The organism is uncultured Nisaea sp. (assembly GCF_963974195.1).
In the GTDB taxonomy this organism is placed as follows: Bacteria; Pseudomonadota; Alphaproteobacteria; order Thalassobaculales; family Thalassobaculaceae; genus Nisaea.
Window position 1 is genome coordinate 1 of sequence record NZ_CAXBDC010000009.1, and the last position, 55,716, is coordinate 55,716.

Annotated in this window: 55 protein-coding genes (1 of these 55 only partly in view); 31 read left to right on the plus strand and 24 right to left on the minus strand. The window is 60.5% G+C overall.

The window, feature by feature from the left end:
• Window positions 1-358 precede the first annotated feature (358 nt).
• Window positions 359-1,384, minus strand: coding sequence for a betaine--homocysteine S-methyltransferase (gene bmt, locus AAC126_RS03565; protein WP_339850146.1), 1,026 nt, complete (start codon window positions 1,382-1,384; stop codon window positions 359-361).
• A gap of 142 nt (window positions 1,385-1,526) precedes the next feature.
• On the opposite strand from bmt, the gene AAC126_RS03570 reads away from it, so the two are divergent.
• Entirely contained in the window at window positions 1,527-2,231 is a 705-nt protein-coding gene (locus tag AAC126_RS03570) for a TIGR00266 family protein (protein WP_339850148.1), read from the plus strand.
• Between the two features lie 100 nt (window positions 2,232-2,331).
• On the opposite strand, the gene rpsU is transcribed toward AAC126_RS03570, so the two are convergent.
• The gene (gene rpsU, locus AAC126_RS03575; RefSeq protein WP_028467376.1) at window positions 2,332-2,535 is read right to left on the minus strand and encodes a 30S ribosomal protein S21; all 204 of its coding nucleotides are present in this window, start codon (window positions 2,533-2,535) and stop codon (window positions 2,332-2,334) included.
• A 240-nt stretch (window positions 2,536-2,775) separates the two neighbouring features.
• On the opposite strand from rpsU, the gene def reads away from it, so the two are divergent.
• Entirely contained in the window at window positions 2,776-3,339 is a 564-nt protein-coding gene (def, locus tag AAC126_RS03580) for a peptide deformylase (RefSeq protein ID WP_339850151.1), read from the plus strand.
• On the plus strand, window positions 3,336-4,025 hold the full coding sequence (locus tag AAC126_RS03585; RefSeq protein ID WP_339850152.1) for a COQ9 family protein: 690 nt from the start codon (window positions 3,336-3,338) through the stop codon (window positions 4,023-4,025). Before def ends, AAC126_RS03585 begins: the two co-directional genes overlap by 4 nt.
• Window positions 4,026-4,028: 3 nt before the next feature.
• On the opposite strand, the gene AAC126_RS03590 is transcribed toward AAC126_RS03585, so the two are convergent.
• Genes AAC126_RS03590 through AAC126_RS03600 form a run of 3 tightly spaced genes read right to left on the minus strand, consistent with a single transcriptional unit; the run spans window position 4,029 to window position 6,635 of the window.
• Complete coding sequence (locus AAC126_RS03590; RefSeq protein WP_339850155.1) at window positions 4,029-5,375, minus strand: amidase; 1,347 nt, start codon at window positions 5,373-5,375, stop codon at window positions 4,029-4,031.
• Between the two features lie 4 nt (window positions 5,376-5,379).
• On the minus strand, window positions 5,380-6,069 hold the full coding sequence (locus AAC126_RS03595) for a DUF2848 domain-containing protein (protein WP_339850158.1): 690 nt from the start codon (window positions 6,067-6,069) through the stop codon (window positions 5,380-5,382).
• Between the two features lie 11 nt (window positions 6,070-6,080).
• Window positions 6,081-6,635, minus strand: a complete 555-nt coding sequence (locus AAC126_RS03600; RefSeq protein ID WP_339850160.1) for a TIGR02444 family protein — start codon at window positions 6,633-6,635, stop codon at window positions 6,081-6,083.
• Window positions 6,636-6,726: 91 nt separating this feature from the next.
• Here AAC126_RS03600 and AAC126_RS03605 point away from each other — a divergent pair, with 91 nt between their 5' ends.
• Window positions 6,727-6,933: a DUF465 domain-containing protein gene (locus AAC126_RS03605; protein WP_028467380.1), complete on the plus strand. Its 207-nt coding sequence runs from the start codon at window positions 6,727-6,729 to the stop codon at window positions 6,931-6,933.
• A gap of 17 nt (window positions 6,934-6,950) precedes the next feature.
• Window positions 6,951-7,865: a hypothetical protein gene (locus AAC126_RS03610; protein ID WP_339850162.1), complete on the plus strand. Its 915-nt coding sequence runs from the start codon at window positions 6,951-6,953 to the stop codon at window positions 7,863-7,865.
• Here AAC126_RS03610 and AAC126_RS03615 read toward each other — a convergent pair.
• A complete protein-coding gene (locus AAC126_RS03615) occupies window positions 7,858-9,087 on the minus strand; it encodes an aminotransferase class III-fold pyridoxal phosphate-dependent enzyme (protein ID WP_339850163.1) in 1,230 nt (409 codons plus the stop codon). The two genes, AAC126_RS03610 and AAC126_RS03615, sit on opposite strands and share 8 nt — an antisense overlap.
• Before the next feature lie 170 nt (window positions 9,088-9,257).
• On the opposite strand from AAC126_RS03615, the gene purE reads away from it, so the two are divergent.
• Both purE and AAC126_RS03625 read left to right on the plus strand, forming a co-directional pair.
• Window positions 9,258-9,755, plus strand: a complete 498-nt coding sequence (gene purE / locus AAC126_RS03620; protein WP_339850164.1) for a 5-(carboxyamino)imidazole ribonucleotide mutase — start codon at window positions 9,258-9,260, stop codon at window positions 9,753-9,755.
• Window positions 9,755-10,828: a 5-(carboxyamino)imidazole ribonucleotide synthase gene (locus AAC126_RS03625; protein WP_339850166.1), complete on the plus strand. Its 1,074-nt coding sequence runs from the start codon at window positions 9,755-9,757 to the stop codon at window positions 10,826-10,828. Before purE ends, AAC126_RS03625 begins: the two co-directional genes overlap by 1 nt.
• Here the strand turns inward: AAC126_RS03625 and AAC126_RS03630 are convergent.
• The 5 genes from AAC126_RS03630 to AAC126_RS03650 form a co-directional block, all read right to left on the minus strand.
• Window positions 10,815-12,788: a tetratricopeptide repeat protein gene (locus AAC126_RS03630; RefSeq protein ID WP_339850168.1), complete on the minus strand. Its 1,974-nt coding sequence runs from the start codon at window positions 12,786-12,788 to the stop codon at window positions 10,815-10,817. The genes AAC126_RS03625 and AAC126_RS03630 overlap by 14 nt on opposite strands.
• A 15-nt stretch (window positions 12,789-12,803) precedes the next feature.
• Window positions 12,804-13,442: a pseudaminic acid biosynthesis-associated methylase gene (locus tag AAC126_RS03635; protein WP_339850169.1), complete on the minus strand. Its 639-nt coding sequence runs from the start codon at window positions 13,440-13,442 to the stop codon at window positions 12,804-12,806.
• Window positions 13,411-14,190: a WbqC family protein gene (locus AAC126_RS03640; RefSeq protein WP_339850171.1), complete on the minus strand. Its 780-nt coding sequence runs from the start codon at window positions 14,188-14,190 to the stop codon at window positions 13,411-13,413. The genes AAC126_RS03635 and AAC126_RS03640 overlap by 32 nt, the downstream gene beginning before the upstream one ends.
• Before the next feature lie 9 nt (window positions 14,191-14,199).
• Window positions 14,200-15,090 (minus strand): class I SAM-dependent methyltransferase, encoded by an 891-nt coding sequence (locus tag AAC126_RS03645; protein WP_339850173.1) that lies wholly within the window; start codon window positions 15,088-15,090, stop codon window positions 14,200-14,202.
• A gap of 146 nt (window positions 15,091-15,236) precedes the next feature.
• Window positions 15,237-17,030, minus strand: coding sequence for an AMP-dependent synthetase/ligase (locus AAC126_RS03650; RefSeq protein WP_339850175.1), 1,794 nt, complete (start codon window positions 17,028-17,030; stop codon window positions 15,237-15,239).
• A 112-nt stretch (window positions 17,031-17,142) separates the two neighbouring features.
• On the opposite strand from AAC126_RS03650, the gene AAC126_RS03655 reads away from it, so the two are divergent.
• From AAC126_RS03655 to AAC126_RS03670, 4 genes are all read left to right on the plus strand, one after another.
• A complete protein-coding gene (locus AAC126_RS03655) occupies window positions 17,143-18,927 on the plus strand; it encodes a M3 family oligoendopeptidase (RefSeq protein ID WP_339850177.1) in 1,785 nt (594 codons plus the stop codon).
• A 29-nt stretch (window positions 18,928-18,956) separates the two neighbouring features.
• Complete coding sequence (locus AAC126_RS03660; RefSeq protein WP_339850179.1) at window positions 18,957-19,985, plus strand: D-cysteine desulfhydrase family protein; 1,029 nt, start codon at window positions 18,957-18,959, stop codon at window positions 19,983-19,985.
• Window positions 19,986-20,165: 180 nt separating this feature from the next.
• Window positions 20,166-21,467, plus strand: a complete 1,302-nt coding sequence (locus tag AAC126_RS03665; RefSeq protein ID WP_339850181.1) for a DUF1835 domain-containing protein — start codon at window positions 20,166-20,168, stop codon at window positions 21,465-21,467.
• A gap of 118 nt (window positions 21,468-21,585) precedes the next feature.
• Complete coding sequence (locus AAC126_RS03670; protein WP_339850183.1) at window positions 21,586-22,308, plus strand: hypothetical protein; 723 nt, start codon at window positions 21,586-21,588, stop codon at window positions 22,306-22,308.
• Window positions 22,309-22,329: 21 nt separating this feature from the next.
• Here AAC126_RS03670 and AAC126_RS03675 read toward each other — a convergent pair whose 3' ends face one another.
• Window positions 22,330-23,034, minus strand: a complete 705-nt coding sequence (locus AAC126_RS03675; protein ID WP_339850185.1) for a DUF1028 domain-containing protein — start codon at window positions 23,032-23,034, stop codon at window positions 22,330-22,332.
• A gap of 81 nt (window positions 23,035-23,115) precedes the next feature.
• On the opposite strand from AAC126_RS03675, the gene AAC126_RS03680 reads away from it, so the two are divergent.
• On the plus strand, window positions 23,116-23,358 hold the full coding sequence (locus tag AAC126_RS03680) for a hypothetical protein (protein WP_339850187.1): 243 nt from the start codon (window positions 23,116-23,118) through the stop codon (window positions 23,356-23,358).
• Here AAC126_RS03680 and AAC126_RS03685 read toward each other — a convergent pair.
• Window positions 23,355-23,840 carry a helix-turn-helix domain-containing protein gene (locus tag AAC126_RS03685; protein ID WP_339850189.1) on the minus strand — a complete coding sequence of 162 codons (486 nt, stop codon included), beginning with the start codon at window positions 23,838-23,840 and terminating at the stop codon, window positions 23,355-23,357. The genes AAC126_RS03680 and AAC126_RS03685 overlap by 4 nt on opposite strands.
• A gap of 95 nt (window positions 23,841-23,935) precedes the next feature.
• Here AAC126_RS03685 and AAC126_RS03690 point away from each other — a divergent pair, with 95 nt between their 5' ends.
• The 5 genes from AAC126_RS03690 (at window position 23,936) to AAC126_RS03710 (ending at window position 29,926) form a co-directional block, all read left to right on the plus strand.
• Entirely contained in the window at window positions 23,936-24,565 is a 630-nt protein-coding gene (locus AAC126_RS03690; protein ID WP_339850191.1) for a cation transporter, read from the plus strand.
• Between the two features lie 177 nt (window positions 24,566-24,742).
• Window positions 24,743-26,323 (plus strand): ABC transporter substrate-binding protein, encoded by a 1,581-nt coding sequence (locus AAC126_RS03695; RefSeq protein ID WP_339850194.1) that lies wholly within the window; start codon window positions 24,743-24,745, stop codon window positions 26,321-26,323.
• A gap of 116 nt (window positions 26,324-26,439) precedes the next feature.
• Entirely contained in the window at window positions 26,440-27,384 is a 945-nt protein-coding gene (locus tag AAC126_RS03700; protein WP_339850196.1) for an ABC transporter permease, read from the plus strand.
• A complete protein-coding gene (locus AAC126_RS03705) occupies window positions 27,384-28,277 on the plus strand; it encodes an ABC transporter permease (RefSeq protein ID WP_339850198.1) in 894 nt (297 codons plus the stop codon). The genes AAC126_RS03700 and AAC126_RS03705 overlap by 1 nt, the downstream gene beginning before the upstream one ends.
• The gene (locus AAC126_RS03710) at window positions 28,274-29,926 is read left to right on the plus strand and encodes an ABC transporter ATP-binding protein (RefSeq protein ID WP_339850200.1); all 1,653 of its coding nucleotides are present in this window, start codon (window positions 28,274-28,276) and stop codon (window positions 29,924-29,926) included. The genes AAC126_RS03705 and AAC126_RS03710 overlap by 4 nt, the downstream gene beginning before the upstream one ends.
• A 5-nt stretch (window positions 29,927-29,931) precedes the next feature.
• Here the strand turns inward: AAC126_RS03710 and AAC126_RS03715 are convergent, their stop codons facing one another.
• The gene (locus AAC126_RS03715; protein WP_339850203.1) at window positions 29,932-30,849 is read right to left on the minus strand and encodes a DMT family transporter; all 918 of its coding nucleotides are present in this window, start codon (window positions 30,847-30,849) and stop codon (window positions 29,932-29,934) included.
• 94 nt (window positions 30,850-30,943) lie between these two features.
• Between AAC126_RS03715 and AAC126_RS03720 the strand changes: the two genes are divergently transcribed.
• Complete coding sequence (locus AAC126_RS03720; protein WP_339850204.1) at window positions 30,944-31,846, plus strand: LysR family transcriptional regulator; 903 nt, start codon at window positions 30,944-30,946, stop codon at window positions 31,844-31,846.
• A gap of 15 nt (window positions 31,847-31,861) precedes the next feature.
• Here the strand turns inward: AAC126_RS03720 and AAC126_RS03725 are convergent, their stop codons facing one another.
• Window positions 31,862-32,308 carry a PaaI family thioesterase gene (locus tag AAC126_RS03725; protein WP_339850206.1) on the minus strand — a complete coding sequence of 149 codons (447 nt, stop codon included), beginning with the start codon at window positions 32,306-32,308 and terminating at the stop codon, window positions 31,862-31,864.
• Window positions 32,309-32,756: 448 nt separating this feature from the next.
• Here AAC126_RS03725 and AAC126_RS03730 point away from each other — a divergent pair, with 448 nt between their 5' ends.
• Both AAC126_RS03730 and AAC126_RS03735 read left to right on the plus strand, forming a co-directional pair.
• The gene (locus AAC126_RS03730; RefSeq protein ID WP_339850208.1) at window positions 32,757-33,239 is read left to right on the plus strand and encodes a PilZ domain-containing protein; all 483 of its coding nucleotides are present in this window, start codon (window positions 32,757-32,759) and stop codon (window positions 33,237-33,239) included.
• A 4-nt stretch (window positions 33,240-33,243) separates the two neighbouring features.
• Window positions 33,244-33,816, plus strand: coding sequence for a putative glycolipid-binding domain-containing protein (locus AAC126_RS03735; RefSeq protein ID WP_339850209.1), 573 nt, complete (start codon window positions 33,244-33,246; stop codon window positions 33,814-33,816).
• 34 nt (window positions 33,817-33,850) lie between these two features.
• On the opposite strand, the gene AAC126_RS03740 is transcribed toward AAC126_RS03735, so the two are convergent.
• Window positions 33,851-34,450: a helix-turn-helix domain-containing protein gene (locus AAC126_RS03740; RefSeq protein ID WP_339850211.1), complete on the minus strand. Its 600-nt coding sequence runs from the start codon at window positions 34,448-34,450 to the stop codon at window positions 33,851-33,853.
• A gap of 69 nt (window positions 34,451-34,519) precedes the next feature.
• On the opposite strand from AAC126_RS03740, the gene AAC126_RS03745 reads away from it, so the two are divergent.
• Complete coding sequence (locus tag AAC126_RS03745) at window positions 34,520-34,945, plus strand: VOC family protein (protein WP_339850214.1); 426 nt, start codon at window positions 34,520-34,522, stop codon at window positions 34,943-34,945.
• On the opposite strand, the gene AAC126_RS03750 is transcribed toward AAC126_RS03745, so the two are convergent.
• Window positions 34,942-35,682 carry a sulfite exporter TauE/SafE family protein gene (locus AAC126_RS03750; RefSeq protein ID WP_339850217.1) on the minus strand — a complete coding sequence of 247 codons (741 nt, stop codon included), beginning with the start codon at window positions 35,680-35,682 and terminating at the stop codon, window positions 34,942-34,944. The genes AAC126_RS03745 and AAC126_RS03750 overlap by 4 nt on opposite strands.
• A 367-nt stretch (window positions 35,683-36,049) precedes the next feature.
• Here AAC126_RS03750 and AAC126_RS03755 point away from each other — a divergent pair, with 367 nt between their 5' ends.
• The 5 genes from AAC126_RS03755 to AAC126_RS03775 all read left to right on the plus strand — a co-directional run bounded on the left by AAC126_RS03755 (window position 36,050) and on the right by AAC126_RS03775 (window position 42,268).
• Window positions 36,050-36,844, plus strand: coding sequence for a GntR family transcriptional regulator (locus AAC126_RS03755; protein ID WP_339850219.1), 795 nt, complete (start codon window positions 36,050-36,052; stop codon window positions 36,842-36,844).
• A 114-nt stretch (window positions 36,845-36,958) separates the two neighbouring features.
• Entirely contained in the window at window positions 36,959-38,017 is a 1,059-nt protein-coding gene (locus AAC126_RS03760; protein ID WP_339850221.1) for a TRAP transporter substrate-binding protein, read from the plus strand.
• Window positions 38,018-38,076: 59 nt separating this feature from the next.
• On the plus strand, window positions 38,077-38,577 hold the full coding sequence (locus AAC126_RS03765; RefSeq protein ID WP_339850223.1) for a TRAP transporter small permease: 501 nt from the start codon (window positions 38,077-38,079) through the stop codon (window positions 38,575-38,577).
• Between the two features lie 34 nt (window positions 38,578-38,611).
• Window positions 38,612-39,883, plus strand: coding sequence for a TRAP transporter large permease (locus AAC126_RS03770; RefSeq protein ID WP_339850226.1), 1,272 nt, complete (start codon window positions 38,612-38,614; stop codon window positions 39,881-39,883).
• A 60-nt stretch (window positions 39,884-39,943) separates the two neighbouring features.
• On the plus strand, window positions 39,944-42,268 hold the full coding sequence (locus tag AAC126_RS03775) for a hypothetical protein (RefSeq protein ID WP_339850228.1): 2,325 nt from the start codon (window positions 39,944-39,946) through the stop codon (window positions 42,266-42,268).
• Window positions 42,269-42,295: 27 nt separating this feature from the next.
• Here the strand turns inward: AAC126_RS03775 and AAC126_RS03780 are convergent, their stop codons facing one another.
• From AAC126_RS03780 to AAC126_RS03790, 3 genes are all read right to left on the minus strand, one after another.
• Window positions 42,296-42,646: a DUF6614 family protein gene (locus tag AAC126_RS03780; protein WP_339850230.1), complete on the minus strand. Its 351-nt coding sequence runs from the start codon at window positions 42,644-42,646 to the stop codon at window positions 42,296-42,298.
• A 96-nt stretch (window positions 42,647-42,742) separates the two neighbouring features.
• Window positions 42,743-43,957, minus strand: a complete 1,215-nt coding sequence (locus AAC126_RS03785) for an NADP-dependent isocitrate dehydrogenase (protein ID WP_339850232.1) — start codon at window positions 43,955-43,957, stop codon at window positions 42,743-42,745.
• Window positions 43,958-44,086: 129 nt separating this feature from the next.
• Window positions 44,087-44,671, minus strand: coding sequence for a TIGR00730 family Rossman fold protein (locus AAC126_RS03790; RefSeq protein ID WP_339850234.1), 585 nt, complete (start codon window positions 44,669-44,671; stop codon window positions 44,087-44,089).
• 124 nt (window positions 44,672-44,795) lie between these two features.
• Between AAC126_RS03790 and AAC126_RS03795 the strand changes: the two genes are divergently transcribed.
• The 4 genes from AAC126_RS03795 (at window position 44,796) to AAC126_RS03810 (ending at window position 48,082) form a co-directional block, all read left to right on the plus strand.
• Window positions 44,796-45,953, plus strand: a complete 1,158-nt coding sequence (locus AAC126_RS03795) for a LysM peptidoglycan-binding domain-containing protein (protein ID WP_339850235.1) — start codon at window positions 44,796-44,798, stop codon at window positions 45,951-45,953.
• Between the two features lie 15 nt (window positions 45,954-45,968).
• On the plus strand, window positions 45,969-46,679 hold the full coding sequence (locus AAC126_RS03800; RefSeq protein WP_339850237.1) for a phosphatidylserine decarboxylase: 711 nt from the start codon (window positions 45,969-45,971) through the stop codon (window positions 46,677-46,679).
• A gap of 40 nt (window positions 46,680-46,719) precedes the next feature.
• Complete coding sequence (locus AAC126_RS03805; protein WP_339850239.1) at window positions 46,720-47,571, plus strand: phosphatidylcholine/phosphatidylserine synthase; 852 nt, start codon at window positions 46,720-46,722, stop codon at window positions 47,569-47,571.
• Window positions 47,572-47,695: 124 nt separating this feature from the next.
• A complete protein-coding gene (locus tag AAC126_RS03810) occupies window positions 47,696-48,082 on the plus strand; it encodes a hypothetical protein (protein WP_339850240.1) in 387 nt (128 codons plus the stop codon).
• Window positions 48,083-48,130: 48 nt separating this feature from the next.
• Here the strand turns inward: AAC126_RS03810 and AAC126_RS03815 are convergent, their stop codons facing one another.
• The 4 genes from AAC126_RS03815 to AAC126_RS03830 all read right to left on the minus strand — a co-directional run bounded on the left by AAC126_RS03815 (window position 48,131) and on the right by AAC126_RS03830 (window position 53,912).
• Window positions 48,131-48,865, minus strand: coding sequence for a spermidine synthase (locus AAC126_RS03815; protein WP_339850241.1), 735 nt, complete (start codon window positions 48,863-48,865; stop codon window positions 48,131-48,133).
• Window positions 48,866-48,928: 63 nt separating this feature from the next.
• A protein-coding gene (gene prfB, locus AAC126_RS03820) for a peptide chain release factor 2 (protein WP_339850244.1) occupies window positions 48,929-50,051 on the minus strand; the annotation gives its coding sequence in 2 pieces (ribosomal slippage) (window positions 48,929-49,981 and window positions 49,983-50,051; 1,122 coding nt in all).
• Between the two features lie 43 nt (window positions 50,052-50,094).
• Window positions 50,095-52,536 carry a penicillin-binding protein 1A gene (locus AAC126_RS03825; RefSeq protein ID WP_339850246.1) on the minus strand — a complete coding sequence of 814 codons (2,442 nt, stop codon included), beginning with the start codon at window positions 52,534-52,536 and terminating at the stop codon, window positions 50,095-50,097.
• Window positions 52,537-52,670: 134 nt separating this feature from the next.
• On the minus strand, window positions 52,671-53,912 hold the full coding sequence (locus AAC126_RS03830; RefSeq protein ID WP_339850248.1) for an N-acetylmuramoyl-L-alanine amidase: 1,242 nt from the start codon (window positions 53,910-53,912) through the stop codon (window positions 52,671-52,673).
• A 568-nt stretch (window positions 53,913-54,480) separates the two neighbouring features.
• On the opposite strand from AAC126_RS03830, the gene AAC126_RS03835 reads away from it, so the two are divergent.
• On the plus strand, window positions 54,481-55,716 hold the start of the coding sequence (locus tag AAC126_RS03835; protein WP_339850250.1) for a ribonuclease E/G. The gene runs 1,485 nt beyond the window's last position; 1,236 of the gene's 2,721 nt are visible here — the first part of the coding sequence; the start codon lies at window positions 54,481-54,483; the stop codon falls past the right edge of the window.

Below are 55,716 nucleotides of genomic sequence, written 5' to 3' on the forward strand. Positions count from 1 at the left end.
CGTGTATCCGTTCGATTGCTTGCGCCATGCTCGTTCTATCCTTCCAGCGTCGCTCGCAGGCGTGCCTCAGCAATCGGACAAGACTGCCCGTTGACGGAAATTATCCGTCTGTTTCATCGCTCAGGTCATGCAAGACCGCGCAGGACGCGGCATGCCCGCCACTCGGTTCGGGCCCACGGGAACGCACCCGTGGCGCTTTAGCAGTTGGTGACGCGGATGCAAGCTGCCCTGTCAAATCCCGCGGGAATGGTTGTCCGTTCCGATCCTGAAGGTAGGGGCGGTGCAGGGGAGGGTCAACGTGCTGAAAAGGCCGGAAAGTTAAATAAACCGAACCGTTCCCGGATCGGCTTTCGCCGGATTAATTCCGTCTGCGACCACGGCGCTGACGAGTAGATTCTTTGCCCTCTCCATCGCCGAGAAGTTCGGCCGTGGCCCCTGTCAGGGTACCGCAAGCCGCCACGATGGCGGTCATGTCGGGGGTATCGCCCTTCGTGTGGCCTTCGAGTGCCTGCCGCATGGCGCGGACATGCTCCGGCGTGGTGCCGCAACAGCCGCCGATGATCCGGGCGCCGAGATCGACGGCAAGTCCGGCATAGGCCTGCATCAGTTCCGGCGTGCCATTGTAGCGGACCGCGCCGTCCTCGAAGACGGGAATGCCGCAATTGGCCTTGGAGAGCAGAATGTCATCCGCGGCGAGGCTGTCGCGGGCGCTGAGCAGGCCAACCAGCAGGTCCGAGGCGCCGGTACCGCAATTGCCGCCGAAGGCGACCGGTTTGACCGGACGGGCATGCACCATCTCGACCAGGCGTTGCGGTGTCATGCCCATCATGGTCCGGCCGTTGGTATCGAAGGAGAGGGTGCAAACCGCCGGAATACCGACTTCGTCCGCCGCATCCAGTGCCGCCGCCAGCTCTTCTTCGGAGGAAATGGTTTCGATCCAGGCGACATCGGCGCCGCCATCCTTCAGGCCGCGCATCTGGGCGGCGAAGGCGTTCTTGCCGTCTTCTATGGTGAGCGGACCCAGCGGCTCATAAAGATCACCGGTCGGGCCGACGCTGCCGGCATTGACGATCTTGCGGCCGCTTCCGGCGATCTCCGCCGCGAGCAGTTCGGCGGCCGCCTTGTTGATCTCGTAGACCTTGTCTTCCAGCTTGTGCAGCTTCAGCCGGTTCGCCGTGCCGCCGAATGTATTGGTCAGAACAATGTCGCTGCCCGCCTCGATGAAGTCCCGGTAATGCGCCCGGACCTTTTCCGGCTCTTCCAGGTTCCACAGCTCCGGCGCGTCGCCATGTTGCAGACCGCGCGCGAACAGGTTCGTGCCGGTGGCACCGTCGGCTAGGAGCCAGGGGCGGGTGGCAAGCATTTCGGAGAGCAGATTGGTCATGGCGGCGGTCCCGAAGCTGGACTTGTGTCTGAGTGGTAGGGCAGCATTATGAGCTGAATAGCGGATTGCAATCACGTTGATTGCGCACACGCCGACACTATGTGTCGTTGACCGATGGTTTGTCCGCCCAACAGGAGTTCTCATGGCCGCCGATGTTATCGACTACCGGATCGAGGGAGATCACGCCCCGCTTCTGACGGTGACCCTGGATCCGGGCGAGGCGGTGCAGGCCGAGGCCGGTGCCATGGTGATGATGGACCAGCACATCAAAATGACCACGGAGTTGTCCGGCGGTCTGCTTGGCGGCCTGTTCCGCAAATTCTCCGGCGAGAGCCTGTTCCTGACTTTCTTCGTGAATGAAGGCGACGAACGGCAGGATGTTTCCTTCGCCGGCTCCATGCCGGGGCAGATCCGCGCCATGGACCTGAGCCAGAATGAGGGCCTCTTCTATTGTCAGCGTGACGCTTATCTCTGCAGCGCGCGGGGTGTGGATGTCTCCATCGCGCTCACCCGTAAACTCGGCGCCGGTTTCTTCGGCGGGGAGGGGCTGATCCTGCAGAAACTGGAAGGAGACGGCCTCGTCTTCCTCAATGCCGGGGGCACATTGGTTGAGCGGGAGCTCGCCGCGGGGCAACGGATCACCATCGATACCGGCTGTCTCGTCGGCTTTTCCGGTACGTGCGACTACGACATCGCCTTCCAGAAAGGCATCAAGAATCTTGTGTTCGGCGGCGAGGGGATCTTCGTCACGCACGTCACCGGCCCCGGCCGTGTCATCGTGCAGACCCAGCCGATTGCAGAGCTTGCCATGTCGCTGGCGCGGCTGATGCCGAAAGAAGACGACTGACGTCTAAAATTCGGAAACACAAAAACCGCCACTCGGCATGCGAGGGCGGTTCTGTGTTTGGATCGGGTAGTTGCCGCCGGAGCGACGAAGCCCTGAGGCTCTAGAAGCCTTCACGCTCCATGCGCTTGCGCATCAGCTTGCGGTAGCGGCGGACGGCCTCAGCCTTCTCGCGCGCCCGCTTTTCAGACGGCTTTTCAAAGTTGCGGCGCAGCTTCATTTCCCGAAAGACACCTTCGCGCTGCATCTTCTTCTTAAGCGCGCGCAGTGCCTGATCAATATTGTTATCGCGGACCGTTACATGCACGAAACCCGACCTCCAAAACAATTGTGCGAATTCAGAACGCAAAATGCCCCGGGAAAATTCGCCTCCCTGAGACAAGAACGCGGTGTGTATCACAAGAGATTGCCGCTTGCAAAGGCCGAGCGTGGATTAATCACGCGGCTTTTGCATGGCGGCTTTGCAATCTGTTCTCGGCGCCAATCTGACGCGGGCAGATTATAGCCCAGAGTTTACCAAATGGGGAGAGGGTTCTATATCCAAGACATGACAACACAACAGATCGTACGCATGGGCGCGCTTGTGCTCAGCCGCCGGGCCGAGGAAATTCCGGACCCGGCCTCGGAAGAGATCGCGGCCCTGGCCAAGGATATGGCAGACTCGATGGCGGCCGCCGGTGGTGTCGGCCTTGCCGCGCCGCAAATCGGCGTCCCGAAACGCATCATTGTTTTCAAGGTGCCGGGTGAGCGGGCAACGGCGGCGGCGAATGACGGCCCGCTTGAGCTTCAGGTCCTGATCAATCCGGTCATCGAGCCACTTTCAGGCGAGATGGAGCTGGGATGGGAAGGGTGCCTGTCGATTCCCGGCCTGAAGGGCGAAGTGCCGCGCTACCGGAAGATTGCCTATCGGGGCTTTGACCTGCAGGGTGAGAAGGTATTGCGTCAGGCGGAAGGCTTTCATGCAAGGGTGGTCCAGCATGAAGTCGATCACCTGGACGGCATTCTTTATCCGGAGCGGATGACGGATATGCGCCGCTTCGGCTATGGCGAGGAACTGTTGCAGGCTGCAATCGACGCGGCGCCGGAAGACATTCGGGGAGACGGCACATGACCGAAGATACCGATTCCGTACTGGAGAAGCGCGAGGCTGAGCGGGACCGGGTGCTCGATTGCATCCTGCCGCATGTCATGTTCGATGGCTGGAGCCGCAAGACCCTGCGCCATGGCGCGGAGGATGCCGGGATCTCGATTGCCGAGCTTGATCGTCTGTTTCCCGCTGGCGTTACCGACTGTATCGGCCATTTTCTCGATCGGGCCGACCGGGACATGGTGCAGGCTTTCCAGAGCCGGAACCCGTCCGGGATGAAGATCCGCGAGCGCATCGGCACAGCCGTGCGTATCCGGCTTGAACAGGCGGCGCCACATAAAGAGGCGGTGCGCCGGACGCTCGCCTATCTGGCGATTCCGGGCCATGGCGGGATTGGCACACGCAGTCTCTACAAGACGGTGGATGCCATCTGGAAAGCGGCGGGCGATACCGCGACCGACTATAATTTCTACACCAAGCGCGGGCTGCTCGCGGCGGTCTATAGCGCGACCGTTCTGTTCTGGCTGAATGATACGTCGGAAGATTATGCGGAGACCTGGGCGTTCCTGGATCGCCGCATCCAGAACGTCATGCAGATCCCGAAGCTGAGCGGACGTCTGAAAGAAGCTGGCGAAAAGCTGAAGAACCCGTTCGAGGCGCTGAAAAGCTGCGCCCCGAAACGGCGTTCTCCCTTTGCCGGCGCGCGTTAGGCTTTATTTCCCCAGAACCGCTTCGATCCCGGCCGAGACCGACAGGGTTTTCGCGTCGCCCATTGTCTCGCCCATCACCATCAGGCCGACTGGCGCCGTGCCCGCCTCGTGACAGGGCAGGGAGACGGCGGAGCGGTCGAGGAAGTTGCCGAGAGACGGATTGCGCAGCATCAGCAGATTGGTGGTGTGATAAAGCGCTTCGTTACTCTCCAGGCTGGCAATGCTAGGGGCGATCTGTGGCACGGTCGGCATCAGCACGGCGTCATAATCCCGCGTGGCGGCATTGGCGACGGCCTGAATTTCCACCCTGCGGCGGCTCAGGATCACGTAATCCGCCGCGGCCATCTTGGCGCCGCCCTGAATACGGGTGGCAACGCGCGGGTCATAGGCGCTTTCCTTGCGGGACAGCAGCTCGCGGTGGATCGCATAGGCCTCGGTCGGGGCGAAACCGCCCGCCTTGTTCGAGGCCGGGATTTCCAGCAGCCATTCGAACGGCTTTTCTTCCAGCAGTGCACCGGCGGCGGACAGCTTGTCCAGCGCGGCCTCGAAGGTCTTGGCGACATGCTCGTCCATATCATCCATCACCATGGTGCCCGGAACGACCAGACGCATGCCCTTGACCGAAAGCGGTGTGACGTCCGACGGCGCCTCGCCGGCCATGATCGCATCCAGCAATGCGCAGCAATCGACGGAACGGGCCAGCGGGCCGATGGAATCGAGCGCCCATGACAGCGGGAAGGCGCCATCGGTCGGCACCCGGCGCGCGGTTGGCTTGAAACCGGTCAGCCCGTTCAGCGCGGAGGGAATGCGGACGGACCCACCGGTATCCGTGCCGATACCGGCGGCGGCCATGCCGTCGGTGACGGAAATCGCGGCGCCGGAGGAGGAGCCACCCGGAATGCGGCCGGTTTCGCGGTCGAACGGGTTTTTCGGCGTGCCGTAATGCGGGTTGAGGCCGAGACCGGAGAAGGCGAATTCGGTCATGTTGGTGCGGCCGAGGATCACTGCACCGGCGGCCCGGAGGCGGGCGACGACCGGTGCGTCCTCGTCTGCCGCAGGCTCACCCTTGCGGGCGACGGACCCGGCCATGGTGACACGGCCCCGGATATCGAACAGATCCTTCACAGAGATCGGAATGCCCGCGAGCGGAGAGGGCACGACACCTGCGGCGCGCAGCGCATCGCTGGCCTTCGCTTCGGCGCGGGCCGCATCGGCGAAAACATCCGTATAGGTCCTGCCCCCTTCGCCTTTCGCATCCCCGATCCGGGCGAGGGCTTCCTCGGTCAGCTTCTCCGAACTTGTTTTTTCGGCGGCAAGATCGGCGGCGAGGTCTTTCAGGGGGGCAAACATGGGCTTAACTCACAAGTGGCAGGGAATGAATATCGTAGGCGTGAGAGATCTTGGCACCGCGCGTCGGGTCCTCGATCTCCATGGTGAAACGGCTGGCGGGACGGATGCCGCCGATGGCGGCGAAGGTGCCGAGCATCATGACAGAACCGGGGGGCAGGACGCCATTGGCATAACGTTCCATCAGCTCTTCCGGCCGCCGCATGGCCGCGAGCGCACCGTCCTGGTAAGGCACTTCGGTGCCGTCGATGGTGGCGCGGGACCGGAGCCTGAGATCGTCCCAATGGTCCAGCAGATCGTCGAGCGGCCAGGCTTCGCGGGCGAGGATTTTCGGGCACATCTGTTTCGAGCCGGCAACGGAATAGGTCTCGGCGGCCCGGTCCGTGTGATCTGAGCCGACCGTGACCCAGATGCCCTCGTCTGTGGAGACCAGCACCGCCTCGACCTCGCCGGATGTGTCCGGACCGACGACCTGGATGGCGTCGTCCTGCATCAGCACGTTGACGGCGTTGCGATAGAACAGCGGGGTTTCGCTCGGCGGGGCGACGCCGATGGCTTTCAGCTCGTCGATATGATGCTGCAGCGCGCCCGTATCGCGGCCGGTCCAGCCGCCGACGATCAGGTCCGATATGGAAACGGCAAGCATGCCGCCATCCGGCTTCTCGAATCGGAGCGTGACTGAGGCACCGTCGCGCATTCGCTGTTTCCCTATATCGTCGGATCGGTGGCCGATACGGCAAGACGAGAAACGATATCCGCTTCCGGTGTGCCGGGAAAGATGGCGGCGAGCAGTTTTACAAGAGTTTCACGCAGCGGCGGTTTAGGCGGCAGGCCAAGGGCGGCCAGATAATGTGCGAGGTTGCGTGCGGCCGCCTGCGGAGGCTGTGTGTCCGGATCGGAAGGCAGGGCGCCGAAGTGTTCGTAAAGCCGGCTCTGCTGGATTTTCTCGGCTTCAAGTTCAAGGGTGGCAAGTTGTTGGCGAAGGCGGGAAATATGCTTGTCGGCGATCCTGGTCTTGAGATGCCGCCTGACAGTGCGCAGGGGCGTTATCACGGGGATTGCCCATTCGCGGGCAAGAGCGCAGGCCTGATCTGCTTCGGCCCGGTCAAGAACGGTTCCGCGAGAGCCCAGCCAGCAGCAAAGCAGGATCAGATTTACATCGAGTCCGAAGCGGTCCTGCAGAACCAGGCATTCAGCCGCGACATTCTCCTGGCCGTATGTCGCGAGGGAATAGATCCAGAATGGGGTGTCAGGCACGCTCATCCGTCTTGTCTAGCATGCAAAAGCGCCCTACCAAACTATTGTGCTTTGCGATATGACAGACCGTCTCACATACAAATTGTAACGGATTGCCTTGTTGGAACAGGACCGCGAAGAACTGTCACGCCGGCTCGAAGAGCTGAAGATAGAACACCGCGACCTTGACGACGTCATTGCGCGTCTGGCGGAAGACGGCCCGTTCAATCAGCTCCAGATCCAGCGCCTGAAAAAGCGCAAGCTGCTCCTGAAGGATCAGATGATCAGGCTTGAGAGCGAACTGCTGCCTGACATCATCGCCTGAAGCGGCGAGGGCAGGGGATGAATGCGAAAAGCATTATCTGCACAGGCAGTGAAAGCCGTTTCTTGCCGATTTGCCTTTGCCTCCTGCGCTCCATTCGTGATCAGCAGCAGACCGATATCGATATCGGTGTTCTGGATCTAGGGCTTCAGCCGGAGGAATCAGCCCAGCTGTCCCCGTTCGGCCCCACCATCGTGAAGCCCGGGTGGGATATTGATTTTGAACGTCCTGCTGCGGGTTCCGGCTCGATCACGACCGGGAACAAGCAGATCGGCGAAGGCTTCAAGGCGATGGTCTCGCGGCCTTTCCTTCGCGATCATTTCCCGGGGTACGAGACCTATATCTGGATCGATGCCGATGCCTGGGTCCAGAACTGGTGGGCGATTGAATGGCTCATCGAAGGGGCTCGCCGTGGCGATCTGAATATCGCTCCGGAAATGGATCGCAGCTACAAACACTCCTTCAATTTCAGGGAATATGTGCGCTGGACCTTTGAGCAGCATGCGACTCTCTTTGGAGAGAAAAGTGCTAAACGCGTGGCGTACAATCCGACGCTGAATTGCGGCGTCTTCTCGATGCCGGCCAATCATCCTGCCTGGTCTCTATGGGCCGATGCGATGCGCACGGCGTTGAGCCGGAAGGTTGATTTTTTCGTCGATCAACTGGCTCTGAATCATGTTGTCTATTCCACGGAGCCTCCGCGCTGTCTGCTGCCCAGCCAGTTTAACTGGCTGGCAAATATGGCGATGCCCGCATTCGATCCTGTGACCCGTGACTTTGTCGAGCCGGCGATCCCCCATCGCCCCATTGGCATCCTGCATCTGTCGGGCAATACCAAATCGGCGCCGAGGGAAGTTCGGGTCATTGGTCATGAAAAGCCGTGGAAAACGTGGCTGGTTTATGATCAGAAAAGGAAGGAAAACGGCATCAGCTAGGGCATTTCTCTGCCGCTTGCCGCAAAGCTCCGATCGCTTCGGCAAACTCTTCCCGTGAAAGTGTCAATGGGGGTGACAGGGTGAGCAGCCGCCCGTCTGCGGTTCCGGCGTTGAGGCCCAACCGGTAACAGGCGGCTTTCAGCGTTTCCAGGCGGGCAGGGGCAGTGCAGGCCACAGACATGGCAAGGCCCAGACCATAGGTTATGTCAAAGATGGGTGTTTCGGAAACCATCCGCTGCAGCTCGGCAGTAAAACCCCGCCCTTTGGCTGCCGCTCCGCCAATCAGATCTTCTTCTTCCAGAATTTTGATCGTCTCTATCCCGGCGCGGGCCAGGACCGGGTTTTTCTGGTGCGTGTAATGTCCGATGCCGAGATGGCCCGCGACATTGAGATCCTCTCTGGCAATGACTGCGGAGAGGGGCAGAATGCCGCCACCGAGGGATTTTCCAAGCACGGTCATATCCGGCCGGACACCGGTATGTTCGCTGGCGAAGAATCGGCCGGTTTTGCCAAGGCCCGTCGGGATTTCGTCGAAGATCATTAAGGTTCCCGTACGGTCGCAAAGCGCTCGGACCTCCGGCCAGAACCAGTCAGGCGCTGTTTGCCCGGTCGATCGCACAGGTTCCGCGATCAGTGCGGCGATTTTCCTGCTTTCAAGGATCTGCCTCAGGCCGGCAAACGCGTTCCGCGCGCAGGTCTCCACCTTCTCGCCTTGTCGCCGGAGCCAGTAGGACGGGACGTGGTGGCAATTTTCAAGAGCTGGCAGGCCAGCCTTTTCACCGATTGTTCCTCCGACCGAGAGCGCGCCCAACGCGGCACCATGCCAGCTCCCGTCAAAGGCGGCAGTACCGGTTCTGCCTGTGGCGATGTAGGCCAGTTTGAGCGCCATCTCTATGGCATCGGCACCGGAGACGCCGAGCAAGACCTTTGCCCCGCCATAGGGCCAGCGCGCGGCCAGCATTTCCGCCAGTTCGACTGCCGGCTCGGAAGTGAAAAGCCGTGGTGTGAAGCAGAGTGTGTCGAGCTGTTCTTTCAGGGCGGCGATCAGGCGTGGATGCCGGTAGCCGATATTGTGGCAAGAGTTGCCGTGGAAATCGAGAAACCGGTGACCGTTCTCGTCCGTCGCCCAGGCTCCCTCGCATGAGACGAAGGCATGGTCGACCGGGGTTGAGCCTGCCTGGTGCAGAAAGGCTGCCTGGTCCCGTATTGCCAGTGCGGTCATGACGCTTGCCTCTCCAAATTTCCGGTGCCGGGACTGAAGCATGAAGCGGGGGTGTGTGGAAGCTGTCAGTCCATGCTTGTAACTGCAAGCGCCGCTCCTATAATGCCGCGCTTCTTTGGCCTGCCCGGCCTGGCCCGGGATCTGGTCGTGACGGAAGCAGGAATGCGTATATGGTCAAGGCCGCGACCCCTCTAGTCGGTATCATCATGGGCAGCCAGTCTGACTGGGAAACCATGAAGGAAGCCGCCCTTATTCTTGACGCTCTCGACGTGCCGCACGAGACCCGGATTGTCTCCGCACACCGGACACCGGCCCGCATGGCGGAGTATGCCGCGACGGCGCGGGAGCGGGGAATTCAGGTCATCATTGCCGGTGCCGGCGGCGCCGCGCATCTGCCGGGCATGGTCGCTGCGCAGACCACGCTTCCCGTGCTGGGGGTTCCGGTCGAGAGCAAGGCGCTGAAGGGTATGGACAGTCTCCTTTCCATTGCGCAGATGCCGGGCGGTATTCCTGTCGGAACGCTCGCCATAGGCAAGGCCGGTGCGAAGAATGCAGGGCTGCTTGCTGCCGCGATTCTGGCGAACGGAGACGAGGAGCTGCACGCCCGCCTGGATGCCTGGCGGAAAGCGCAAACGGATTCGGTTGGCGACGTTCCGGTGGATGCCTGATGTCTGATGTTCTGGCTCCCGGTTCGGTCATCGGGATTATCGGCGGCGGTCAGCTTGGTCGCATGACGGCTCTGGCGGCGGCTCCGCTCGGCTACCGGTGTCATATCTTCACGCCCGAAGAGGACAGTCCTGCCGCTCAGGTGGCCGAGAAGACCACGGTCGCGGCGTATGAAGACGAGAAGGCGTTGGCGGAATTCGCGGCGTCCGTCGATGTCATTACCTATGAGTTCGAAAACATTCCCGTCGACACCGTGCAGCGCCTTTCGGAGCTTGTCCCGGTGCGTCCGCAACCAAGTGTTCTCGCCGTTTCGCAACACAGGGTCGCGGAAAAGGATTTCGCCCGAGACGCGGGGGCGCAGACGGCACCTTACCGTCATGTCACCGGTCTGGAACAGTTACGGGACGCGGTGCAGGAAATCGGCCGTCCGGCCGTGCTCAAGACATGCCGTTTCGGGTATGACGGAAAAGGCCAGATCAAGATCACGGCTGAGACGGATCTCGCGGCGGCCTGGGAGTCCCTGAAGACTGACGACGCGGTGCTTGAAGGTTTCGTCTCCTTCGATAAGGAAGTTTCCGTCATCGTGGCACGCGGCACCGATGGGACGGCCCTGGCCTTCCCGGTGGCGGAAAACCACCATGTCGATCACATCCTGAGCACGAGTACCGTACCGGCGGTAATTTCCGGAGCGACGGAGAAGGCCGCGCGGGCCACGGCAGTTGCCCTGGCGGAACGTCTGGAGCTGGTTGGACTTCTGGCTGTTGAAATGTTCGTAACCGCCGAAGGCGAGGTGCTCGTAAACGAAGTCGCGCCGCGCCCGCATAATTCCGGGCACTGGACGCAGGATGGCTGTGCGACCAGCCAGTTCGGGCAATTCGTGCGCGCGGTGACCGGGCTTCCGCTGGGGCCGGTGGACATGCTGTTCCCGACCGTGATGCAGAACTTGATCGGTGACGAAGCCAGTCAATGGCTGGATATCGCCGCCGAGCCGCACGCGAAGCTGCATCTCTATGGCAAGACGGAAGCCCGCCCGGGCCGCAAGATGGGCCATGTGAACCGGATCAAGGTTCCCTGATCGGTAATTTGCCGTGTTCGAGGAAGTAACGGATCGCTTCACCCATCCGCTGAGCGCGATCAGGCACTATGGTTGGCTCTGAAGGGCGCTTGACCGGATAAAGGTTGGCGAACATCGGATCATTTTCATCACCGTAGAGAAAGTATGATTTTTCCAGCCCGATAACCGGAACGCCGACGGCGCAAGCAAGAGCGAGGGCTGCTGTTGCCGGTGCAATGACGAGATCGAGGCAGGACATTAGGGCTGCAACGCGGTCTAGCTCATTCGTTTGGTTCAAATCGGGGAAATCATGGATTGTGATCCCCCGTTCGGCAGCTAGGCCTGCAATTTCATCACGAGCGTCACCGTACTGGAGATTGACCAGTGTGAAGGTGTCAGTCGGTATTTCGCTCACCAGTTCTTCAATGGTGTGATAACGGATTGCACGATGTGACGTTATGAATGTTCCGCTGCGCCAACACAGACCGAGATATGGTGGCGGCCCAAATTCGCTTAATCGAGTTTGCCACTCCAATTGCATTGTTGCGTCTACCCTTAGATATCCGTTTCCTGCTGGTACCTTATGCGGGCCATGTCGGTAGAGGGCGGGTAAGTCTCCTGAGGTCAGGCTATGGGTGAATTGGTGTTTACCTTGCACGTTCTCATAGTCATGAATGGCTTCACCATTCGCTCCAGAACGGAGCTGTTTCTCGATCAAATTCAGGTGCGGGAAGCTGCGTTTCAGTAATGGAAACAGCCTAGGGTCCGTTTCAATAGTCACGAGCAGGACATGTTGCAGCAAATCCGGCAGGCAGCTTAGGTGTAGAATGTCGTCACCTAGCCCTTGTTCCGAAGCAATCAACAGATGACCGGGAGCTCCGTCATCCGGATTCCAGCGATCCGGTAGACTGAAACGTTTTGGAGCTTTCGACATTTTTAGGCGGTGGGGCCAATAACGCCATCCTGTATCAATGTCGCCGCTGCTGAATGCGGAAAGGCTCAGGTTGAAACCGATATCTCCAAAACCCGGAGATACGAACAAGCCATGACGGGAAATACGAATGGAGCGTTTGAATTCACCAAGATGGTAGGTCGTGGTGGCGAGTGAATTATAAGGACTGCTGAGTCCTGGGGCTATAAGTGCAGCATGTTGTGCTGCTTTCGCCGCGTCGGCATATTTCATCTCGCTATAATATTCGGCAGCGAGTTGCTCCCAGGTGTTTGACGAGGCGGGCTTGATAATAGTCGCGAGGCGCTTTGGGAAATTACTGCTCCAGTTTGTAATATCCGAAAGATCCCCGCTGCGAAAATGGGCGTAGAGTTCGTGGCGGCCAGGATCAAGCGCGATGCTTTGTTTCGTGATCTTGTCTGCAGCTTGGGTGTTTCTGAGTGCCGTATGCACCTTCTGCAAATGGAAATAAGCCTCGACACTCTCCGGCGCCTTGTCACGCGCCTGGTCTAGAGCCTCTGCTGCGGATGCATATTCTTTGATCGTGTAAAGGGCAATGCCGAGGCGTAGCCATGCCTCGGTATTGTCTGGCATGAGGTGAATCGCTTGGCCGGCTTTTTCAACGGCCTTCTCGGCTTGGCCAGTTTCCAGGGCTACAATAGCGGAATTGAGGAAAGCCGAGCCGGACGCAGGATTGATGATGCAGGCGCGTCCATAAGCGGTCTCTGCTAAGGCAAGATTGCTTGTGCCGCGAGCCGCGCTGCCGAAATGATCATAATAGGATGCTGGATCGGGCCGCAGGATAATCGCCTGCCGGATAAGGCGGGCACCTCTGTCCGGCGAGCCTTGTTGGAAATAAAGCGTTCCCAGAAGATGCAATATGTCCGGGTTGGGCCCAACGGCCGATCGTAGCTTCTCGTAGATTGGTCGCGCTATATTCAGACGCCCGGCTTCGTGCTGTGCAATTGCTTCAGTGAACAGTTGCTCGAGACTTCTGGTCCCCTGGTTTTCCGTGCCTGTCGCCGGTGCCATCTATATACAGCCCAGCTATTCTTCGCGTTTGAAAACCCACCAGTTTGAATCACCAAACCCGGTCAGTTTATCCCAGAAGAACCCGGCCTCAATAGGACGCCAACCCGGATTTTTTTCCATGAAAAGCTCACCGTAGTCCGCTTTCCAGAGCATCTCGTTCTGGCCGCGATACTCAATCTCCTGCAGGTGTTTGGAATAATACTCCGTCATCAACACGTACTTGTTTGCAACACGCCCAAGTTCTGAAAGGGCCGTATCCAGAGAATCCGGTTCCACATGAATCAGGACGCCAGATGTAAATGCCATGTCGAAATGGCGGTCCGGAAACGGAATTGATTGCAGCCAGCCTTCGACGATATTGCCTTTGGCTGTTACGCCCGCTGCGATCGCTTTGGCACGGGCCTTTGCATTCGGCTCGATCGCATGGAGTTCAGCGGAGGTGATATTCGACAGCGCTCGTAGGGCGATGCCGACATTGCAGCCGCATTCCAGAATGGACGCGGGTGGATCGGCTGCCATGCATTCCCACATTTTCGCGTATGCGCGAGTGTAGTCGCGCACGCGTTCGGCTGTTGCGGAGTTACGTTCGGCATAGGCATCGCCGAACCGGCCCCGCCATGTATCAAGCTGCGCCGTAATTGTTTTCTCGTCCACCGGACTCACTCCTGGAAATACTGAAGAATTCGAGAGCTGGTATCGGATCACGGTGACCTGAGCGAAGTATTGCTCCAGCCTGTTCTCCGGCATTAAGTAGCAGATCCACGATAGACATGAAGCCTAGGAATCCGGATCCGCACTGCGGGTAGATCGGGTGATCATAGCGCTGGAACACCACATCGATGCCTGCCTCTTCGAAACGCTTTATGCCATCCAGTCCAATATAGTCCGCGGAGCCGGGAGCGCTGACATAAGTATCGGCGCCGTAAAGGCGGCAAATCTCAATCAGGCGCATCACGCGGCCATCGAATTTTGGAAGGGATTGAGCGCGGACCGTTTTCGTGGTGATCCCTAGACGCTCCATCGCGAAGAGGATGAAAGCGATGTTTACGTCCGCGAGGCAGGCGCTGTCAGAAATGGATGACAAATGATCTGCCAATGCCGGAAATTCTCTCTCAAAGGCCTGAGCGCTCGCATATTCCTGATGCAGGGTCTTTGCGAATTTACGCATGCGGCGTTCAGGGTGAACAACCGCAGTGTCGAGACTGGTACCTTCGCTGAAGCGAGCGGAAACAGGCAGGGAGATCCACTTGCTGCCGTGGCTGGTCTTGACTCTGTTGCGGCAGTGCCAGGATTGCTTGGAGAATTGCACGGTATCGAGGAAGACGAACTGATCGACTTGGTCGATCAGATCGAAATATCCCATCCAGGGAAGCCATGTCGGTTGCATGATCGCAACGCGCATCTTCGTCTCCTAGGCGCGCCTCCCGGCGATGACCATTGTCCGGCCGAGTCCGGCTTGCCCGAAGGCTTTATAGAGGCGTCTGCGGACGTCAGTCGGGACAGACCGTTCGAATGCGACACGCCGGTTGTGGCAATCGGCACCGAGTGTACGGTCTGAAATATAGTCAAAGCCGAGCAGAAGCCATAGCTCCATCGGAAACTCACCGTGCCGATGAAAGGGCATCACCCCGACATCGTGCATCATGGCTTCGACGGCATCGAAGGTGAGGTAGTTGATATGCCCTGGCGGTGAGACCCACCACTCTTCCAGACCAAGAGAATCGACAGCAGCCATCTGCAGGGCGTTAAAGTCATTTCCTCCCCGGACGAGCAAAACCCCGCCAGGCTTCAGTATCTTGGAGGCAATCCTCAGGTTGTCTGCCGGATCGTGGGTGAACTCTAGAACGTTGTTGAAGACGATGGCGTCGAGGCTTTCAGGCTGGATGGCTCCATCTTGAAACAGCCCGTCCAAGGATCCTTCGAGAGCCTCCAGCCCCTTGGATTTGACCGCGGCGACGGCATCGCCGGCCAAATCGATGCCGAGCGGTTCAAGTCCGGCCTGTTTCATGTCACCGACAAGATCTCCGAGCCCGCATCCGACCTCGGCGGCCCGCTTCCCGGGCGCATACTCCAGCAGAATGTCGATCACGTCTTTATGAACGGTTTCGCGGAGCCATTTTTCCTGGTCCGCCGCCTCTTCGCCGCCCCGGTTGGCGCGTGCAATATCGACGGCCAGTTTACCTTGCTCTATGAGGTCGTAATATTGTTCTGCATAAAAGTGATCGAGAGATTCCCGCGTTGGCATTGGATCAAGAACGCGATGCCCGAAATGCGGGTTCGGCTTTGTGCTGTAGTTGCTCAATGTTCTGAGCCTTTCATTTCCGAACCGTTTTGGCTGGAGTAGATCGCCTTATTCTAGGCAGTAACCATGTTGATTTTAAACAAACCCGAGAGCGTTTTGCCAGTTTTGTTTCACGCTCCGTAAGAGAGCATTTGCCGGCTTGCCTCTCAGTTCCGTGCATAGAGAGCAACCAGCCGGTCTTCATAGGCGTCCCGGATCAAGTGCCTCTTCAGTTTCAGGGTTGGCGTCATCATGGTGTTCTCTGTGGTGAAGGCTTCGTCGGCAAGAATGAACCGCCGGACTTTTTCCATTTGTGAAAGCCGGCCGTTTCCGCGCTCGATAGCCGCGCCGACGGCCTTCACGAACTCCTTGTCCTCCCGGAGTGCGGAGAGTGTTGGCTCGGCGTTGCGTGTCGCGGCCCATTCCTCGATGAATGTCTGTTCCGGCACCACGACGGCCACAAGATACGGGCGTTTATCGCCATAGGTCATGACCTGGGCGATCTCGGGCTCGACGGTCATCTGACCCTCGACCCGGGCCGGCGCGATATTGTCGCCACCGGAATTGACGATGATGTCTTTCTTGCGGTCGGTGATGTGGATGTAGCCGTCCTCATCGATCCGGCCGATATCGCCGGTATGCAGCCAGCCGTCGATAATGGTGCGGGCCGTCGTTTCCGGATCGCCCCAATAGCCTTTCATCAGCAACTCGCCGCTCACCAGGATCTCTCCGTCCTCGGCGATCCGGACCTCGACATCCTTCAGAGGCGGGCCGACCGAATGGATCTTGTTCGGGGAGCATCGATTGCATGCCACGACGGGCGAAGCTTCGGTCTGGCCATAGCCTTGCAGAATACGAATTCCGAGAGACAGGAAGAAGATTCCGATATCCGGATTGAGTGCTGCTCCCCCGGAGACGAAAGCTTTCAGCCTGCCGCCGAAACGTCCGGCGACCTTCTTGCGCACCGCTACATCGAGCAGGGCATTTTCGGCGCGTTCGAGCAAAGAGAGGCTCTTCGGGTTGCTGTAAGCCTTGCCGCCGAGCGCGACTGTGCGGTGGAACAGTTTCGCACTCAGTCCGCCCTTGGCATCGACGCCGCGACAAATCCGGTCATGCAAAACCTCATAGAGCCGCGGAACGGCGGTCATGATCGTCGGCCGGGCTTCGGTCAGGTTCAGGGAGACCTTTTCCGGGCCCTCCGCATAGTAAATCTCCGCGCCGATGGAGATTGGAAAATGTAGCCCGCAGATATGCTCATAGGAGTGGGAGAGGGGGAGCAGAGAGAGGAAAACCTCATGATCCAGGCCGAGGCCCCTGAGCAGGTCATGCGCGCCTTCGCAATTGGCCAGCAGTGAGCCATGCGTCAGCATTACCCCCTTGGGACGCCCTCCGGTACCGGAGGTGTAAATCAGGCTGCAGACCTCGTCGCGTTGCAGCGTCGCGGCCCAGTCGGCAGGGTCTTCTTCTGATGTCTCGCCGCGCCGCAGGAACGTATCCCAATCAGTGATGGTGAGCGTGCTGCCGGGCGTCTGGCCGAGAGTTTCTACCGTAATCAGCATCGTACAGCCTGCCGCTCCCTCGGCGGCGGGCAGAACCTTTTCCACCAGGCGGCCGGTAGACACCACGGCGGCTTTCGCGCCGCTATCTTCAAGCACATGGCGGTAATCGTCGGTGGTGTAGGTCGTGTAGGTCGGGACCGCGATGGCGCCGGTCGCCATGATCGCAAGGTCCGCGATCACCCATTCCGGCCGGTTCTCGGATACGATCAGGACGCGGTCGCCCTTCTCAATCCCGCTCGCCCGCAGGGCTTTCGCGAAACGCCGGACGGCATCCCCGGCCTCGCCATAAGTCATGGGCTGATAGGTGCCGTTCTGCTTGGCCCACAGGAACGGCCGGTCGGAGAGCGCTGCAGACTGATCGAAGAACAGCGTTGCGAGATTTCGTACTGCCTTGTAGTCCATTATTGGTATTTCCTCCCATGGCCGCTCATTTTCCGGTGGCTCTGGTTGAGACTAACAGACGAACGACCGGTTGAGCGTTCTCGCTCGCATAATGAAACGAATGGATACTCAGATGGCCGATGCCGCACAATCCGAACTTGGCGTTCTCCCCGAATGGGACCTGTCCGATCTCTATCCCGGACCGGACTCGGAGGCCCTGACCAAGGACCTGGAGAAGCTTGCAGCGGATGCCAAGGCTTTCAAGCAGCGTTATGCCGGAAAGATCGCCGGTCTGGATGGCACGGAGCTCGGCCGGGCTATCCAGGCCTACGAGCTGATGGACGAGATCACGGGACGTATCATGTCCTATGCCTATCTGGTCTATGCGGGGGACATGAGCAGCGCCGAGAATGGCAAGTTCTTCCAGTCCATGCAGGAAAAGGTCAACGCCGCCGGGACGGACCTGTTGTTCTTCACGCTGGAGATCAACCGGATCGAGGAGGCGGATCTTGAGGTTAGCCTGAAGGCGCCGGAGCTTGCCTTCTACAAGCCGTGGCTGCGTGACGTCCGGGCCTTCCGTGATCACCAGCTTTCCGATGAGATCGAGGAGAAGCTGCACGAGAAGTCCGTGACGGGGAAATCCGCCTGGGTCCGGCTTTTCGATGAGACTTTCGCCCGCCTGCGCTTCCCGTTCGATGGCAAACAGCTCACCTCCGCCGAGGTACTGGACAAACTGAGCCACAAGGATGGCGCGATCCGCGAGAAAGCGGCGAAGAGCTTCGCCGGTGTGCTGAAGGAAAATATCGGCCTCTTCGCGCTGGTTACGAACACGCTCGCCAAGGACAAGTCCATCGAGGACAAATGGCGTGGCTACGAGCGGCCGATCTCGGGGCGCAACCTGGCCAATCAGGTCGAGGACGAGGTGGTGCAGGCGCTCTCCGATGCCGTGACCGGTAGCTATGACCGGCTGTCGCACCGTTATTATGCGCTGAAGGCGAAATGGTTCGGTGTCGATGCGCTGAACTACTGGGATCGTAACGCGCCGCTGCCGGACGACGATGACACCACGATCCCCTGGGCCGAAGCCCGGAAAACGGTGCTTGATGCTTATGGTTCTTTTTCGCCGGATCTGGCCGAGGTCGGCCAGCGGTTCTTCGATAATGCCTGGATCGATGCGCCGGTACGGCCGGGCAAGGCGTCTGGTGCTTTCGCGCATCCGACGGTGCCGAGCGCGCATCCCTATCTGTTGCTGAATTATCAGGGCAAGACCCGGGACGTGATGACACTGGCCCATGAGCTTGGCCACGGCGTGCACCAGGTGCTCGCCGGCAAGCAGGGCCAGCTTCTGTCCGACACGCCGCTTACTCTTGCGGAAACGGCGTCCGTCTTTGGCGAGATGCTGACCTTCCGCGCCGTCCTTGCCTCCAAGACCGATCCGAAGCAGCGCCGGACGATGCTGGCCAGCAAGGTCGAGGACATGCTGAACACGGTGGTCCGGCAGATCGCCTTCCATCAGTTCGAGACCAAGGTGCACGCGGCCCGCAGCGAGGGCGAGCTGATGCCGGAAGATCTTGGCGATATCTGGATCGAGACCCAGAAGGCCAGCCTCGGCCCGGCGATCAAGTTCGACGACGATTACCGGACCTTCTGGTCCTACATCCCGCACTTCATCCATTCGCCGTTCTATGTCTATGCCTATGCTTTCGGTGACTGCCTGGTGAACTCGCTCTACGCGGTTTATCAGAATGCCGAGGACGGCTTCGCGGAGAAGTATCTGGAGATGCTGTCCGCCGGTGGCACCCTGCGCCACAAGGAACTGCTCGCGCCCTTCGGCCTCGATGCCAGCGATCCAGCCTTCTGGTCCAAGGGACTGGATGTGATCGACGGCTTCATCACCGAACTTGAAGGCATGGAATGATGACGGGGCCGGACGCGCTGCAAGACCGATTGGATGGGTTTCCGCGCGTCCGGCTCGGACATTTCCCGACGCCGCTGGAGAAAATGGAACGGCTGGCCGGGCATCTCTCGGAGGAGCTTGGCGGGCCGGTGCCAACGCTTTGGGTGAAGCGGGACGATTGCACCGGTGTCGCCACGGGCGGCAACAAGGTGCGCCAGCTCGAATATTCCTTCGGCGCCGCAAAAGCCGCCGGGGTCGATACGGCGGTGATCACCGGGGCGGTGCAGTCGAACTACATGCGCACGGCGGCCGCCTTCGCCGCGAAGCTCGGTATGGAGGCCCATGTCCAGCTTGAGAACCGGGTCGAGGGCATGGGCGAGGAATATCATAAGTCCGGCAATGTGCTGCTGGACCGGATGTTCGGCGCCCACATGCACCACTTCCCGCTCGGCGAGGACGAGAAGGCGGCGGATGCCAACCTCAACAGCATTGCGGCGCGGCTGAAGCGGGAAGGCAAGAACCCCTACCTCTTCACCCTGTCGGCGGACACCAAACCGCTGACATCCCTCGGCTATATGCAATGCGCGCTCGAGCTGCTTCAGCAGGCCAGTGAAGGCGGCATGCAGTTTGATGCCGTGGTGGTGCCAAGCGGCAGTGCCGCCACACATGTCGGTACCCTGCTTGGGCTGCGCCTTGCCGGGTATACCATGCCGGTGCATGGCATTTGCGTGCGCCGGGACGCGAAGAGCCAGACAGAGCGTGTTCTTTCCATCACCCGCCTGGCGGAAGACATGCTCGGTTGCGGCGAGATCGTCCCCGAGAGCGACGTGCAATGCCATGACGACTGGTTCGGCCCGAGTTATGGCAAGTTGGTGGAGAGCACGTTTGAGGCCATCGACCTCGCCGGTCGTCTGGAAGCGTTGATTGTCGATCCGGTCTATACGGCGAAAAGTCTGGCCGGTCTGATCGGCCTCACCCGCGCGGGCGCCTTCGAGGGCATGGAAAACGTGCTCTACATCCATACCGGCGGCCTGCCGGGCGTCTTCGCTTATCGTTCCGCGCTCTATCCGGACGGGTAAACTAAATTCATCCTTTTGATCAGGCCGCTCTTGATCGCGCGCATCGGGGCTGCAATGCTTCCGTCAACGCCCTCTCGGCGTCCTGTCCGCGGAAAGGGCTGCGCCCATCCTGACTGATCGATAACAGATCGATTTCCTTGCCTGCTGGCGGACACAGGCGATAACCGACGAGGGAATCGTATGTCTAAAGCCAACGAGCCGGCACTGGCCGTTCCGCGTGATTATTTCGGCGGACGGCTCAATCTCGAACAACAGAAAAAGCGTGCGAAAGAGCTTCTGAAAGCTGTCCGTGACGGCGATGCGGATGCTGTCGTCCGATGGGAAGCTCATCATCCGAAGGGCGCCGCGGCCGGGCAGCTGCTTGCCGATGCGCAACTTGTCATCGCGCGGGAAAACGGCTTTCCAAGCTGGCCGCGCATGAAGACGCATATCGATACGCTGCGTATTGCCCGCCAGCGCATGGAGGCGGGGCGCCCGCTGGTGCCGGATAGCGCCGACATGGTGCATGTCCGGTGTGGCGAGGATATCCGGCACAGCCTCAAGGTCGCGGGCTTTGCCGGTGCTTTCGTCGAGTTTTCCGACCCCTATTGTCAGGGGCCGGTGCCACGCCTCGACCGGGCGGCCTTTCTCGACAAGCGCTCTGAATTCATCGTGTCCGGATATGATCGCTCATTGAAAGACGCCAGGGACAGGCTCGAAGCGGAGTACGGCGCGGTGGACGCGCTCGGAGAGGGCGACCGGGTGGTGCTCTGGTTCGAGCATGACAGCTACGACCAGTTGATCCTTGCCCGCCTGCTGGCGCATTTCTCCCGGCTTGATGAGCGCCCGGACCTGCAGATGATCTGTGTCGGCAAGGTGCCTGGCGTGCAGGGCTTTGTCGGGCTCGGCCAGTTGCATCCCGAAGTGCTGCTCTGGCTTTGGGAGAACGAGTTGAAACCCGTGACCGAGGGTCAGCTCGCGCTTGGTGCTGAAGTCTGGAACGCGGTGACGGACCCGGACCCGACAGAGCTTGACCGGATCGTCCGTGACGGCACGCCCGCGTTGCCGTTGATGGCACCGGCGCTGCGGCGGCATCTGCGGGAGCTGCCCTCGGCACGCACGGGGTTGGGCCTGACACAGGCGCTGTCGCTGTCGATCCTTGCCAGGGCGGATGGTCAAAAGCTAACTGCAGGTCGGATCTTTCAAGCCCTGATGACCCGGCATGAGCTGCTGCCGTTCCTCGGAGATCTGATGTTCTGGCATGCTCTCAAAGATCTCTCCGCCAGCACGGAGCCGGTTATCGCGGCGGACCCGGAGACAGCGGATTTGCCCTGGCCGAAACGTGCCTATGCGTTGACGGAGGCCGGCCGGCGGGTGCTGGCGGGGGAGCTGGATTACCTGAGTATCGCGGGCGCGCCGCGCTGGATCGGCGGTGTGGAGGTGAGGCCGCGTGAACCAGCCTGGCGCTGGGATGAAGAGGGCGGGGCCGTGCGCAGGGCCTGATCGCTGGATGGCCGGGAGGGCCGCTCTTGGAACGGGCCTCCCGTGCCTCTACCATTACCGGATGATTCGCGAATGCTTCACCTATCTCACAACCCCGTGCCCGGCGCCTTACAGGCGGATGGGGTATTTGCGGGAATGCGTCGGTATCGAAAGCCGGTATCGGCGGAACCGGAAAGCGTGGGCATCGCATCTGGAAGAAAGCCGCACGCTGATGCTGGAGGCGGCCGGGCAATGCACCGCGCGGGACACGGTTCTGATTTTCGGCGCCGGTCTGCTGCATGACATCCCACTGGCGGATCTGCTCGGCATGTTCCGGCGCGTTATCCTGGCGGACCTTCTCTTCATGACACCGGCCCGGCGCGCAGCGCGACGGGAGGAGAGGATCGAGCTGGTCACGCTCGACGTCACCGCCTCGCTCACCTCCCTTGCCGAAGGAAACACCACGCTGACACAACCGACAGCCTATCTGGACGACCCGTCAATCTCGCTGGTGATCTCCGCCAGTATCCTGTCCCAACTCTCCGTCGTCCCGAACCTTTATCTGGAGAAGCGCTTCCGGCAGAGCGAGGCGGAAAGCGAGCAACTGGGGCAGGCTCTGGTCCGCGCGCATCTTGCCTATCTCGGTGCGTTCGAGTGCCCCGTGGCACTGGTTGCCGACGAGGCACACATCATCCGAGACCGCTCCGGCGCGGAAACCGCGACGGTCTCCGCGCTGCATGACGTGCCACTTCCGGCGGGCGGCCGATCCTGGGACTGGGATATCTGTCCGCTCGGGGAGATCGACAGGGATCACTCGGTGATGCACCGGGTGAGAGGCTATTCGGATTTTTCTGCAATTTGATTGGTGAGTTGTCGGGGTGTGCTAACGGCCCCGTTCCCGCTGAACAAACGCATCCCGCTCCGCGTCATCGACAATGCCCGCGAAATCCCCGATCCCGCCCATGGTGCGCATATAGGCGCGGCGGCTTCCGGCATAGATACCGAACAATCTTCTCAGTTCGGTGACGGGTTCCGGGTGGTCGTCGATGCGGATGTCGGCTTCGGCGTATGGCTCGCTTCCCTGGATGAGCAGGGCGGCCGATTGCTTGCCGCGTTTGTCGCCGCCTGCGGCTTCCCCTGCCTCCAGCGCCATCAGCAGGCGGTCGCCGAATTCGAGGCCCGCGCTTGCTTCGTACTTTGCCAGCGTATCGGCGACTACCGCAGGACCGGCCAGCATGTTGCCGGCGACGGTGACGTTCTCTCCCGTCAGGTGCCCGCACCACTCGACGCAGTTCGCGCCGGTATGGGCGAAGATATTGCCTTTTGCATCGACGCCGTGCACCTGGCGGATTTCCCGGCCTTCGTCGTGGGCGAGTGTCATGGCTAGGGCTTCGGTCACCGGCAGGCCGCGCGTCATCAGGTCAATTGCGAGCGGGCCGTGCAGCGGATTTGTGTGGGCCTGGGTGGAAATGGCGCCGACACCGGCCCGGGACCAGGGGCAGATGGCGCCAACGGCGAAAGCACAGGTCGAGACCGCAATGCCGAAACGGCCGCTTTTCGGATCGCGTGCGACGATTGACCACGTCATAAACTGTTCCCGTTTTTGTCGATTTAGAGCAAGAGTGCGCCCATATTCTGAGTTTGGTCAAATCATGCTGGGCGATAGGCAATGCGTAATATAATTCTGCTCGCCGTGGGTCTTTTTGCGCTTCTGGGGTTCTCCCTCTGGGGCGTGTGGGAGATGTGGTTTGCCATTGATGAAGACGTTCAGATCAGCATCCATGGCTTCATCGCTCTGGCCATCGGGTCTTTCTTCACTCTGCTGCTGGGTGGCGGACTGATGTGGCTGGCCTTCTACAGCTCCAAGCACGGCTATGACGAGCGGGCGGGCGATCCCGAGGACGAGCGTTAATCCGGCGCCCGGTACGGCATGGTCTCCACCGGCTCGTGGCTGGTGGTGCAACATTTTTCGTGATCCGACAGCACGTTGATAACCCGGCAGTCCGCCACGGTGCCGTGCGAACAGCTTTTCAGCATCCGGGCCAATTCTCCTTCCAGAGCTTGCAGACGGCCGATCCGTCTCCGGACTTCGCCCAGATGGCGGCTGACAATTTCGTCCGCTTCTGTGCAGGAAGCCGCGGGCCGGTCGGTCATGTCCAGCAATTCGCGGATGGCATCCAGGGGAAAGCCAAAGTCGCGGGCATGCTTTATGAAGCCCAGCCGGTCGAGCTGGTCTTGGCCGTAGACCCGCTGATTGCCTGCCGTGCGGGCGGGTTCCGGCAATAGGCCGATGGACTCGTAATAGCGAATGGTCTGCACCTTTGTACCTGTCTGACGGGCAAGATCGCCAATCGGATAGCGCGGGGCTGTATCGGTGATGGCAGGTTGCGTCATGGCTTTCTCGATTTTTCGCTCATTCTCTCTTGAACCTACAGTCGCTGTAGCTCCCATATTTGGGATCAACGAGGTGATTTGTCGAGGAGCGAGCCATGGCCGGCTGTTGTGGTCACGATCATGAGAATGTGGTTTTCGAAGGAATGTCAGCGGCTTACCGTCGGGCGCTCTGGGCTGTAATTCTGATCAACGGGGTGATGTTCGTTGTCGAGATGGCGGCCGGGTTTGGTGCCGGGTCGATGGCGCTGAAAGCGGACGCGCTCGATTTCCTGGCCGATACCGCGACCTATGCCCTAAGCTTCTACGTCATCGGCAAGGCGGCGAATGTCAGGGCCGGTGCCGCGCTGTTCAAGGGGATATCCCTGGCTTTGATGGGGATCTGGGTATTTGGCTCTACCGCGTATCAGGTTCTGGTGGTCGGTGTGCCCGAGGCAGCCGTGATGAGTGTGGTTGGTGTTCTGGCCTTTGTCGCCAACATGGCCAGCGTCGGCTTGCTCTACCGGTTCCGGGACGGGGACGCCAATGTCCGCTCCGTCTGGCTCTGCTCGCGCAATGACGCCATCGGCAATGTTGCCGTCGTCCTCGCCGCTGCCGGTGTCTGGCAAAGCGGAACCGGCTGGCCTGACCTTGCCGTCGCAGGTGTGATGGCAAGCCTGTTCTGCTGGTCCTCGTTCCAGATTATCCGGCAAGGGGTTGGTGAGATGCGGGCGGTGTCCGCGACCTGAATGCAGGCTGCCTTGCCGGGCGGATGATGCGTCTCCATTGCAAAAATATTTCATGTTCAACCCTGCGGATTTATTGACTCGCACATGGTGCGGTGCAAAAAATACATGCTCCAAAATAGGTAACTGACGGGGCCAACCTCGCGCCTAACCTAAAAATACGGAACAGGGATATTGAATATGATTCGTTGGACACGACGCAGCCTGATGGCTCTCGCGGTCGTGGCCCTGCCATTGGTAGGGACCCCGACCCTGGCGAGCGCCGAGACGGTGTTGCGGGTAATCCCGCATGCGGACCTGAAGAACCTCGATCCGATCTGGACGACGGCCTACATCACCCGCAACCACGCTTATCTCATCTATGACACGCTCTTCGCGATGGATGAGGACTTCAAGCCGCAGCCGCAGATGGTCGACACCTGGGAAACATCCGAGGACGGCAAAATCTGGAGCTTCACCCTGCGCGACGGGCTGAAATTCCATGACGGCGCACCGGTCACTTCCACGGACGTCATCGCGTCGCTGAAGCGCTGGGGTGCCCGCGACGGCATGGGCCAGAAGCTCATGGAACAGATGGAAGAGATGGTCGCCGTCAGCGACAAGACCTTCCAGTTCAAGCTGAAGGCACCGTATGGCCTGGTGCTGGAGTCGATCGGCAAGATCTCCTCCAACGTGCCGTTCATCATGCCGGCGCGGATTGCCGCGACGGATCCGTTCGAGCAGATCCCCGAGCATATCGGCTCCGGCCCGTTCAAATTCGAGGCGGACCAGTGGGTTCCGGGTTCGACCGTGGTCTATACGAAGTTCGAGGATTATGTCCCGCGCTCCGAGCCGCCGTCGGCTGCCGCTGGCGGCAAGCTCGCCAAGGTCGACAAGGTGATCTGGACTTATTTCCCCGATCAGACCACGGCAATGAACGCGCTGATCGCCGGCGAAGTCGATTTCTTCGAACAGCCCTCCACCGACCTGATGCCGCTGCTGTCAGCCGCTGAAGGCGTGACGGCCGAAGTCAACGATCCGCTCGGCTCCATCGGCTTTGCCCGCTTCAACCATCTGCTGCCGCCGTTCGACAATGTCGAGATCCGCAAGGCCGCAACCATGGCGATGAAGCAGGAAGACTATCTGGCTGGTGCCATCGGTGATCCGCAGTTCTGGAAAACCTGTTTCTCGATCTACCCCTGTGGCACGCCTCTGGCGAGCGAAGTGGCGTCCGAGACCATCAAGACCGGCTCCATCGAAAAAGCCGCAGAGGCTCTGAAGGCTGCCGGTTATGACGGAACGCCTATCGTAATCATGCACCCGACGGATATTCCGGTTCTCTCCGCTTTCACCCTGATCACCGCCGAGAAGCTCCGCAAGGCCGGCTTCGAAGTTGATCTGCAGGCGATGGACTGGTCCACACTGACCTCCCGCCGGGCCAAGCGTGACCCGGTCTCCGAGGGCGGCTGGAACATGTTCCACACCTGGTGGATCGGTGCCGACGTGATCGACCCGATGTCCATCGCCTTCTCCGGCGATCTGGCCAAGGGCTGGTTCGGCTGGGCCACGGATGAGGAACTCGAGAAGGCGCGCGGTGAGTTTGCATCCGCAACCACGCCGGAAGAGAAGCTTGCTGCTGGCAAGAAGGTGCAGGAGCGGGTCTTGAAGATCGCGGCTTCTGTCGAGCTTGGTCAGTTCTTCGTTCCGGTTGCATACCGGAACAACGTGAAGGGCCTCATCAAGTCTCCGGTCCAGTTCTTCTGGAATATGTCGGTCGAATAATTTCGCCCGTCAGAAAGCCGCCCGGGCCTTATGGTTCGGGCGGCTCCTCTGAAATGCTCTGCCCCGGGCCGGTAAGGCCCGTCTGGCGACAGACGCCTTGAGGAGCTTATCTCTCCATGCTGACCTATGTGTTGAAGCGCGTGCTCTCGACCATCCCCGTGATGGTGATTGTCGCCGTGCTGGTTTTTCTTCTCCTGCGGCTCGCGCCGGGTGATCCGGCGGCGGTGATCGCGGGCGACTATGCGAGCGCGGAGGATGTCGAGCGCATCCGCAGCCAGCTCGGGCTGAACGACCCGATGTTCGTGCAACTCTGGCGCTGGATCCTGCAGCTTGCCTCCGGCGATCTCGGGACTGCCATTTTCTCCAAGAAGCCGGTGATGGAGCTGATCGGTCAGCGGATCGAGCCGACCCTGCTGCTTTCCCTGTGCACGATTGTGTTCGCGGTTGCCGTCGCGGTGCCGCTCGGAACCATCGCGGCCTGGAAATCCGGCTCTCTCATTGACCGGTTCGTCATGTTCTTTTCGGTCGGCGGTTTTTCGGTGCCGGTCTTCGTGCTGGCCTATTGTTTGATCTATGTGCTGGCGATGCAGCTCAAGATCCTGCCGGTCCAGGGCTATAAATCGCCCTTCGATCACGGGTTGCTTACCTTCCTCAGACACATGGTGCTGCCGGTCATGGCGCTCTCTGTGATCTTCATTTCGCTGATCGCACGGATGACCCGGGCCTCGGTCATGGAGGTTCTGGAAGAGGATTATGTCCGGACCGCGCGTGCCAAGGGACAGTCCGAATGGAAGATCCTGATGAAGCACGCGGTGCGCAATGCGGCGGTGCCGATCGTCACCGTGATCGGTGTCGGCATCGCGCTGCTGATCGGCGGTGTGGTGGTGACGGAGTCGGTCTTCAATATTCCGGGCCTCGGGCGTCTTGTGCTCGATGCGGTGCTGGCCCGCGATTACCCGGTGATCCAGGGGCTGATCCTGTTCTTCAGCTTTGTCTATATCCTGATCAACCTGCTGATCGATCTCTCCTATACCCTGTTTGACCCAAGGATCAGGTACTGATGACAGCAACGGATCCTCAACTGATGTCCGTCGACGAGGTGCTTCCGGAAAAGCAGCAGCCGTCGACTTTCGCGCTGATGATGCGGAACAGGTCTGTGTTCTGGGGCGGCGTGTTGCTGCTGATCATGGCGGCAATCGCGATTATCTGGCCGATCTTCACCGGATCGCCAACCGAGCAGAACGTGATCAGCCGATTGAAACCACCGTCGGCGGATTTCTGGTTCGGCACGGACTTTCTCGGCCGCGATATTTTCGTCCGAGTGGTTCATGGCGGGCGGATCTCGCTCGTTGTCGGCATTTCCGTGGCGGCTATCGCAACGGTGATCGGCCTGTTCACGGGGCTTCTCGCCGGGTATGTGCGCTGGCTCGATGCTCCGGTGATGCGGGTGATGGACGGTTTGATGGCGATCCCGGCGATCCTGCTGGCGATTGCCATGATCTCGATTTCAGGCGCGACACTGACCACGGTCGTGATCGCCATTACCATTCCCGAGATTCCGCGGGTTGTCCGGCTGGTACGTGCCGTTGTGCTGACGGTGCGGGACGAGCCCTATGTCGAAGCGGCGATTGCCTCCGGCACCCGGCTCCCGGCGATCCTGATCCGGCATATCCTGCCGAACACCATCGCGCCGATGATCGTGCAGGCCACCTATATCTGTGGTGCGGCGATGCTGACCGAGTCCATCCTCGGCTTCCTCGGTGCGGGTATACCGCCGGAAATCCCGAGCTGGGGCAACATCATGTCCGAGGGCCGGACCTATTTCCAGCTCACGCCCTGGATCATTTTCTACCCTGGTGTCGCGCTCGCGCTGACCGTTCTGGCCGTCAATGTTGTCGGCGACGGACTGCGTGACACGCTTGATCCCCGTATAGCCCGGAAGATGCGCGCATGACCGATACACAATCCGCAACGGAGACGACGGGGGGCACAGCGGCCACGCCCGTTCTTGAAGTCCGCAATCTCTCGGTCGCCCTGCCAAAGGGGGCGGACCGTCCGTTCGCCGTCGAGGATATCAGCTTCACCGTCGGCGCGCGGGAGATCGTCTGTGTGGTGGGGGAGTCTGGTTCCGGCAAGTCCGTGACCGCGTTCACCACCATGGGGTTGAACCCGAAGGAAGTGAAACCGGTCAGCGGTGAGATCATCCTTCAGGGTGAGGATCTGCTGAAGAAGTCGGACGCCGAGATGCGCCGGCTGCGCGGCGAGAAGATGGCGATGATCTTCCAGGAGCCGATGACGGCCCTGAACCCGGTCATCAAGGTGGGAGACCAGATCCGCGAGATGCTGGAAATTCACACCAGCCTCTCGGCGGACGAGCAGAAAAAGCGTGTGCTCGAGGTCATGGCGGATGTCTCCCTGCCGGATCATGTGAAGATGTATGACAGCTATCCGCACCAGCTTTCGGGCGGGCAGCGTCAGCGCATCATGATTGCCATGGCCCTGGCGCTTGAGCCGGGCCTGCTGATCGCGGATGAGCCGACAACCGCGCTCGATGTGACCACCCAGGCGCAGATCCTGGACCTGATCAAGGATATCCAGCGCCGTCACGGTTCTGGCGTGCTGTTCATCACCCATGATTTCGGCGTGGTGGCGGAAATCGCCGACCGCATCGTCGTCATGCAGAAGGGCAAGATCGTCGAGCAGGGCACGCGGGACGAGATCCTGCTGAGGCCGCAGCATCCCTATACCAAGATGCTGATCGGCTCTGTCCCCTCAATGGAGCCGAGCCACCGGGCGGAGATCGACAAGAAGGCACCGGCCCTGATCGCGCAGAACGTGAACAAGGTCTATGGCGGGACCGGGCTGTTCCGGAAAAGCCGTGAGGTTCACGCCAACAAGGATGTGAACCTGGTCGTGCACCGCCGGGAGACTCTCGGCGTGGTTGGCGAGTCAGGATCGGGAAAGTCGACGCTCGCCCGCTGCATCGTGCGCCTGCAGGATCCGAGCTCCGGCCATATCCAGGTCGAAGGCTCGGATATCGCGACCATCTCGGAAAATGCGATGCGTCCGCACCGCCGGGATATCCAGATCGTCTTCCAGGATCCGTACCGCTCTCTCAATCCGCGCCGCACGGTCGGTCAGTCGATCGTCGAGGGACCGATGAATTTCGGCGTCAGCGAGTCCGAAGCGGACAGCCGGGCACGCGAGCTGATGGAGATCGTCGGGCTCAGCCCGGACGCGCTGGATCGTTTCCCGCACCAGTTCTCCGGCGGTCAGCGTCAGCGTATCTGTATCGCCCGGGCGCTCGCCATGCATCCCAAGGTACTGATCGCGGACGAGGCGGTATCGGCACTGGACGTTTCGGTGCAGGCACAGGTGCTGGAGCTGCTCGACGATGTGCGGGTCCGCTTCGATCTGGCGATGCTGTTCATCACCCATGATCTTCGGGTGGCGGCGCAGATCTGTGACCGGATCATGGTCATGCAGAACGGCGTCGTGGTTGAGGAAGGCGAGACCGCGAAGGTCTACGCCAACCCGCAGCACGAATATACCCGCTCACTCCTGGCCGCCGCGCCGGGCCGGGATGTCGCTTTCGCGAAGTGATCCGTTCAGCGCTTCAGTAAGGCCAGGAACCCGGCACTGGCGATCAGCACCATTCCGGTGACGGTCGGCAGGTCCGGTGTCTCGGCAAAGAGCACAAACCCGAACAGGGTTGCGAAGATCAGGTAGCTGTAATCGAAGGCCGCGGCGATGGATGGCGCGGCCTTCTGATAAGCAGCGGCGAGGCCGAGACCGATCCCCACCATCAGGATCGCCAGCATGGCGATCAGGCGCCATTCGCCTGCCGCCATGGGTGCCCATACCCGCACCAGAAAAGAACCCTCATTTCCGCCGGGCCAGAGGAGATAGGCGAGCCCGCTGATCGCGGCCCCGCCGGCGAGCAGGGCGAGGTTCAGGGACAGTGCCAGGGACACCGGCGCGTCGGAACGGCATTTGCCGCGCGCGAGGATGGCCGCCAGAGCGTAGAGAAAGCCGGAGAGGACAGGGATCAGCGCCGCTGGCGTGAAGGCCACCGCCCCGGGCCGCAGGAGCACCAGAACGCCAAGAAACCCGACACTGACCCCGGCCCAGCCAAAGGCCCCGACGCGCTCTTTCAGCAGCAGCGCGGCAAGCAGGGTGATGAAGAGGGGCCCCGTATAAAATCCAGCGGCGAGTGATGCCAGCGGCAGGATATCGATGACGGAATAGAGCGTCATATACATCAAGGTCAGGAAGAGCCCGCGCAGGAGCGGCCATGGAGCAAGGGCACCGCGCCAGGCCTGTCCGGCGCCCCGGCGGTAGAGCAGCGTCAGCAGCGGCAGGACCATGATGGAGCGCAGCAGGAAGATCTGCCCGAGGGCCAGGTCGACGCTCATATATTTGATCAATGCGTCCTGTCCGGCCATCAGGAAGACGGCACCAACGATCAGCGCCGCGCCGATGGCATTACCACTTCGGTCCATTTTTGCAGATGAGGGTGATGTCATGGGACGACTCCGCTGGTGTCCGTCCTAGCTAGCAATAGCCGGTCTGTTCGAATAGATTTCAAAAAATAAGATTGTTCTTTAGAAAATCTAAAATATGTCTGGCGTGATAGGCGGTATCGAAGTGTTCCTGGCGATTGTCCGGCATGGCTCGCTGAGTGCGGCGGCCCGTGCGCTCGGGGTCGGGGTGCCGGCTGTCAGCCATCGTCTCAAGGCGCTGGAGCGGGACATGGGGGTGGAACTGCTGACGCGGACGACGCGTTCGCTCGATCTGACTGCCGCCGGTCAGGTTCTTCTGGAGGGCACCGGCCCGGCCCTGGCGGAGGTCTCCGCCGCGATTGAGAATGCCCGCGCCACGGGCAAGGCGAAGAGCGGCGTCTTGCGGCTGACCGTGCCCTGGAGTGCCTACCGGATCATCATCGCCCCTGTACTGGCCGATTTTCAGCAGGCCTATCCGGAGATCCGGCTTGAAATGTCCTTCAATGAGGGGCTGGTCGATATCGTGCGGGAAGGGTTTCACGCGGGCTTCCGGCTGGGTGACCGGCTGACCGACGGAATGGTCGCGACCCGTCTGACGCCGCCACTCATGGCCGCTTACTCGGCATCGCCGGAATATCTTTCCGCGCATGGCCGGCCGGAACATCCGGGTGACCTCCTGGCGCATAAATGCATCCGCTATCGTTTCGTCAGCGCTAACCGCGTGGCCGACTGGCTGTTTTCCATCGACGGGCGGACCGTCACCGTCGACCCGCCGGCGCATCTGGTGTTCGATGATTTCCGTGGTGTGATCGAAGCGGCACGGAGCGGACACGGGATCGGCTGGTCGCTGCGCCGGGTGGTCGAAGAGGAACTGGCGGACGGGCGGCTGGAAACGGTGCTCGACCCTTTTGTGATCGAGCACCCGCCGTTTTACATTTTCTATCCCGAACAGCACCGTCGTCTGGAGCTGCTGCGCCTCTTCATCGATTTCCTGCGGGAGCACCCCTCGGGGCGGCTGTGAGCAGATAGATCTGAATTAACCTGCAGAGGTGACTTTGCTTGCCAGGGACTTGTAAGTGCCTTCGCCCATGGCGATCAGGGTGCCTTCGGGGCTGTAGACTTCGCAGCTGGCGAAGAAGACCGATCGGCCGCCGCCACGGCGTTTGGCGATGGCATAGATCCGGCCTTCCTTGGTCGTTCCCATGAAGCTGGTGGTCAGGGACAGGGTGAGGGCGCGCTTTTTCTCGGCCCCTTCCGGGACCCAGACACCGCAATAACCGCCGACGGCATCGATGATCGTCGCGACCACGCCGCCATGCAGGATGCCGCTGCGGTTCAGGTGCTTTTCCGTCAGGTCGAGTTCCAGCTTCGCATAGCCGTCCGCCCATTCGACAAGGCGGAAGCCGAGATCGGCATTGAAGCCGAGCATGGTCTCGAGGGAGGGAGGCTGATCTGATGCGGTTATGTCGGCCGATTGACTCATGGGGAAGATCTATCCTGGAGAAATAAAGAATACTGAAGTGTTCGCGCGGGCACCCTATGCGGGGGACAGGCTTGGAGCAACGGGCTGATTTAGCATTTCTGCCTGCGCGGCGGGAGGGTATTAGGACTGCTGTCGGCTATCTTGCTCCGACGGGGGCTGGCAAGGTTAATATCAAGAGTCCGGGTGAGCCGATTCCAACCGCCGCCGGTCTTGGCCTGAACGGTGCTGTTTCAGCCGAAACCGCAATCTTGCGCGGTATTTCCGGCATAGCGTAACCCTATATGTACTTTTCCGTGGCACCCGGTAATATTACCACATGATAGTTAATGCATTACTTGATCCGGTTTTATTCTCTATGACGAAGATAATCGCACGCAGCCTGATGGGCCGTGGCAGTCTGATTGGACGTGATCGTGTAGACTGTTGCCCGGGAACTGGAGGCTAGGTGATGAATGCTGTAGCCGAAGCAGTGATCATTGAAGAAAGACGCCGGCACGGACGGTGGTCCGTAACGGGTGCCTATGCTTCAGTGCAGGGGCGCCGGCTACCTCTTGTCGATATTTCCATCGGTGGATTTCTGGCCCGTTTGCCCGATGACGGGCGGGACATCGAATCTCCGCTCGAAGGCACGATCTACTGGAAGGGCAGCCGGGAGGTTATCGACTTCCCCTTCAGCGCGGATATTGTCCGCCGTCTGAATGACGGAGAAAATATCGCAGCCCAGTTCCAGGCCCTGGCTGGCGAGTCCATTGACAGCCTGCTGCGTTTTCTCAGCGCTATCGAGGCGGAACGGCACCATCGTATCGATCGCCAGCAGCGCGCTGCGGAACGGCGGATACTGATCCGCAAGCTTGGCTTATGGAGCGTCACCGGGATCAGCGTGCTGACGGCCGTCTATCTCTTCTGGCTGTTCGGTCTCTCCGGCGCTTGACCCCGTGGTGAAGACGGAACGCTGGATCATCTGGCGCCGGCTGGATGAGCCGGGCACCGATCTTTGCCGTATCTTGCGAAGTGACGGCGGATGGCACCTTGCGGGCACCGCAACCGGACTTCATGACGGGACGCCTCTCCATATAGACTATCGTGTCGCGTGCGATCCGCACTGGCTAACCCGGACGGTACGTCTGGTTGGATGGGCGGATAACCGCCGGATCGATTTGGCCATATGGCGGGACGATGACGGAACCTGGACATGTAATGAAGAGCCTGTCCCTGCCGTCGAAGGGGCGGTGGATATCGATCTTGGCTTTACCCCGGCGACAAACACCGTTGCCGTGAGGCGGAGCTGTCTGGCTCCGGGCGCTTCCGTTGAAAACACGGCGGCCTGGTTCGATGAGTCCGACTGGACCTTGAAACCGCTCCGCCAGACCTATCGCCGCGTGACGGAAGACCGGTATGAGTACGAGTCCCCGGCCAACGGTTTCAAGGCGATGCTGACGCTGGATGATGCCGGGCTGGTCCGTGACTACCCGGGCCTCTGGACTGCCATCGACCGGCGGTCTGAATGAAAGTCCAATCTCTGAAGTAGCCCTGTTTGGCGGATCAAATCAGGGTATCTGTGGAGGCGAGCGTGCGGAGCAGTTTTGCCATGGCATCTTCGTAGTTGCCCCGGGGAGCACCGTGCGCGATGGCGAGCGCCGCACGGTCGAAGGCGGCGGAGAGCAAATCTGCAAGAGCCTCCATTTCCGGGTCCGGAGTGCGGCCGAAATGCGCCGCTAGTCCTTCCAGCAATGATCCGCCACCGGTTTCTCTGTCGATCCGGGACATCTCTTCCGGACCAAGCACTGCTGGCCCGTCGAGTAGAAGCAGCCGCGTGCGGCCTTGTGTGGCCATTGCATCGAAATAGGCTTCGGATCCGGATGCCAGCGCATCGAAAGGCGTTTCGGCGGAGACAGTGCTGCGGCCGATTTCCGCGCTGACCATGGAGGCTTCCCTTTCGATGACGGCACGGAACAGGTCTTCCTTGTCACGGTAATGGTGATAAAGCGCGCCGCGCGTGACGTTTGCCGCCTTGACGATTTCCGGAGTGCCCGTGTCGGCATAACCCTTCTCGATGAAAAGGGCCCGTGCTGCAGAGAGCAGAGCCGTGCGGGTTTCTTCGGTGCGGTCCCGATTGGAACGCCGGCTGGAATTTTCTTGCATACATGCAGCCTGTATGTTTATTGATATTTACATGCATACTGTATGTATTTTTCTGCTGGAGGGAAAGCAATGAAATGTACGCAGTTCTATCCGGTTATCCTGACCGCTGATGTCGCCGACACGGCCCGGTTTTATCGGGAGCATTTCCGTTTCGAACCTGCTTTCGAAAGCGACTGGTACGTTCATCTTCAGTCCAGGGAAGATGAGGCTGTGAATATCGCCATCCTTCAGGGAGACCACGAGACGATTCCGGAGAGCGGGCGCGGCCGCGCAGCCGGACTGATCCTGAATTTCGAGGTGGCTGACGTGGATGCGGAATATGCGCGGGTAGAGGACGCGGCATTACCGATATTGCTGCCGCTGCGGGATGAGCCCTTCGGGCAACGTCATTTCATCACACAGGACCCGAATGGGGTGCTGATCGATATCATCACGCCGATCGCTCCAAGCCCGGAGTTCCTGGCTCAATATGCGCCGGAAGCGGTGCCGTCCTAGAGTGCCGGGATCAGCAACCCGACGCCGGAGACGCCCAGCATCCAGAGCAGGATCTTTTTGAACTGGGCATCGTTGATCCTTTGGTAGAGGGCAAATCCGATACCGGTGCCGATGATCATCGGCGGAGCGGAAGCGCCGAGCAGGGGAAGGATGTTTTCCGGCAGGCGGCCCTGAAGGATATAGAGGGTGAGGCTGGCACTGTGCATGACGCCATTGAAGAGCTGAAATGTGCCGCGCTGGCGGTCCTTCGGCCATTTCATCAGGCTGCACCAGATCGTGGGGAGCACACCTGAAAGGCCGGAGAACCCGCCCATTATGCCGCCGCCGAAGCCGACAAGAGCATCGATAGCCCTGTATCTTCCGGTAATCGCCGGAAGCCGTCCGGCAATGACAAAGGCAGCGCAATAAAGGATCAGGGTTGCACCGACGAAGATCCGGAAGGGGCCAGGATCGGCATAAGGCAGGAGAGCAACTCCGCCCGGCACCCCGATCAATCCGCCGATCAGGAAAACCCAGACCGAACGAAAGTCGATCGCCCGCCACATCGGGCCAATTGTGGCGATCACGATCAGGAGCGAGCAGATGATCACCATCGGTGCCGCTTCCGCCGGACTGAGGACGTGTGCCCAGATCCCGAGCGAGGTGATCCCGAAGGCGAAACCGGCAAGGCCGGTGGCCAATGCTCCGGCGAATGCCCCCAGGGCAACGATGCCGTAATAGGCGAGATCGCTTTCCAACGTTAGTGCGCTCCTCGATGCGGTGGGGAGTGGGAAGGGAACAGAACCGGAAAGCCGTTCTAGTGCCAGAACCGGGAGGCCGCCAGTTTCTAATGCCCCGGAAGATGAAAATCCCCGTGTCTATGGACGGGCAGATTATTTCCCTGCCAGTACCGGAGGCTGTGCCGGGTGATTTTGGCGCCGCCAGATATGTCGCGGATGAGGGCGGCAGCCATGCCGCTTCTTCCGGGCGGGATGAAGTGCCTGAACTTGCGGCATTTTTCACGCTTTAGATTAGAAAATAACAAAGTCCTATATAGGACTTGACCTTATCTTTCGGTGCTAATAGCGTTTTGTATGTAATGTCCTTAATAGGAATGGTGCGCGCATGAGTGTCTCCAAACTCCGGTCGGTCAATACCTCTGACAAGGGGGTGGCGAAAGCCAAGCACCGGCAGATCTCGGAAGAGATCCTGAGCGCGATTGAGGCCGGTCGCTGGTTGCCGGGTGAGCGCTTGCCTGCCGAGGATCAGATCGCGGTCGAGACTGGCGCCAGTCTGGGGACGGTAAGGCGCTCTCTTCGAAGTCTGGTGCAGATGGGCGTGGTGGAACGCCGGCATGGCAGCGGCACGTTCGTCTCGGGCGCCCGGGCCCAGGAAGAGCATCTCCGCCATTTCCGCTTCATGGCCGAGGGCGGGGAGCGGCTGCTGCCGATCTTCTTCAAGGTTATCAGCGTCGAGACCACGCGCGAGACCGGCCCGTGGAGCCCGTTTTTCGGCGCCGATGTGGACAGCTATATCCATATCCAGCGGCTCGTTTCCGTGAATGACGAATTCGACGCCTTCAGCGAGGTCTATCTTCCGGCGGACCGGTTTGCGGATCTCGCCCGGATGAGCGACACGACGCTGAACGGCGTGTCCTTCCGGGACATGCTGGCCGAACGCTTCAACGCACCAACCCTGAACACGCGGCAGACCATGGTCTGCCAGACGCTGCCACCGCGCGTCACCCGACACCTCGACGTGCCTCCGGGGCAATTCGGCATGGTCTGGACGATTTGCGGCATGAGCTACCGCGATGCCCCCATCACCTGGCAGCGGATCTTCGTGCCGCCAAGCGACAGGGTGCTCGAAATTGTTCCCGCTGCATCCCACGACCAGCCGGTCATGCGCGAGATCACCTGAATTGACGGCGGTCAACGAACCGCCGCGTCAAAACAGAGTGGGCACTCAAGCCCATCGTTTCGGAGTCCGCCTCGGGAGGGCGGAAAACAAACAAACGGACAGGAGTGCTTCACCATGACTTCAATTTTTGGAATTCAATCGGATCTGCCTCGCCGGGCGCTCAAGGAAATGCGCAATGCCGCCACGGCCCTGATGGTCGCCGGTGTGATGACGGCCGGTGCCGCGACGGGCCAGGCAGCAATGGCCCAGGAAATGCCTGAGCTGTCCCTGAAATTCGGGCATCCGTATAACGAGACCCATCCGCTGGCCAAAGGCGCGCAGAAGTTCGCTGACATTGTCGCCGAGAAGAGCGGCGGCAAGATCAAGGTCCAGGTGTTCCCGAACAGCACCATCGGGTCTTCACGCGAACTCGTGGAATCGATCCAGATCGGGGTGGTGGATTTCGCCCTGGTTCCGACCACGAACGTTGCCAGCTTCTACCCGCCGCTGGATATCTTCTATCTGCCCTTCCTGTTCCGCGACAGTGCCCATGCCTATGCGGTTTCGGACGGCCCGGTCGGCCAGAAGCTTTATGCGGGCATGCTGGACAAGATCGGTATCCGCACCATCGCGATGTATGAAAGCGGTTTCCGGACCATCACCACGGCGAAGACCAAGGTGGAGAAGCCGGATGACATGAAGGGCATCAAGTTCCGCGTTGTGAACAACCCGCTCAATGTCGCCACCTTCAAGGCTCTCGGCGCGAACCCGACGCCGATGGCGCTCTCCGAGGTCTTCACCGGCCTGCAGCAGGGCACCGTCGATGGCCAGGACAACCCGGTCGGCAACGTGAAGGCCTTCGGCTTTGACAAGGTGCAGGGCAACATCACGCTGTCCAATCACCAGTGGGCTGGCATCATGTTCATTACGGACAACAAGATGTGGAGCGAGCAGCCGGAGAACGTGCAGGCCCTGTTCAAGGAAGCTGCGATCGAGACCCAGAACTGGGAGCGTAAGGAGCTGAACGCGGTGGAAGCGCAGTATCTGAAGGAAATGGAAGCCGGAGGCATGGTCGTGACGCGTCTCACGCCGGAACAGAGTGCCGCTTTCCAGAAAGCTATGGAGCCGGTCTGGGCCGAATATCGCGGCAAGATCGGTGCGGACCTGGTCGAGGCGGCTGTCGCCACGAAATAGCGTTCCGGGCCAAGCGCCCTGCACCCACAGCCCTGCAACCACCGCCAAGGACACACAAGATGCGAGTTCTTACCAAGGCTCTCGATCTATCCGAAACCGCCCTGGCGGTGGTTTGCGTGATCTCCTTTGTCGTGATGTTTCTTCTCGGCATCGCGACGGTCGTCTTCCGCTTCATTATTGAAAGCTCTCTCGCCTTTCCGGACGAACTCATCCGCTACCTGTTCGTCTGGATGATCTTTCTTGGGTCAGCCGTCGCGCTCCGGCGGAACATGCATGCCGCGATTGGCCTGCTGGTCGCCAGTTTGCCTGCTGTGATGCGGCGCACGGCCCTGATTGCGGCATCGCTGCTGAGCGGGGCGTTCTTCGTCCTGATCTTTGTTTATGGCATCGATCTGACCATTCGTGTCCAGCACCAGATATCGCCGGCGCTCGAGGTTTCGATGTCCTGGGTTTATGGCGCCATTCCCGTCGGCATGGCGTTCCTGATCCTCTACACCGCCGAGCTGATCGTTCGGCAGATACGTGCCCCGGGCGACGCGCTCTTCACCGAAGGTCTGTAGCGCTGCCCCGTGCCGGACAGATGGACAATCTGACATGATTACCCTGGCAATTTTTGGCTCTCTCTTTCTTTTCATGCTCCTGCGGGTTCCGATCGCCGTTGCGCTCGGTCTCTCGAGCGTGATCGGACTGCTGCTCAGCGATATCAGTCTTGAAATCGCGGCGCAGCGCATGCTCTCCACGAACAATTCCTTCCCGCTGCTCGCGATCCCCTTCTTCATCCTGGCGGGCGAGATCATGTCCACCGGCGGCATGTCGCGGCGGCTGGTCAATTTCGCCGGCTCCCTGGTCGGCCATTTGACAGGCGGGCTTGGAGCGGTGGCCATTCTCGGCTCCAGTTTCTTTGCCGCGCTCTCAGGATCGAACGCGGCGACGGTTGCCGCCATTGGCGGCGTCATGAACGCGCCGATGGAAGAGAAGGGATACCGTCCGCAATATACAGCAGCCACGATCGCGGCTGCGGGCGTGACGGGCATGATCATTCCGCCGAGTATCCTGCTCATTCTTTATGGCGTGGTGACCGGCGTTTCGATCGCCGACCTGTTTCTCGCCGGCATGCTTCCCGGCATTCTGATTTGCCTGAGCATGTTGTCGCTCAACTGGTTCCTGGCCCGCCGTGAAGGTATTGAGCGAACGGAATTCCAGGGAACAGCGGAGATCTGGGCGAGTTTCAAGACCGCCTTCTGGCCCCTGCTGATGCCGGTCATCATTCTCTCCGGCATCTATGGCGGTGTCTTTACCCCGACGGAAGCGGCCATCGTCGCGGTGCTGTACGGCCTTGTGGTTGGCCTGATGTACCGTGAGCTCACGCTCGCCGATCTCTATCGGGCTTTCCGGCGGGCGGTGATTTCCTCCGCTGTCGTCATGTTCATCATGAACTGCGCCGGAGTCTTTGCCTGGCTGATCACGATCAACCAGATCCCTCAAAGTATCTCCTCCTATCTGGCTGAAGCGGCCGGCAGTCCGCTCATCTATCTGCTGCTGGTGAACGTTTTTCTCCTGCTTGTCGGCTGCATCATGAATGCGGCCGCGGCGATCGTGATCTTCACCTCCATCCTGTATCCGGCGGCGATGAGCTTCGGTGTCGACCCGGTTCTGTTCGGCATCATCATGGCGGTCAATCTCAGCATCGGCACCGTGACCCCGCCGCTTGGCGTGGATCTGTTCATTGCCTCGGCGGTGACCAAGGTTGCCATCGAGCGGATCGTGGTTGCGATCTGGCCCTATATCCTGGTGCTGCTCGCCGACCTGCTCCTGATCACCTATGTGCCGCCAATCTCCACGTTTCTCGTGGATGTTTTCCGGTAGGCGCAAAACGCGAATTGAAACGAACCTCTCTTTCGGGAGAGACAATCAAGAAGGCTTTCCATGACCAAGCAAACATCGATGACCGGACGCGAAGATCGTCCCTGGCAGGACATGAACAGCGGCGTGATGCGTGCTCCGATCGCGCCATCCGCTCTCGGACATGCCGAGATCACGCCGAGCGGCCGGTTCGAGGCCGGGACATATGCCAGCTTCACGCTCGTCTATACGGCGGGAACTTTCGGGATCGACGATTCCGGCAGTCTTCGGATTTGCTTCCGTTTCGCGTCCGACCAGGGCAACCCGCAGTTCGACGATCCGAAAGCCGCGAACTATTGCACGGTGGAGGCTTCGAACGGCGCCGTTCTGCAATTGCGCTGGGATCCCAAGGGCAATGTCCGGCCGTGGGACCGGACGCTCTGGATCAAGGTCGTGAAGGGGTTCCTCGAGGAAGGGGACACGATCACCATCCGCTTCGGCGTGACCGATCATGGCGGCGCCGGCATGCGGCTGCAGACCTTCTGTGAGGAAAGCTTTGAATTCAGGGTTCTGGTGGACCCGATCGCAACCTTCAATTTCCAGACGCTGCCGGTGCAGCCTCAGATTGCGATCGTGCCCGGCATGCCGGAAAGCTACTCCGCCGCACTCCCGACCCTGCGCCGTCCGGGAGAGGTCTTTTCCCTGAAGATCAAGGGGCAGGACAAATGGGGCAATCCGTCGGACCGGTGCTCCGGCAAGATCTTCCTTGAGGCCGAAGGGGCACTTGAAGGCCTGCCGGACGCGGTGGCATTCCAGGAAGGCGACTTCAGCCTGGAGGTTCCCGGCCTGTCCGTGAACGCGCCCGGCCGCGTGTCCGTTACGGTGAAGAATGCGGGCGGCGGGATCATCGCGCGCACGAACCCCCTTATCATCGAGGACCGCGATCTCGTCCATTACTGGGGCGACATGCACGGCCAGTCCGAGGAGACCATCGGAACAGGCAGCGCGCGGGAATATTTTGCTTTCGCGCGGGACCGGGCCTGGGTCGATGCCTGCGGACATCAGGGGAACGACTTCCAGATCTCTGACGAGTTCTGGGCCGAGCTGAACCGGATCACGGCTGAATTCGATGCGCCGGGCAGCTTCGTTGCGATGCCGGGCTATGAATGGTCCGGCAACACTGCACTGGGGGGTGACCGTAACGTCTATTTTCAGAATGAAGGGCGGATCATCCGCCGGTCATCCCATGCCCTGATCGAAGACCAGACGACCGCCGATACCGATTGCACGACGGCGGGCGAGTTGTTCGAGGCTTTTGCCGAAAACGGGGAATTCGACGTTGTCTGCTACGCCCATTGCGGTGGCCGCTATGCCGATATCGGCGTTGCCCATGACGGCCGCTTCGAGAAGTCGGTCGAGGTGCATTCTTCCTGGGGCACTTTCGAATGGTTGCTGCATGACGCCTTCAAACTGGGCTACCGGGTCGGCGTGGTGTGCAATTCGGACGGGCACAAGGGGCGCCCGGGCGCGAGTTATCCCGGCGCGGGCAAGTTCGGCGCCATCGGCGGGTTGACCTGTTTCAGCACGGCGGAGCTGAGCCGTGCCGCGCTGCTCGATTGCATGCGCAAGCGGCGCCATTACGGAACCACCGGCGGAGATGGCGGACGCATGGTCCTGCGCATGGATGCCGCGTTCGAGGGCGAGGGGACGCTGTATCACGACGATCCGGCGCTGATGGACAGCACGTCTGTTGCGACCCGTTCCGCGACCATGGGGGATATTGTCAATCTGCCGGGTGGCGGTATGGAGCTGTCCGTCTCCGTCGACACCAATTCTCCGATCATCCGGGTGGATATCTTCAATGGGCTCGATCTGATCGAAACTGTCCGGCCCTATGGCGAAGAGGATCTTGGCGCGCGTCTTCGCCTGCATTGGGAAGGCGCGGAATACCGCGGCCGGTTCCGTGAAGTGATCTGGGACGGAACCGCCACGCTCGATGGTAATAGTCTGGAGAAGGCGGTTCCCGTTAATTTCTTCAACCGGGACAAAACGCTGGATCAGAACAGCGAGACCGAACTCAGCTGGAAGGCTCTGACCACCGGCAATTTCGGCGGCGCCGACCTTTATCTCAAGGATGCGGCCTCCGGTACGCTCTCTGTGAAAACGCCTCTGATCAGCTGTGCCCTCGATATCGCAAAGATCGGTCTGGAAGACACTGTGCTGGACGCTTCCGGCGAATTGCCGCGTTTCCTGAAGCTTTACCGTCTGCCCGACGTCAACCCGCACACCTCCTTCTCGTTCACGCGGAAAATCGCGCTGAAACCGGAAGGCGACAACCCGATCTATATCCGGGTTGAGCAGGAAGACGGCACCCGGGCCTGGACCAGCCCTATCTATGTCTATCGATAAGTGCTGACAAAGCGGGGCGGGAGCGGATCAGAACCGCTCCCCGCCACGCTGGCGCTGCGGGTCCGGAAAATCCCGGTACAGTGTGAAACGCACGTTCTGGACCTTTGAATTCACCGCATGATGAAAGCTTTCGACCGGCTCGGCCCGGGTCGAGACATGGGTGAAGGCGGCATCGAGCTGTGCCAGGTCGCGGGTTTCCAGCCACATATGGAATTCAGTGCCGTCGGCGGGGCCGAGGCCGAGTTTGCGCCGGGTAATCCGGGAGCCTTCGATCAGGCCTTCCTGCTTCAGATGCGCGAAATAGCTCTGCACGGACTCTGCGAACTCCATGTCCGACACGCCCGGCTTCAGGTCGCAGTAAATATGATAGAAATCCATCGGTCCCTCTCTCCCAGATCCCAGACAAATCATATCCTGAAACGAAAACGGGCCGCCCGAAGGCGGCCCGCTTAACCGACATTCGCCGGATATCCGTTAGCCCATCGCCTTCTGCAGGTTCTCGTCCAGTTTGGACAGGAACTGCTGGGTGGTGAGCCAGGGCTGGTCCGGGCTGATCAGCAGCGCCAGATCCTTGGTCATGTCGCCGGCTTCGACGGTGTCGACGCAAACTTTTTCCAGAGCTTCGGCGAACTTCGCCACTTCCGGCGTCTCGTCGAACTTGGCGCGGTAGGCGAGGCCACGGCTCCAGGCGAAGATCGAGGCGATCGGGTTGGTCGAGGTTTCCTTGCCCTGCTGATGCTGGCGATAGTGACGGGTCACGGTGCCGTGGGCGGCTTCCGCTTCGACCGTCTTCCCGTCCGGGGTCATCAGCACGGAGGTCATCAGGCCAAGTGAGCCGAAGCCCTGGGCCACGGTGTCGGACTGCACGTCGCCGTCATAGTTCTTGCAGGCCCAGACGAAACCGCCGGACCATTTCATCGCGGCCGCGACCATGTCGTCGATCAGGCGGTGCTCGTAGATGATGCCCTTGGCTTTGAACTTCGCCTCGAACTCTTCCTCGAAGACTTCCTGGAACAGGTCCTTGAAGCGGCCGTCATAGGCCTTGAGGATGGTGTTCTTGGTCGAGAGATAGACCGGCCAGCCAAGGTCGAGACCATAGTTCAGGCAGGCTCGCGCGAACCCGCGGATCGACTCGTCCAGGTTGTACATGGACATGGCAACACCGCCACCCGGGAAATCATAGACTTCGTGGGTGATGGCTTCGCCGCCGTCTGCCGGCTGGAAGGTCATGGTCAGCTTGCCCGGACCCTTCACGACCATATCGGTGGCGCGATACTGGTCACCGAAGGCGTGACGGCCGATGACGATCGGCTGGGTCCAGCCCGGAACCAGCCGGGGGACGTTCTTGCAGATGATCGGCGAACGGAACACGGTGCCGCCGAGGATGTTGCGGATGGTGCCGTTCGGCGACCGCCACATCTTCTTCAGGCCGAATTCCTTCACCCGGTCTTCATCCGGCGTGATGGTCGCGCATTTGACACCGACGCCATGTTCCTTGATCGCGTTCGCGGAATCGATGGTGATCTGGTCATTCGTCTCGTCGCGCTTTTGCATCCCGAGGTCGTAATATTTGAGATCGACGTCGAGGTACGGAAGGATGAGCTTTTCCTTGATCATCTCCCAGATGATCCGGGTCATCTCGTCGCCGTCGAGCTCGACGATAGGATTTTTGACCTTGATCTTGGCCATCTACCTGGCTCCTTTGTGGAAAGAAATTCTTTGTAGCGGCGGCAAAATATCAGCTAGGCGGCGCAATGCAAGATGCGCACTGCAGGCTTGTCGCGAAGAGACCGCGCCGTTAGGGGAACTAGAGGGCAGTCAGACCCACTTTGAAGCCACTTTTCCATGGCTCACGGGGGCGGCCGCAATTTTCGGGAAAATATCCTCGACGCTGTCCGCGACCTGCAGGATCGACCTGTTCTCGTCCCGCGCGAACCCGGTCGTGACCAGGTGATCGACGAGCGCAATCAGGGGATCCCAGAACCCGTTGATATTGGCGAGCACCACGGGTTTTGCCGACAGACCGAGCTGGGTCCATGTCACCACCTCGAAGGTTTCGTCCATGGTGCCGAGGCCGCCGGGCAGGATCACGAAGGCATCCGAGCGCTCATACATGATGCGTTTGCGGTCATGCATATTGTCGGTCACGACAAGCTCGTTCAGACCGTCATGGCCGACTTCGTAGTCTTTCAGGAACTTCGGAATGACGCCGACAACGGAGGAACCCGCCGCGAGTGCGGCGTCCGCGGCCATGCCCATAAGCCCGACATGGCCTCCGCCATAGACAAGGTCGTAACCCTTCTCGCCGACAAGGGTTCCGAACCGGGTTGCGGCCTGCCGGTAGGCTTCATCAACTCTCCCGGAGGAACCGCAGAATACGCAGATGGATTTTTTCTCTTTCATAAACTCGTCTATCTCACCCTCTCAAAGCTCGGTCAAGCAGCATAAAATCACAGTTTTCCGCTGCATTGCGCCCGGGATTGTAAGGGTTTATTGTCGTCCGAGCGCGTGTGGGAGCCCTTAAAGCATGTTATCAAAGCCGTATCTGATTGGCGCCGCCGGAATCTTGGTGCTCGCCTCGGCTGTGGGGCTGTTCTACTGGACCACGGAAGAGGGCGGTTTGCCGCTTCCCGTGGAGACAGAGAGCGCCCCGGGTTCGGCCGCTGCACCTGTTGCAAAAGCGCCGGATTCGTCGAGCGCACCGACCGCCGCGGAGACTCCGGAGCCAGCCGACGACAAGCCGGATCTGGCGGAGCCGAGCTTCGATGTCGTCCGCGTTGATCCTGAAGGCAACACTGTCATTGCCGGCAAGGCGAAGCCGAACGCGAAAGTCCGGATCATGGACGGTGAGCGGAAAATCGGCGAAGTGCAGGCCGACGAGAAGGGCGACTGGGTTTTCCTTCCGGATGAAAAACTGCCTTCTGGCAGCAGCGTGCTGACTCTGGAAAGCGATACCGGTGCGGATGGCGATACTCCATCCAAGTCCGAGAATGCCGTGGTTGTCGTGATTCCGGAAAAGGGCAAGAACATCGCCGGGCAGGAAAGTACGGCGGTGGAAAAACCGCTGGCCATGGTGGTGCCGCGCGATCAGGCCTCCAGTACACCGACCAAGGTCCTCCAGGTGCCGGAGCCGAAAGCCGAAACCGCAGGACAACAGCCCACGGAGACGCCGAAGGTTCAGTCCTTCCCCGAGACCGCGACGGCCAAGGCGGGCGGGGCTGCCTCTGAAAACACGGGCGCTGACGTGACTCTCGACGTGATCGACTATGACGACACGGGGGCGGTTGTTTTCAGCGGCAAGACCACGCCGGATACTGAAGTCCAGATTTACGTCGACAACAAACTGGCGGCCCGGGCGACATCCGGTGCCGATGGCAGCTGGTCGGCGAAGCCGGAACAGAATATCGAAGCCGGAACCCACCAGGTGCGGGTCGACAAGGTATCGACAAGCGGCCAGGTGATCGCCCGTATCGAGCTGCCTTTCATCCGCGCCGTTCCGATCACGGGATTGCCGAAAGACTCGGTCGTCATTATACAGCCCGGCAACAATCTCTGGCGGATCGCCAGCCGGGTCTATGGCTCCGGCTTCCGCTATACCGAGATCTATCAGGCGAACAGCGACCAGATCCGCGATCCAGACCTGATCTATCCGGGCCAGGTCTTCGGGTTGCCGACAGTCAACTAACCGGACGGAAAACAAATGTTAAATCAGCAGGACGATGGCGTTCTGAAGGGCGTACTGGTTCCCGTGGCGCGTGAGGGTTATCCGTTCATCGCCGCTTTCGCGGTGCTGACACTGCTGCTCTATGCCGTGTGGGAGCCACTCGGCTTCGTTGGCCTCGTGCTGACGATGTGGTGCATCTACTTTTTCCGTAACCCGGACCGGGTAACACCAAGCCGCGAAGGTCTGGTCATCACCCCCGCTGACGGTGTGGTGCAGATGATCGTCGATGCACCGCCGCCGAAACAGCTCGACATGGGCGACGAGCCGATGTGCCGTGTCAGCGTCTTCATGAATGTCTTCGACTGCCACGTGAACCGCATTCCGGTCGACGGGCAGGTCTGCAAGCTGGCTTACGTGCCGGGCAAGTTCGTCAATGCTGCCTTCGACAAGGCAAGCGAAGAGAACGAACGGCAGCTTGTCGCGGTAGAGATGAAGGACGGCCGCAAGGTCGCCTTCGTGCAGATCGCCGGTTTGGTCGCGCGCCGCATCATCTGCTACCTTCAGGAAGATCAGGCCGTGCAGGCTGGTGAGCGGTTCGGGCTGATCCGTTTCGGCAGCCGGGTCGATGTCTATCTTCCGAAAGGCGTCAATCCGCTGGTCACGGTGGGGCAGCGTGCGGTTGCGGGCGAGACCGTGATTGCCGATCTGAACTCCGCCGAGGCGGCACGCAAGGGCGAGATCCGCTAGGTCACTGGCGGTTCCGACAACTGGACACGGATAAAACACGATGATCAGGGGCAGACGGCGCCGGCTTCCGGTGATTTCCATCAGCAAGCTGATTCCGAACATGATTACGGTCATGGCGCTGTGCGCCGGGCTGTCTGGGGTCCGGTTTGCCCTGAACGAGCAATGGACGCTGGCGGTCGGTGCCATCGCCGTTGCCGCTATCCTCGATACGCTCGACGGCAGCATGGCGCGGCTCCTGAAGGGGCAGAGCAAGTTCGGCGCCGAGCTCGACTCGCTGGGTGACTTCATCAGCTTCGGTGTCTCGCCTGCGCTGATCCTGTTCCTCTGGTCCACCCAGGAGCTGAAGAGTTTCGGCTGGATGGCGGCGCTGTTCTTCGCCACCTGCATGGCGCTGCGTCTGGCCCGCTTCAACACCAAGACAGACGACCCGACCCTGCCGCCCTTCACCTACCGGTTCTTTACCGGTGTTCCGGCCCCGGCTGCCGCCGGGCTTGGCCTGCTGCCGCTGATCCTGAGCTTCGAGGTGGATTTCAGCTACCTGCACCAGCCGCATATTCTGGCTGTCTGGCAGGTTGTCATCGGTTTGCTGATGGTCTCTCAGGTCCCGACCTATTCTTTCAAGGGCGCCCGGGTGCCGCAGAAACTGGTGCTGCCGCTGCTGATCGTGGTCGGTGGCTGCGTCGCCTGGCTGGTCAGCGCGCCCTGGCAGTTCTTCTCCGCGCTGCTGTTCGCCTATCTCGCCTCTTTGCCGCTCAGCTACCGGTCCTACCTGCGCCTGCAGCGCAAGGTGGATGTCGAGACGGATGAGAGTGCGGTGGAGACGGATACCCAGCCAGCCTCCAGCCCGGACGATAACGTGACCCCTTTCGGCAAGACCAAAGGCGATAATTGACCCGTTTCGCTCGGATTAAAGACGCGCAATCTGTCCGGTGGATACATGTCGTGCGCTATTGATCGAGCGGCATGATTTTTGCCTGTTTTTCTCGCATGAGTAATTGTTGCGAGGGGACGGAGACATGACGACTTCCATCATTTCATCTGAAAATAATACGGCACCTGCAAACCTGCACACCGAACCTGGAAAAACGCGTGCTTCAGAATCTGAGAAAGCGTTTTCCGATCTGGTGACAGGTCTGGAGGCCCATGCGATGTATCCGGGCTGGGTCGGCGAGTACCTGCCGAAAGTCAACGTGCTGAACAATCCGGACTCGACCCGGGTTGGGTATTTCGCATGGGAAAGCAGCTTCCGCTGGGAGCACAGGCAAGAGCTTGAGGAATATGGCGGAAAGCTCAAGCAGTTCTATGCGGAGGCACCGACAGAGGATGAATTCAAACAGGCAATAGATAACGATCCGCGCATGCTTGATTTGATGGATATCCTCGAGATCAGACGGTCCCGCTGAAGAGGCTTCAAGACTGCCTGTTATCGAGCGATTTGCGTGATCCTGATCCTATATGCGCTCGTTCGGGACCGCAGTCCGCGCAAGATAGACCGTCTGCGTGAAGGGGAGGTCCTGCAGCGGGTTGTGGAAGGTTACCGGTTCGGCCCAGGCCTCGGCGAACACCTCTGAAAGTCTTTCGGTAAAGGCCGGGTCGGGTTTGTCGTTCGACCAGAGGCCGAAGATGCCGCCAGGTTTGAGGTGGGCGGCCAGCGCTCCGAGGCCTTCGGGGCCATAGAAGCTGGCGCTGCGATCATCGAGCAGGGCTTCCGGCGAGTGATCGATATCCACCAGAATGGCATCGAAGCGGCGGCCGGGGGCGTCTGGGTCGAAGCCGGCCGTGCTGGCCGCTCCGGCGAAGAAGTCTCCCTGGACCAGCGTGCAGCGGGAATCGTCAGCGACCTCTGTGCCGAGTGGCAGCAGCCCGGCGCGGTGCCAGTCGATCACCGCCTCCAGCATATCCACGACGAGCAGCGAGCCGACGCTGTCATGCTCCAGGACAGCGTCGGCGGTGTAGCCGAGGCCGAGGCCGCCAACCAGGATATCGAGTTTGTCACCGGTGAGTGCTGCGAGCCCCAGCTCGGCAAGGGCGATCTCCGATGCCGTGAACAGGCTCGACATCAGATGCTCGTCCCCGAGCATGATCTCGAAGACATCGACCCCGAGCGACAGCTCGCGCCGCCGCCGGAGGCTGATGGGACCGATCGGCGTGGGCCGGTAGTCCAGTTCCTCGAAATACAGGCTCATAAATACAGATTCATGGGGCTCGCGAACTTTCTTGAAGGCAGGGTTCTGCCTGATGTGACCGGCCTAATTCGGCGTGTTGGCGTTTCCGTCTCCCAGCTTCTGGGCCAGAGAGGCTTCCAGGAACTGGTCGATATCGCCGTCCAGCACAGCTTGCGTCGCGGAAGTCTCCACGTTGGTTCGCAGGTCCTTCACCATCTGATAGGGCTGCAGCACGTAGGAGCGGATCTGGTAGCCCCAGCCGATATCGGATTTCCCCGCCTCGACCTCGGTTGCCTCATCCTCGCGCCGTTGCAGTTCCGCTTCGTAGAGACGCGCTTTCAGCATGTCCATGGCGGTTGCCCGGTTGCGGTGCTGCGAGCGGTCGTTCTGGCACTGCGCGACAATGCCCGTCGGGATATGCGTGATGCGGACGGCCGAATCGGTCCGGTTGACGTGCTGGCCACCGGCGCCTGATGCCCGGTAGGTATCGATCCTGATATCCTTGTCCTCGATCACGATCTCGATGCTGTCATCGATCACGGGATAGACCCAGATGCTGGAAAAGCTCGTATGGCGGCGCGCGGCGCTGTCATAGGGCGAAATCCGGACCAGGCGATGCACGCCGCTCTCGGTCTTCAGCCAGCCATAGGCATTGTGTCCGCTGACCTTGATGGTGGAGGATTTCAGCCCGGCTTCTTCACCGGCACTTTCCTCCAGCCAGTCGACCTTGTAGCCGTGGCTCTCGCACCAGCGCGTATACATGCGGAGCAGCATCGATGCCCAGTCCTGGGCCTCCGTGCCGCCGGCACCTGCATGCACTTCTAGGTAACAGTCGAAACCATCCGCCTCGCCGGAGAGCAGGCTCTCGATCTGGCGCTTCTCGCAGACTTCCTTCAGCCCGAAGATCGTCGCCTCTGCTTCGGCAACAATATCGGCATCCTCCTCCATCTCACCCAGTTCGATGAGTTCGATGGCGTCGGCGAGGTCCTGTTCGAGTTGCTTGACGTCGTTCAGGTTTTTCTCGAGCTGGGTCCGTTCGCGCATCAGTTTCTGTGCGCGGTCGGCATCGTCCCAGAGCCCCTGATCTTCGACGAGGGCGTTCAGTTCCGATAGGCGGACATGGGAAACATCCCAGTCAAAGATGCCTCCTCAGCAGCTCTATCGACTGCTTGATCTCTTCGGCTGTTGCGGTGATCTCGGCACGCATGGCCGACGCACTCCCTGATTGGATTGGAAAGAGGTGGGCGCTCTTAATATAGCCCGGAGCCGCGTCCCGCAACCGGGGCCGTGTTGCCGGGGCCGGCGGAGCCCCATCCGGCGGTGTCGCCGCCGAACACGATCTCGCTCTCGCCGGTCGGCTCGGTGCCGCTCTTGAAGCTCTCGACCATGACGTCCCGGTCGCCAGGCTGGGCCAGGGCACCGGTCGCGACATTGATCCGGACCTTTCGTATGCCCGGCGGAATCCGGAACGGGATGGAAGGCTGGTCGGCCAGCGCCTTCTCCATGAAATGCTTGAACAGGGGCGCGGCGACATTGGAGCCGGTATCCCGGGGGCCGAGTGTCCTGGGCTGGTCGAATCCGACAAAGGCGCCGACCGCGAGGTCGGGCGTGAATCCGACGAACCAGGTATCGACATTGTCGTTCGTGGTGCCGGTCTTGCCGGCGAGGGGCTTGCCAATGGTGGAGATGCGCCGGCCGGTGCCGCGCTGCACGACGCCCTCAAGCATGCTGACCAGCTGATATGTCGAAGCGGGGTCGGAAACCTGCTCGCGGGTGTCGGGGATGCCCGGTACCGGCTCCATCCGCCAGCGCGTGGCAAGGCAGCCGTCACAGTTCCGTGCGTCATGGCGATAGATGGTACGTCCGTTGCGGTCCTGCACCCGGTCGATCAGGGTCGGCTCCACACGCTTGCCGCCATTCACCAGCATGGAATAGGCCGTGGTCAGGCGGAGCAGGGTGGTCTCCCCCGCGCCAAGCGCCATGGAAAGATGCTTCGGCATATCGTCGGAGACACCGAAGCGGCGGGCATAATCCGTGACGAGATCCATGCCGATGGTCTGTGCCAGACGCACGGTCATCAGGTTCCGGGATTTCTCGATACCCAGCCGCATCGGGCTCGGACCGTAGAATTTCTTGGTGTAGTTGGCCGGCTTCCACTTGCCGAGGCCTGCGCCCTGATCGATCACGAAGGGCGCATCCAGTATGCGGGTCGCGGGGGTGAAGCCATTGTCGAGCGCGGCCAGATAAATGAAGGGCTTGAAAGCGGAACCGGGTTGCCGGGAGGCCTGGGTCACCCGGTTGAACTGGCTGTCCTGGAAGCTCCAGCCGCCGCTGAGGGCCAGCACGCGGCCTGTGTGCGGATCCATGGCGACGAGGCCGCCTTCGACATTCGGAACCTGCCGCAAGGTGAAGGTGGCTGCCGGATAGTCCTTGCCGTCGTCGTTCTTGGTGACGGGTTCGACGAAGATCACATCACCCGGCGCCAGAACATCCGACGCTTTCTTCACGCTGCCGCCCAGTCTCTGCTTCTCGTGCCATTCCCGTGCCCAGGTCAATTCGCCCAGGGGAATTTGGCCGAACGAGCCGTCTTCGAAGCCGATCTGTACCTGTTTGTCCTCGGCAATCAGGACAAGAGCCTTGTGCCAGCCGGGAAGCGCCGTTTCAGGCGCCTTGAACGCGCCAAGAGTATCGCCCCAGCCGGCGACGATCTCGATCTTTCCGAGAGGCCCGCGCCAACCATGGCGGCGGTCGTAATGCATCAGTCCCCAATGCAGGGCCTCGTCCGCGAAGCGCTGCAGCTTCGGGTCGAGGGTGGTGCGGACGGAGAGCCCGCCTTCATAGAGGCCGTCCTCACCGAACCGGCCGACCAGCCAGCGCCGGACTTCCTCGGCGAAATAATCCGCCTGGGCGACTTCCGTGATCGTCCGCTCGTGGGTCGTGAGCGGATCTTCCTTCGCGCGTGCGGCGTCTTCGGCCGAGATGAAGCCGTTTTCCTGCATCTGGCCGATCACCCAGTTCCTCCGGGCCATGGCAGCGGCATGGTCGCGGACCGGATGATAGTTGTTCGGGGCTTTGGGCAGTGCGGCCAGATAGGCAGATTCGGCGATGCTCAGCTCGTCCAGGCTTTTGTCGAAATAGTTCAGGGCTGCCGCCGCCACGCCATAGGAGCGCAGGCCCAGATAGATTTCGTTCAGATAGAGTTCGAGGATCCGGTCCTTGCTGATCGCGCGCTCGATACGCAGCGCCAGAATAGCCTCCTTGGCCTTGCGCTCGATGGAGACCTCATTGGTCAGCAGGAAATTCTTTGCCACCTGCTGGGTGATGGTCGAGGCGCCACGAGGACGCCGGTTCTGGGCAAGGTTCCGCACATTGTCGATCACCGCCTTGGCAAGGCCGATGAAGTCGATGCCGGGGTGGGTGTAAAAATTTTTGTCCTCGGCCGAGAGGAAGGCCTTGATGACCCGGCGCGGCATCGCGTCAATGGGAACAAAGACGCGGCGCTGCCGGGCATATTCACTGAGCAGGCGTCCGTCGCCCGCATGCACGCGCGTCATCACAGGCGGCTCGTAATCCGCCAGTTGCTTATAATCCGGCAGTCCGCGGCCGAAATGGTGCAGGCCCCAGAGAACACCGCCCAGAGCGATCAGGCCGCCGAGCAGGACGGTGGAGAAAAGAATTAATACCCAGCGCATTGGCCGTCAGAACTCTCCGGTTGCGCAGCCTTTTGGCTGCAGGACGGCGCACAGTATCACCATCTAATGTGACACGATTGTGCGCTATGTCATGTGGTTCTTGCCCTGATTAACGCTTGAACACGCGATATTGTTCAATTGGCGCGGGCGGCCGACTGCACGAGATCGAAATAATCGTCGATTGCACGGCGCAAAGCGGCGGCGACGCGCTTCAGATGCGCGGTGGAGCGCAGGAGCTTCTCGTCGTGATTGTTCGACAGGAAGCCGAGTTCGACCAGCACCGACGGAATATCGGGGGCTTTCAATACGGCAAATCCGGCGAACCGGTGCGCGGTCTTGAGCAGTTTGACCTCGCCACGCATTTCGCGAACCAGCATGCCGGCAAAGCGGGCGGAGTGGTTCATGGTCTCGCGCTGGGCAAGGTCGATCAGGATGCTGGTGACTTCAGGTGTTTCCGTGCCGAAATCCATGCCGGCGATGATGTCCGACTTGTTTTCGTTGACCGCCAGCAAGTTCGCTTCCTTGTCCGAGGCTTTCTCGGAAAGCGTATAGATGGAGGCGCCGCGCAATTTACGGTTCGGGATCGAGTCCGCGTGCAGGGAGACGAAAAGATCGGCCCCGGCGCGGCGGGCGATGGCGATGCGTTCCCGCAGGCGCAGGAACACGTCCCGGTCCCGGGTCAGCAAGACCTTGTAGCGTCCTGTGCGCTCCAGCTCGCTTTTCAGCACGCGGGCGGCATTCAGGACGATTTGTTTTTCATAAACGCCGGAGACCCCGATGGCGCCGGGATCGACACCGCCATGGCCGGCATCGATCGCGACCAGAATTTTGTCGTTGGCCCGGCGCTGCGGGCGGGTCAGCAGGGGCGGGGCCGTGGGTTTCGGGGCGGTCAGGATCGGGCGCCGCGCGGCCTGTGCCGCTGCCACGGACTTGGCCGATTCCGTAAGAAAAGCAGCCCGGGTCGTCGGCTTCAGATCGAGCACGATGCGGGGGCTCTGGTCGCCTTTGGCCGGAAGCGGGAAGGCGGCCGCGATGGAATAGGGCTGCGCTGTATCGATCACGACGCGGGAGGTGCCGGGGCGGAACAGCCCGAACCGAAATCCCTTGATGGCTTTCGGCCGCCGGTTTTCCGGATGTGCACCGGAGGAAAAGCTGACTTCAGGCAAATCGATGACCACCCTGTAGGGGTCCGCCAGACTGAAAACCTTGAAATCGAGCGGGTTGGAAATATCCATGACGAACCGGATCTTGTCCGGGTGCTGGCCGATACGAATAGCTTCAACCGTCCCGTCGATGGCCATGGCGGATGGAATGGCGCCAAGCATGCCAAACAGGACAAGCAAAAGTGTCGTTATCCGTTTTTTCAATGTCTGCACCGGTCGCGCCCGCTTATGCGTCCATGCCACAATCCTGACCATTTTTAACCATTGCCGATTCGCATTGCAATAAAATCTCTTCAAATCAGTATTTTGAACGATACTTCTTGAGCAAAACATTAATTTCTGCAGGGGTTGAAGGAAATCATTGTTCCGAAAATCCAAAGTGACTATGTTACGCGGGTGCCGGTCCGTAGCGGACAGCGCAGATTTCTGCCCCGTAACTTTCGGAAACGTGGTGCCGGGGCGCCCTAATGGCGCGGGAATGCGCCAACATTCTACACAACGGGACATGTTCCGATCGTGATCCACGCTGGTTCAAATCCGATTATTCCTGCGCAGAGCCGCCTGATGGCTCCGTGTGGTGAGGTCGTGGACGGGCTAATCACAATGGGTCGAGCGGACAGGATCCCTGCTATCGAATGGAAACGCGGCGTTGGTGGCCATTGCGCCCTTACCCCCGTTTCGCTCTCAGAGAACATGCCCGCGGACGCGGCGCCTTTACGCATCGGAAGACTGAATTCCGGCGTACGGCGCGCGATACGCGTGGCCCAGGAGTCTACTTTTAATGTCAAAAAGCATGTTGATCGACGCCACACAGGCGGAAGAGACCCGAGTGGTCCTTCTGAGTGGCAATCGTGTCGAAGATTTCGACTTCGAGACAGAATCCCGCAAGCAGCTTAAGGGAAATATTTATCTCGCCCGGGTCACCCGGGTCGAGCCTTCACTGCAAGCGGCTTTCGTTGAGTATGGCGGGAATCGTCACGGCTTCCTCGCCTTCAGCGAAATCCACCCCGATTATTACCGGATCCCTGTCGAGGATCGCGAAGCTCTGCTCGCCGAAGAGCGTGCGGAAGATGCGGTGGCACAAGCTGCCGCCGAGGATGCCCCGGCCACAACGCCTGAAGAGCGCGCTGAAGCCCGAGCCCATAATGATGACGATGACGATGAAGACGGTGGCGCGCCTGCCCCGGCTCCGGAAAGCATTGGCGGAGACGATACCGACGGCGACGACGACGATGTCCGTCCGCGGAAAAATCTGAGCCGCCGCTATAAAATCCAGGAAGTCGTCACCCGCCGCCAGATCATGCTGGTGCAGGTGGTCAAGGAAGAGCGCGGCAATAAAGGCGCTGCGCTCACCACTTACCTGTCGCTCGCCGGCCGTTATTGCGTATTGATGCCGAACACCGCGCGTGGTGGCGGCGTATCCCGCAAGATCACCAATATCGCCGACCGCAAGCGCCTGAAGCAGATCGTTGAAGGTCTCGAGGTGCCGGAAGGCATGGCTGTGATCGTCCGCACGGCCGGTAGCCAGCGGACCAAGACCGAGATCAAGCGTGACTATGAATATCTGCTTCGGCTCTGGGATCAGATCCGCGAGAAGACGCTGACCTCCTCGGCGCCTTGCCTGATCTACGAGGAAGCGAACCTGATCAAACGCTCGATCCGCGACCTCTATACGCGTGATATCGACGAAGTTCTGGTCGAGGGCGAGGACGGTTACCGGATCGCTAAGGACTTCATGCGGACCCTGGTGCCGAGCCACGCCAAACGTGTGCAGCCCTACAAGGAGCAGACGGTTCCGCTGTTCCATCGCTACCAGATCGAAGGCCAGCTCGACGCCATCCATAATCCGGTGGTGCAGCTCAAGTCCGGTGGCTACCTGGTGATGAGCCAGACGGAGGCGCTGGTCGCCATCGATGTGAACTCCGGCCGCGCCACGCGTGAGCGGAACATCGAGGAAACCGCGCTGAAGACGAACCTCGAGGCGGCGGACGAAGTCGCGCGCCAGCTTCGGCTGCGC

What these genes read in the sequence shown, in the direction of transcription:
- bmt (WP_339850146.1), bottom strand. Translation starts at nt 1,384, where the DNA reads ATGACCAATCTGCTCTCCGAAATGCTTGCCACCCGCCCCTGGCTCCTA.
- AAC126_RS03570 (WP_339850148.1), top strand. Translation starts at nt 1,527, where the DNA reads ATGGCCGCCGATGTTATCGACTACCGGATCGAGGGAGATCACGCCCCG.
- def (WP_339850151.1), top strand. Translation starts at nt 2,776, where the DNA reads ATGACAACACAACAGATCGTACGCATGGGCGCGCTTGTGCTCAGCCGC.
- AAC126_RS03585 (WP_339850152.1), top strand. Translation starts at nt 3,336, where the DNA reads ATGACCGAAGATACCGATTCCGTACTGGAGAAGCGCGAGGCTGAGCGG.
- AAC126_RS03590 (WP_339850155.1), bottom strand. Translation starts at nt 5,375, where the DNA reads ATGTTTGCCCCCCTGAAAGACCTCGCCGCCGATCTTGCCGCCGAAAAA.
- AAC126_RS03595 (WP_339850158.1), bottom strand. Translation starts at nt 6,069, where the DNA reads ATGCGCGACGGTGCCTCAGTCACGCTCCGATTCGAGAAGCCGGATGGC.
- AAC126_RS03600 (WP_339850160.1), bottom strand. Translation starts at nt 6,635, where the DNA reads ATGAGCGTGCCTGACACCCCATTCTGGATCTATTCCCTCGCGACATAC.
- AAC126_RS03610 (WP_339850162.1), top strand. Translation starts at nt 6,951, where the DNA reads ATGAATGCGAAAAGCATTATCTGCACAGGCAGTGAAAGCCGTTTCTTG.
- AAC126_RS03615 (WP_339850163.1), bottom strand. Translation starts at nt 9,087, where the DNA reads ATGACCGCACTGGCAATACGGGACCAGGCAGCCTTTCTGCACCAGGCA.
- purE (WP_339850164.1), top strand. Translation starts at nt 9,258, where the DNA reads ATGGTCAAGGCCGCGACCCCTCTAGTCGGTATCATCATGGGCAGCCAG.
- AAC126_RS03625 (WP_339850166.1), top strand. Translation starts at nt 9,755, where the DNA reads ATGTCTGATGTTCTGGCTCCCGGTTCGGTCATCGGGATTATCGGCGGC.
- AAC126_RS03630 (WP_339850168.1), bottom strand. Translation starts at nt 12,788, where the DNA reads ATGGCACCGGCGACAGGCACGGAAAACCAGGGGACCAGAAGTCTCGAG.
- AAC126_RS03640 (WP_339850171.1), bottom strand. Translation starts at nt 14,190, where the DNA reads ATGCGCGTTGCGATCATGCAACCGACATGGCTTCCCTGGATGGGATAT.
- AAC126_RS03650 (WP_339850175.1), bottom strand. Translation starts at nt 17,030, where the DNA reads ATGGACTACAAGGCAGTACGAAATCTCGCAACGCTGTTCTTCGATCAG.
- AAC126_RS03655 (WP_339850177.1), top strand. Translation starts at nt 17,143, where the DNA reads ATGGCCGATGCCGCACAATCCGAACTTGGCGTTCTCCCCGAATGGGAC.
- AAC126_RS03665 (WP_339850181.1), top strand. Translation starts at nt 20,166, where the DNA reads ATGTCTAAAGCCAACGAGCCGGCACTGGCCGTTCCGCGTGATTATTTC.
- AAC126_RS03670 (WP_339850183.1), top strand. Translation starts at nt 21,586, where the DNA reads ATGGGGTATTTGCGGGAATGCGTCGGTATCGAAAGCCGGTATCGGCGG.
- AAC126_RS03675 (WP_339850185.1), bottom strand. Translation starts at nt 23,034, where the DNA reads ATGACGTGGTCAATCGTCGCACGCGATCCGAAAAGCGGCCGTTTCGGC.
- AAC126_RS03680 (WP_339850187.1), top strand. Translation starts at nt 23,116, where the DNA reads ATGCGTAATATAATTCTGCTCGCCGTGGGTCTTTTTGCGCTTCTGGGG.
- AAC126_RS03685 (WP_339850189.1), bottom strand. Translation starts at nt 23,840, where the DNA reads ATGACGCAACCTGCCATCACCGATACAGCCCCGCGCTATCCGATTGGC.
- AAC126_RS03690 (WP_339850191.1), top strand. Translation starts at nt 23,936, where the DNA reads ATGGCCGGCTGTTGTGGTCACGATCATGAGAATGTGGTTTTCGAAGGA.
- AAC126_RS03695 (WP_339850194.1), top strand. Translation starts at nt 24,743, where the DNA reads ATGATTCGTTGGACACGACGCAGCCTGATGGCTCTCGCGGTCGTGGCC.
- AAC126_RS03700 (WP_339850196.1), top strand. Translation starts at nt 26,440, where the DNA reads ATGCTGACCTATGTGTTGAAGCGCGTGCTCTCGACCATCCCCGTGATG.
- AAC126_RS03705 (WP_339850198.1), top strand. Translation starts at nt 27,384, where the DNA reads ATGACAGCAACGGATCCTCAACTGATGTCCGTCGACGAGGTGCTTCCG.
- AAC126_RS03710 (WP_339850200.1), top strand. Translation starts at nt 28,274, where the DNA reads ATGACCGATACACAATCCGCAACGGAGACGACGGGGGGCACAGCGGCC.
- AAC126_RS03715 (WP_339850203.1), bottom strand. Translation starts at nt 30,849, where the DNA reads ATGACATCACCCTCATCTGCAAAAATGGACCGAAGTGGTAATGCCATC.
- AAC126_RS03720 (WP_339850204.1), top strand. Translation starts at nt 30,944, where the DNA reads ATGTCTGGCGTGATAGGCGGTATCGAAGTGTTCCTGGCGATTGTCCGG.
- AAC126_RS03725 (WP_339850206.1), bottom strand. Translation starts at nt 32,308, where the DNA reads ATGAGTCAATCGGCCGACATAACCGCATCAGATCAGCCTCCCTCCCTC.
- AAC126_RS03730 (WP_339850208.1), top strand. Translation starts at nt 32,757, where the DNA reads ATGAATGCTGTAGCCGAAGCAGTGATCATTGAAGAAAGACGCCGGCAC.
- AAC126_RS03740 (WP_339850211.1), bottom strand. Translation starts at nt 34,450, where the DNA reads ATGCAAGAAAATTCCAGCCGGCGTTCCAATCGGGACCGCACCGAAGAA.
- AAC126_RS03745 (WP_339850214.1), top strand. Translation starts at nt 34,520, where the DNA reads ATGAAATGTACGCAGTTCTATCCGGTTATCCTGACCGCTGATGTCGCC.
- AAC126_RS03755 (WP_339850219.1), top strand. Translation starts at nt 36,050, where the DNA reads ATGAGTGTCTCCAAACTCCGGTCGGTCAATACCTCTGACAAGGGGGTG.
- AAC126_RS03760 (WP_339850221.1), top strand. Translation starts at nt 36,959, where the DNA reads ATGACTTCAATTTTTGGAATTCAATCGGATCTGCCTCGCCGGGCGCTC.
- AAC126_RS03765 (WP_339850223.1), top strand. Translation starts at nt 38,077, where the DNA reads ATGCGAGTTCTTACCAAGGCTCTCGATCTATCCGAAACCGCCCTGGCG.
- AAC126_RS03770 (WP_339850226.1), top strand. Translation starts at nt 38,612, where the DNA reads ATGATTACCCTGGCAATTTTTGGCTCTCTCTTTCTTTTCATGCTCCTG.
- AAC126_RS03775 (WP_339850228.1), top strand. Translation starts at nt 39,944, where the DNA reads ATGACCAAGCAAACATCGATGACCGGACGCGAAGATCGTCCCTGGCAG.
- AAC126_RS03780 (WP_339850230.1), bottom strand. Translation starts at nt 42,646, where the DNA reads ATGGATTTCTATCATATTTACTGCGACCTGAAGCCGGGCGTGTCGGAC.
- AAC126_RS03785 (WP_339850232.1), bottom strand. Translation starts at nt 43,957, where the DNA reads ATGGCCAAGATCAAGGTCAAAAATCCTATCGTCGAGCTCGACGGCGAC.
- AAC126_RS03790 (WP_339850234.1), bottom strand. Translation starts at nt 44,671, where the DNA reads ATGAAAGAGAAAAAATCCATCTGCGTATTCTGCGGTTCCTCCGGGAGA.
- AAC126_RS03795 (WP_339850235.1), top strand. Translation starts at nt 44,796, where the DNA reads ATGTTATCAAAGCCGTATCTGATTGGCGCCGCCGGAATCTTGGTGCTC.
- AAC126_RS03800 (WP_339850237.1), top strand. Translation starts at nt 45,969, where the DNA reads ATGTTAAATCAGCAGGACGATGGCGTTCTGAAGGGCGTACTGGTTCCC.
- AAC126_RS03805 (WP_339850239.1), top strand. Translation starts at nt 46,720, where the DNA reads ATGATCAGGGGCAGACGGCGCCGGCTTCCGGTGATTTCCATCAGCAAG.
- AAC126_RS03810 (WP_339850240.1), top strand. Translation starts at nt 47,696, where the DNA reads ATGACGACTTCCATCATTTCATCTGAAAATAATACGGCACCTGCAAAC.
- AAC126_RS03815 (WP_339850241.1), bottom strand. Translation starts at nt 48,865, where the DNA reads ATGAGCCTGTATTTCGAGGAACTGGACTACCGGCCCACGCCGATCGGT.
- AAC126_RS03825 (WP_339850246.1), bottom strand. Translation starts at nt 52,536, where the DNA reads ATGCGCTGGGTATTAATTCTTTTCTCCACCGTCCTGCTCGGCGGCCTG.